The 51965-nt window shown below is 58.9% G+C and carries 72 protein-coding genes and 1 pseudogene (2 of these 73 cut by a window edge); 45 read left to right on the top strand and 28 right to left on the bottom strand.

The genetic code is table 11. From position 1 onward, the window contains the following. Positions 1-115: the start of a MarR family winged helix-turn-helix transcriptional regulator gene (locus tag HDC32_RS08250; protein ID WP_145336495.1), read on the bottom strand. The gene continues 320 nt to the left of window position 1, outside the view; 115 of the gene's 435 nt are visible here — the first part of the coding sequence; it begins with the start codon at positions 113-115; its stop codon lies off the left edge, out of view. Between the two features lie 81 nt (positions 116-196). Between HDC32_RS08250 and HDC32_RS08245 the strand changes: the two genes are divergently transcribed. Beyond that, the gene (locus HDC32_RS08245; RefSeq protein ID WP_184743487.1) at positions 197-1363 is read left to right on the top strand and encodes a PLP-dependent aminotransferase family protein; all 1167 of its coding nucleotides are present in this window, start codon (positions 197-199) and stop codon (positions 1361-1363) included. Positions 1364-1373: 10 nt separating this feature from the next. Then, a complete protein-coding gene (locus HDC32_RS08240; RefSeq protein ID WP_131700368.1) occupies positions 1374-1976 on the top strand; it encodes a glutathione S-transferase family protein in 603 nt (200 codons plus the stop codon). Between the two features lie 60 nt (positions 1977-2036). On the opposite strand, the gene HDC32_RS08235 is transcribed toward HDC32_RS08240, so the two are convergent. Then, positions 2037-2933: a LysR family transcriptional regulator gene (locus HDC32_RS08235; RefSeq protein ID WP_131700369.1), complete on the bottom strand. Its 897-nt coding sequence runs from the start codon at positions 2931-2933 to the stop codon at positions 2037-2039. Positions 2934-3063: 130 nt separating this feature from the next. On the opposite strand from HDC32_RS08235, the gene HDC32_RS08230 reads away from it, so the two are divergent. The 3 genes from HDC32_RS08230 to HDC32_RS08220 are packed head-to-tail and all read left to right on the top strand — an operon-like array spanning position 3064 to position 6006. Beyond that, positions 3064-4356: a CitMHS family transporter gene (locus tag HDC32_RS08230; RefSeq protein WP_065948608.1), complete on the top strand. Its 1293-nt coding sequence runs from the start codon at positions 3064-3066 to the stop codon at positions 4354-4356. A 1-nt stretch (position 4357) separates the two neighbouring features. Further along, on the top strand, positions 4358-5683 hold the full coding sequence (locus HDC32_RS08225) for an acyclic terpene utilization AtuA family protein (protein ID WP_184743484.1): 1326 nt from the start codon (positions 4358-4360) through the stop codon (positions 5681-5683). Then, positions 5680-6006, top strand: coding sequence for a hypothetical protein (locus HDC32_RS08220; protein WP_131700372.1), 327 nt, complete (start codon positions 5680-5682; stop codon positions 6004-6006). The genes HDC32_RS08225 and HDC32_RS08220 overlap by 4 nt, the downstream gene beginning before the upstream one ends. Before the next feature lie 48 nt (positions 6007-6054). On the opposite strand, the gene HDC32_RS08215 is transcribed toward HDC32_RS08220, so the two are convergent. The 11 genes from HDC32_RS08215 to HDC32_RS08170 form a co-directional block, all read right to left on the bottom strand. Beyond that, positions 6055-6426, bottom strand: a complete 372-nt coding sequence (locus HDC32_RS08215; protein WP_065926614.1) for a glutathione S-transferase N-terminal domain-containing protein — start codon at positions 6424-6426, stop codon at positions 6055-6057. Positions 6427-6527: 101 nt separating this feature from the next. Continuing rightward, entirely contained in the window at positions 6528-7073 is a 546-nt protein-coding gene (folE, locus tag HDC32_RS08210) for a GTP cyclohydrolase I FolE (protein ID WP_019826593.1), read from the bottom strand. Between the two features lie 22 nt (positions 7074-7095). Beyond that, complete coding sequence (locus tag HDC32_RS08205; protein WP_311771962.1) at positions 7096-8241, bottom strand: tyrosine-type recombinase/integrase; 1146 nt, start codon at positions 8239-8241, stop codon at positions 7096-7098. Further along, positions 8145-8486, bottom strand: a complete 342-nt coding sequence (locus HDC32_RS32220) for a hypothetical protein (RefSeq protein ID WP_311771957.1) — start codon at positions 8484-8486, stop codon at positions 8145-8147. Before HDC32_RS32220 ends, HDC32_RS08205 begins: the two co-directional genes overlap by 97 nt. Before the next feature lie 44 nt (positions 8487-8530). Beyond that, complete coding sequence (locus tag HDC32_RS08200; protein WP_184743478.1) at positions 8531-9385, bottom strand: DNA adenine methylase; 855 nt, start codon at positions 9383-9385, stop codon at positions 8531-8533. 56 nt (positions 9386-9441) lie between these two features. Beyond that, the gene (locus tag HDC32_RS08195; RefSeq protein WP_184743475.1) at positions 9442-9774 is read right to left on the bottom strand and encodes a hypothetical protein; all 333 of its coding nucleotides are present in this window, start codon (positions 9772-9774) and stop codon (positions 9442-9444) included. 49 nt (positions 9775-9823) lie between these two features. Next, positions 9824-10180 carry a hypothetical protein gene (locus HDC32_RS08190; RefSeq protein ID WP_184743472.1) on the bottom strand — a complete coding sequence of 119 codons (357 nt, stop codon included), beginning with the start codon at positions 10178-10180 and terminating at the stop codon, positions 9824-9826. Continuing rightward, positions 10177-10815: a hypothetical protein gene (locus tag HDC32_RS08185; protein WP_184743469.1), complete on the bottom strand. Its 639-nt coding sequence runs from the start codon at positions 10813-10815 to the stop codon at positions 10177-10179. The genes HDC32_RS08190 and HDC32_RS08185 overlap by 4 nt, the downstream gene beginning before the upstream one ends. Beyond that, positions 10812-11255, bottom strand: coding sequence for a hypothetical protein (locus tag HDC32_RS08180; RefSeq protein ID WP_260403585.1), 444 nt, complete (start codon positions 11253-11255; stop codon positions 10812-10814). Before HDC32_RS08180 ends, HDC32_RS08185 begins: the two co-directional genes overlap by 4 nt. Before the next feature lie 91 nt (positions 11256-11346). Next, the gene (locus tag HDC32_RS08175) at positions 11347-11721 is read right to left on the bottom strand and encodes a DUF1937 family protein (protein ID WP_184743467.1); all 375 of its coding nucleotides are present in this window, start codon (positions 11719-11721) and stop codon (positions 11347-11349) included. Between the two features lie 269 nt (positions 11722-11990). Further along, the gene (locus tag HDC32_RS08170) at positions 11991-14051 is read right to left on the bottom strand and encodes a DNA cytosine methyltransferase (protein WP_184743464.1); all 2061 of its coding nucleotides are present in this window, start codon (positions 14049-14051) and stop codon (positions 11991-11993) included. A 79-nt stretch (positions 14052-14130) separates the two neighbouring features. Between HDC32_RS08170 and HDC32_RS08165 the strand changes: the two genes are divergently transcribed. Both HDC32_RS08165 and HDC32_RS08160 read left to right on the top strand, forming a co-directional pair. After that, on the top strand, positions 14131-14316 hold the full coding sequence (locus HDC32_RS08165; protein WP_184743461.1) for a hypothetical protein: 186 nt from the start codon (positions 14131-14133) through the stop codon (positions 14314-14316). Positions 14317-14364: 48 nt separating this feature from the next. Further along, on the top strand, positions 14365-14892 hold the full coding sequence (locus tag HDC32_RS08160; RefSeq protein ID WP_184743458.1) for a hypothetical protein: 528 nt from the start codon (positions 14365-14367) through the stop codon (positions 14890-14892). A 6-nt stretch (positions 14893-14898) separates the two neighbouring features. Here HDC32_RS08160 and HDC32_RS08155 read toward each other — a convergent pair whose 3' ends face one another. From HDC32_RS08155 to HDC32_RS08130, 6 genes are all read right to left on the bottom strand, one after another. Then, positions 14899-15531, bottom strand: a complete 633-nt coding sequence (locus tag HDC32_RS08155) for a hypothetical protein (protein WP_184743455.1) — start codon at positions 15529-15531, stop codon at positions 14899-14901. A 56-nt stretch (positions 15532-15587) separates the two neighbouring features. Beyond that, positions 15588-15953 carry a hypothetical protein gene (locus HDC32_RS08150; RefSeq protein ID WP_184743452.1) on the bottom strand — a complete coding sequence of 122 codons (366 nt, stop codon included), beginning with the start codon at positions 15951-15953 and terminating at the stop codon, positions 15588-15590. An 81-nt stretch (positions 15954-16034) separates the two neighbouring features. After that, entirely contained in the window at positions 16035-16334 is a 300-nt protein-coding gene (locus HDC32_RS08145; RefSeq protein ID WP_221461927.1) for a hypothetical protein, read from the bottom strand. A gap of 11 nt (positions 16335-16345) precedes the next feature. After that, positions 16346-16627 carry a hypothetical protein gene (locus HDC32_RS08140; RefSeq protein WP_184743446.1) on the bottom strand — a complete coding sequence of 94 codons (282 nt, stop codon included), beginning with the start codon at positions 16625-16627 and terminating at the stop codon, positions 16346-16348. A gap of 329 nt (positions 16628-16956) precedes the next feature. Next, on the bottom strand, positions 16957-17097 hold the full coding sequence (locus HDC32_RS08135; protein WP_184743442.1) for a DUF3927 family protein: 141 nt from the start codon (positions 17095-17097) through the stop codon (positions 16957-16959). Positions 17098-17126: 29 nt separating this feature from the next. Beyond that, the gene (locus HDC32_RS08130; protein WP_153871642.1) at positions 17127-17561 is read right to left on the bottom strand and encodes a tellurite resistance TerB family protein; all 435 of its coding nucleotides are present in this window, start codon (positions 17559-17561) and stop codon (positions 17127-17129) included. A gap of 387 nt (positions 17562-17948) precedes the next feature. Between HDC32_RS08130 and HDC32_RS08125 the strand changes: the two genes are divergently transcribed. Continuing rightward, positions 17949-18266, top strand: coding sequence for a DUF1654 domain-containing protein (locus HDC32_RS08125; protein WP_184743439.1), 318 nt, complete (start codon positions 17949-17951; stop codon positions 18264-18266). Between the two features lie 50 nt (positions 18267-18316). Here HDC32_RS08125 and HDC32_RS08120 read toward each other — a convergent pair whose 3' ends face one another. Continuing rightward, complete coding sequence (locus tag HDC32_RS08120) at positions 18317-19165, bottom strand: XRE family transcriptional regulator (protein WP_184743436.1); 849 nt, start codon at positions 19163-19165, stop codon at positions 18317-18319. 88 nt (positions 19166-19253) lie between these two features. Here HDC32_RS08120 and HDC32_RS08115 point away from each other — a divergent pair, with 88 nt between their 5' ends. From HDC32_RS08115 to HDC32_RS08065, 11 genes are all read left to right on the top strand, one after another. Further along, positions 19254-19433, top strand: a complete 180-nt coding sequence (locus HDC32_RS08115) for a Cro/CI family transcriptional regulator (protein WP_184743433.1) — start codon at positions 19254-19256, stop codon at positions 19431-19433. A gap of 83 nt (positions 19434-19516) precedes the next feature. Beyond that, positions 19517-19939: a phage regulatory CII family protein gene (locus HDC32_RS08110; RefSeq protein ID WP_184316635.1), complete on the top strand. Its 423-nt coding sequence runs from the start codon at positions 19517-19519 to the stop codon at positions 19937-19939. A 104-nt stretch (positions 19940-20043) separates the two neighbouring features. Continuing rightward, positions 20044-20706, top strand: coding sequence for a phage regulatory protein/antirepressor Ant (locus HDC32_RS08105; protein WP_184744138.1), 663 nt, complete (start codon positions 20044-20046; stop codon positions 20704-20706). After that, complete coding sequence (locus HDC32_RS08100; protein WP_184743430.1) at positions 20706-21458, top strand: DnaT-like ssDNA-binding domain-containing protein; 753 nt, start codon at positions 20706-20708, stop codon at positions 21456-21458. The genes HDC32_RS08105 and HDC32_RS08100 overlap by 1 nt, the downstream gene beginning before the upstream one ends. After that, positions 21458-22141 carry a replication protein P gene (locus tag HDC32_RS08095; RefSeq protein ID WP_184743427.1) on the top strand — a complete coding sequence of 228 codons (684 nt, stop codon included), beginning with the start codon at positions 21458-21460 and terminating at the stop codon, positions 22139-22141. The genes HDC32_RS08100 and HDC32_RS08095 overlap by 1 nt, the downstream gene beginning before the upstream one ends. Then, positions 22138-22434 carry a nuclease domain-containing protein gene (locus tag HDC32_RS08090; protein ID WP_184743424.1) on the top strand — a complete coding sequence of 99 codons (297 nt, stop codon included), beginning with the start codon at positions 22138-22140 and terminating at the stop codon, positions 22432-22434. Before HDC32_RS08095 ends, HDC32_RS08090 begins: the two co-directional genes overlap by 4 nt. Further along, positions 22431-22835 (top strand): hypothetical protein, encoded by a 405-nt coding sequence (locus tag HDC32_RS08085; protein WP_184743421.1) that lies wholly within the window; start codon positions 22431-22433, stop codon positions 22833-22835. Before HDC32_RS08090 ends, HDC32_RS08085 begins: the two co-directional genes overlap by 4 nt. Continuing rightward, positions 22832-23263: a VRR-NUC domain-containing protein gene (locus HDC32_RS08080; RefSeq protein WP_184743418.1), complete on the top strand. Its 432-nt coding sequence runs from the start codon at positions 22832-22834 to the stop codon at positions 23261-23263. The genes HDC32_RS08085 and HDC32_RS08080 overlap by 4 nt, the downstream gene beginning before the upstream one ends. Then, the gene (locus tag HDC32_RS08075; RefSeq protein ID WP_184743416.1) at positions 23260-24540 is read left to right on the top strand and encodes a tyrosine-type recombinase/integrase; all 1281 of its coding nucleotides are present in this window, start codon (positions 23260-23262) and stop codon (positions 24538-24540) included. Before HDC32_RS08080 ends, HDC32_RS08075 begins: the two co-directional genes overlap by 4 nt. 225 nt (positions 24541-24765) lie before the next feature. Further along, the gene (locus tag HDC32_RS08070; protein WP_184743413.1) at positions 24766-25086 is read left to right on the top strand and encodes a hypothetical protein; all 321 of its coding nucleotides are present in this window, start codon (positions 24766-24768) and stop codon (positions 25084-25086) included. 3 nt (positions 25087-25089) lie between these two features. Continuing rightward, on the top strand, positions 25090-25443 hold the full coding sequence (locus HDC32_RS08065) for an antiterminator Q family protein (protein ID WP_184743410.1): 354 nt from the start codon (positions 25090-25092) through the stop codon (positions 25441-25443). Positions 25444-25483: 40 nt separating this feature from the next. On the opposite strand, the gene HDC32_RS08060 is transcribed toward HDC32_RS08065, so the two are convergent. Then, entirely contained in the window at positions 25484-25804 is a 321-nt protein-coding gene (locus HDC32_RS08060) for an AlpA family transcriptional regulator (RefSeq protein WP_184743407.1), read from the bottom strand. 346 nt (positions 25805-26150) lie between these two features. Between HDC32_RS08060 and HDC32_RS08055 the strand changes: the two genes are divergently transcribed. The 16 genes from HDC32_RS08055 (at position 26151) to HDC32_RS07980 (ending at position 39576) form a co-directional block, all read left to right on the top strand. Next, complete coding sequence (locus HDC32_RS08055) at positions 26151-26474, top strand: phage holin, lambda family (RefSeq protein WP_033901767.1); 324 nt, start codon at positions 26151-26153, stop codon at positions 26472-26474. Then, the gene (locus HDC32_RS08050) at positions 26471-26857 is read left to right on the top strand and encodes a hypothetical protein (RefSeq protein WP_184743404.1); all 387 of its coding nucleotides are present in this window, start codon (positions 26471-26473) and stop codon (positions 26855-26857) included. Before HDC32_RS08055 ends, HDC32_RS08050 begins: the two co-directional genes overlap by 4 nt. A gap of 167 nt (positions 26858-27024) precedes the next feature. After that, on the top strand, positions 27025-27765 hold the full coding sequence (locus HDC32_RS08045; RefSeq protein ID WP_184743401.1) for a hypothetical protein: 741 nt from the start codon (positions 27025-27027) through the stop codon (positions 27763-27765). A 152-nt stretch (positions 27766-27917) separates the two neighbouring features. Further along, positions 27918-28463, top strand: a complete 546-nt coding sequence (locus tag HDC32_RS08040; protein ID WP_033901762.1) for a terminase small subunit — start codon at positions 27918-27920, stop codon at positions 28461-28463. Next, positions 28435-30381 carry a phage terminase large subunit family protein gene (locus HDC32_RS08035; RefSeq protein WP_184743398.1) on the top strand — a complete coding sequence of 649 codons (1947 nt, stop codon included), beginning with the start codon at positions 28435-28437 and terminating at the stop codon, positions 30379-30381. Before HDC32_RS08040 ends, HDC32_RS08035 begins: the two co-directional genes overlap by 29 nt. After that, the gene (locus tag HDC32_RS08030) at positions 30381-30590 is read left to right on the top strand and encodes a phage head-tail joining protein (protein ID WP_184743395.1); all 210 of its coding nucleotides are present in this window, start codon (positions 30381-30383) and stop codon (positions 30588-30590) included. The genes HDC32_RS08035 and HDC32_RS08030 overlap by 1 nt, the downstream gene beginning before the upstream one ends. After that, a complete protein-coding gene (locus HDC32_RS08025) occupies positions 30587-32107 on the top strand; it encodes a phage portal protein (RefSeq protein WP_184743392.1) in 1521 nt (506 codons plus the stop codon). Before HDC32_RS08030 ends, HDC32_RS08025 begins: the two co-directional genes overlap by 4 nt. Beyond that, the gene (locus tag HDC32_RS08020; protein WP_260403584.1) at positions 32088-34097 is read left to right on the top strand and encodes a prohead protease/major capsid protein fusion protein; all 2010 of its coding nucleotides are present in this window, start codon (positions 32088-32090) and stop codon (positions 34095-34097) included. The genes HDC32_RS08025 and HDC32_RS08020 overlap by 20 nt, the downstream gene beginning before the upstream one ends. An 83-nt stretch (positions 34098-34180) precedes the next feature. Next, positions 34181-34534 (top strand): DUF2190 family protein, encoded by a 354-nt coding sequence (locus HDC32_RS08015; RefSeq protein WP_122711681.1) that lies wholly within the window; start codon positions 34181-34183, stop codon positions 34532-34534. Further along, on the top strand, positions 34535-34882 hold the full coding sequence (locus HDC32_RS08010) for a hypothetical protein (RefSeq protein WP_184743389.1): 348 nt from the start codon (positions 34535-34537) through the stop codon (positions 34880-34882). Positions 34883-34884: 2 nt separating this feature from the next. Then, positions 34885-35439: a hypothetical protein gene (locus HDC32_RS08005; protein WP_184743386.1), complete on the top strand. Its 555-nt coding sequence runs from the start codon at positions 34885-34887 to the stop codon at positions 35437-35439. Further along, on the top strand, positions 35436-35624 hold the full coding sequence (locus tag HDC32_RS08000) for a DUF2635 domain-containing protein (protein WP_025858885.1): 189 nt from the start codon (positions 35436-35438) through the stop codon (positions 35622-35624). Before HDC32_RS08005 ends, HDC32_RS08000 begins: the two co-directional genes overlap by 4 nt. A gap of 8 nt (positions 35625-35632) precedes the next feature. Beyond that, positions 35633-37093 carry a phage tail sheath subtilisin-like domain-containing protein gene (locus HDC32_RS07995; protein ID WP_221461877.1) on the top strand — a complete coding sequence of 487 codons (1461 nt, stop codon included), beginning with the start codon at positions 35633-35635 and terminating at the stop codon, positions 37091-37093. Positions 37094-37116: 23 nt separating this feature from the next. Continuing rightward, on the top strand, positions 37117-37485 hold the full coding sequence (locus HDC32_RS07990; RefSeq protein WP_184743380.1) for a phage tail tube protein: 369 nt from the start codon (positions 37117-37119) through the stop codon (positions 37483-37485). Beyond that, a complete protein-coding gene (locus HDC32_RS07985; RefSeq protein ID WP_025858882.1) occupies positions 37485-37787 on the top strand; it encodes a hypothetical protein in 303 nt (100 codons plus the stop codon). The genes HDC32_RS07990 and HDC32_RS07985 overlap by 1 nt, the downstream gene beginning before the upstream one ends. A 100-nt stretch (positions 37788-37887) precedes the next feature. Next, positions 37888-39576, top strand: coding sequence for a phage tail tape measure protein (locus HDC32_RS07980; RefSeq protein WP_184743377.1), 1689 nt, complete (start codon positions 37888-37890; stop codon positions 39574-39576). Position 39577: 1 nt separating this feature from the next. Here the strand turns inward: HDC32_RS07980 and HDC32_RS07975 are convergent, their stop codons facing one another. Next, positions 39578-40156 carry a hypothetical protein gene (locus HDC32_RS07975; RefSeq protein WP_184743374.1) on the bottom strand — a complete coding sequence of 193 codons (579 nt, stop codon included), beginning with the start codon at positions 40154-40156 and terminating at the stop codon, positions 39578-39580. Between the two features lie 132 nt (positions 40157-40288). On the opposite strand from HDC32_RS07975, the gene HDC32_RS07970 reads away from it, so the two are divergent. From HDC32_RS07970 to HDC32_RS07930, 9 genes are read left to right on the top strand one after another with little or no spacing between them, the layout of a single operon-like run. Beyond that, positions 40289-41539 (top strand): DNA circularization protein, encoded by a 1251-nt coding sequence (locus HDC32_RS07970; protein ID WP_184743371.1) that lies wholly within the window; start codon positions 40289-40291, stop codon positions 41537-41539. Further along, the gene (locus HDC32_RS07965; RefSeq protein WP_184743369.1) at positions 41532-42650 is read left to right on the top strand and encodes a phage baseplate assembly protein; all 1119 of its coding nucleotides are present in this window, start codon (positions 41532-41534) and stop codon (positions 42648-42650) included. The genes HDC32_RS07970 and HDC32_RS07965 overlap by 8 nt, the downstream gene beginning before the upstream one ends. Further along, positions 42643-43176 (top strand): phage baseplate assembly protein V, encoded by a 534-nt coding sequence (locus HDC32_RS07960; protein WP_184743367.1) that lies wholly within the window; start codon positions 42643-42645, stop codon positions 43174-43176. The genes HDC32_RS07965 and HDC32_RS07960 overlap by 8 nt, the downstream gene beginning before the upstream one ends. Beyond that, complete coding sequence (locus HDC32_RS07955; RefSeq protein WP_221461876.1) at positions 43176-43643, top strand: phage GP46 family protein; 468 nt, start codon at positions 43176-43178, stop codon at positions 43641-43643. The genes HDC32_RS07960 and HDC32_RS07955 overlap by 1 nt, the downstream gene beginning before the upstream one ends. 20 nt (positions 43644-43663) lie before the next feature. After that, the gene (locus tag HDC32_RS07950) at positions 43664-44701 is read left to right on the top strand and encodes a baseplate J/gp47 family protein (RefSeq protein ID WP_221461875.1); all 1038 of its coding nucleotides are present in this window, start codon (positions 43664-43666) and stop codon (positions 44699-44701) included. A 9-nt stretch (positions 44702-44710) separates the two neighbouring features. After that, positions 44711-45301 (top strand): YmfQ family protein, encoded by a 591-nt coding sequence (locus tag HDC32_RS07945; protein ID WP_184743361.1) that lies wholly within the window; start codon positions 44711-44713, stop codon positions 45299-45301. A 3-nt stretch (positions 45302-45304) separates the two neighbouring features. Continuing rightward, on the top strand, positions 45305-46213 hold the full coding sequence (locus HDC32_RS07940; protein ID WP_184743358.1) for a hypothetical protein: 909 nt from the start codon (positions 45305-45307) through the stop codon (positions 46211-46213). Positions 46214-46215: 2 nt separating this feature from the next. Next, a complete protein-coding gene (locus HDC32_RS07935) occupies positions 46216-46623 on the top strand; it encodes a tail fiber assembly protein (RefSeq protein ID WP_184743356.1) in 408 nt (135 codons plus the stop codon). A gap of 49 nt (positions 46624-46672) precedes the next feature. Next, a complete protein-coding gene (locus HDC32_RS07930) occupies positions 46673-47206 on the top strand; it encodes a glycoside hydrolase family 19 protein (RefSeq protein ID WP_184743353.1) in 534 nt (177 codons plus the stop codon). Positions 47207-47225: 19 nt separating this feature from the next. Here the strand turns inward: HDC32_RS07930 and HDC32_RS07925 are convergent, their stop codons facing one another. Next, on the bottom strand, positions 47226-48329 hold the full coding sequence (locus tag HDC32_RS07925) for an acyltransferase (RefSeq protein WP_184743350.1): 1104 nt from the start codon (positions 48327-48329) through the stop codon (positions 47226-47228). 908 nt (positions 48330-49237) lie between these two features. Between HDC32_RS07925 and HDC32_RS07920 the strand changes: the two are divergent. Beyond that, positions 49238-49528: pseudogene (locus HDC32_RS07920) on the top strand (lysis protein); the annotation flags it as partial. On the opposite strand, the gene HDC32_RS07915 reads toward HDC32_RS07920, so the two are convergent. From HDC32_RS07915 to HDC32_RS07895, 5 genes are all read right to left on the bottom strand, one after another. After that, positions 49509-49862, bottom strand: coding sequence for a hypothetical protein (locus HDC32_RS07915; protein ID WP_184743347.1), 354 nt, complete (start codon positions 49860-49862; stop codon positions 49509-49511). The pseudogene HDC32_RS07920 and the gene HDC32_RS07915 overlap by 20 nt on opposite strands. Positions 49863-49943: 81 nt before the next feature. Next, positions 49944-50153, bottom strand: coding sequence for a hypothetical protein (locus HDC32_RS07910; RefSeq protein ID WP_184743344.1), 210 nt, complete (start codon positions 50151-50153; stop codon positions 49944-49946). Positions 50154-50463: 310 nt separating this feature from the next. Next, positions 50464-51021, bottom strand: a complete 558-nt coding sequence (locus HDC32_RS07905; protein ID WP_105162625.1) for a Smr/MutS family protein — start codon at positions 51019-51021, stop codon at positions 50464-50466. A 75-nt stretch (positions 51022-51096) separates the two neighbouring features. After that, a complete protein-coding gene (locus HDC32_RS07900) occupies positions 51097-51417 on the bottom strand; it encodes a hypothetical protein (protein WP_131700373.1) in 321 nt (106 codons plus the stop codon). A 141-nt stretch (positions 51418-51558) separates the two neighbouring features. Beyond that, positions 51559-51965, bottom strand: the 3' portion of a protein-coding gene (locus HDC32_RS07895) for a cysteine hydrolase family protein (RefSeq protein WP_065926616.1). It continues 184 nt past the right edge of the window; 407 of the gene's 591 nt are visible here — the last part of the coding sequence; the start codon falls outside the window, past its right edge — the gene reads right to left on this strand; it ends in the stop codon at positions 51559-51561.

The raw sequence follows: 51965 nt of genomic DNA, 5'->3' as shown, positions 1-51965 counted from the left end.
GGCTCAGCCCACGGCGCTCGAGCATTTCATCGGCCTTGGCAGTGAACGCCTGGTAACCGAAGAAGAACGCTTCCATGGCTTGTTGCTGGCTGTTTTGGTTTTTAAGGTCAAGCATGTTGACGTATCCACTCAAGCTGACGTAATTTCGGTCAACCAGTTTGACGTATTTCCCACAGGCTTCGCTAGCGGTGACCTTATGGCCTTCTCTGAACGTGTTACGCGCCTCAAAAGCTCCTTGATCCGTGAAATCCTCGCGGCCGCCCAGCGCCCGGAAGTGATGTCGTTTGCCGGTGGCCTGCCGGCCGAAGCCATGCTGCCGGCGCTGGACTGGGATGATATGCCGCTGAATATCGGCCAATACGGCATGAGCGAAGGTGAGCCGCAGTTGCGCGAACTGCTCGCCGCCGAGGCGCGTGCGTTGGGTGTGCCGTGCCAGGCCAGCCAGGTGCTGGTGGTCAGCGGTTCCCAGCAAACCCTGGACCTGGCGGCCAAGCTGTATATCGACAAGGGCACCAAGATCCTGCTGGAAGGCCCGACTTACCTCGCTGCGTTGCAGATCTTCCAGCTGTTCGGCGCCGACTGTCTCACCGTGCAACTGGAAGCCGATGGCCCCAACCTGACCAGCCTGCGCGCCAACCTCGAGCGCCATCGCCCGGCGTTCGTCTATCTGATCCCGACCTTCCAGAACCCCTCGGCCGTGCGCTACAGCGAAGCCAAGCGCGAGGCCGTCGCCGCCTTGCTCGACGAGTTCGGCGTGACCCTGATCGAAGACGAACCCTATCGCGAGCTGACCTTCGACGGCGGCAGTGCGCAGCCCATCGTCGGCCGCTTGAAAAAAGCCAGCTGGATCTACACCGGCACGGTCTCCAAGACCCTGCTGCCCGGCCTGCGCGTGGGCTACCTGATCGCCAGCCCCGACCTGTTCCCGCACTTGCTCAAGCTCAAGCAGTCGGCGGACCTGCACACCAATCGCGTCGGCCAGTGGCAGGCCATGCAGTGGATTGGCACGCAGAAATACCAGCAGCACTTGGTGGAACTGCGCAGTTTCTACCGCGAGCGCCGCGATGCATTCCAGGTTGCGCTGGCGCGTCACTTCGCCGATCTGGCCGACTGGCAAGTGCCCCAGGGTGGATTATTCTTCTGGCTGACCTTGAAACAGCCGCTCGATACCCGCACCTTGTTGGCTCCTGCGCTCGATCAGGACGTCGCGTTCATGCCCGGTGAACCGTTCTTTTCCGAGCCGGACCAGCATTTAGGCTCACTGCGACTCAACTTCAGCCACATCGACCCGGCCCGCCTGGACGAAGGGCTCAAACGCCTGGCCGCAGTGGTCCGTCAAGCACAGCACGCGCAAGCGGCATAAGGGGAGCCCCATGTACAAGGTTTATGGCGATTACAAGTCGGGCAACTGCTACAAGGTCAAATTGATGCTCAACCTGCTGGGCATCCCGTATCAATGGGTGGATATCGACATCCTCAACGGCGATACCGAGACCCCTGAGTTCCTGGCCAAGAACCCCAACGGTAAGATCCCGGTGCTGGAACTGGAAGACGGCACCTGCCTGTGGGAGTCCAACGCGATCCTCAACTTCCTTGCCGATGGCAGCGAGTTCCTGCCTACCGAGCCGCGCCTGCGCACCCAAGTGCTGCAATGGCAGTTCTTCGAGCAGTACAGCCACGAGCCGTACATTGCAGTGGCGCGGTTTATCCAGTTTTACCTGAACATGCCGGAAGATCGCCTGGAGGAATACAAGACCACCCACAAGGGCGGTTACAAGGCCTTGCGGGTGATGGAGCGTCAGTTGCAGGCCACGCCTTACCTGGTGGGCGACCAGTATTCGATTGCCGATATTGCGCTGTATGCCTACACCCATGTGGCCCATGAAGGGGGTTTTGACCTGGCGCCTTACCCCGCGGTGCAGGCGTGGTTGAAGCGCGTGGCCAGCCATCCCAAGCATGTGGCGATGCTCGACTGATCACCGCGGTCAGAAAATGTGGGAGGGCGGTGCGACGATTCGACTTGCCCCCTCCCACATTCAGCTCGATGTCGTGTCAGATAATTCATCATTCAGCAGGTCAAAACAGCGCTGCGCAGCCGGGCTCAGGCCCATGCCGCTGCGACTGATCAACCCGATCTCCCGGTTCACCCCAGGATGGTCAATGTCGATGCGCTTCAACCCCGCCAGGCTGTCCGCCGCCGACTCCGGCAGCACACTGATCCCCAGGCCCTGGCGCACCAACGCCAGCACCGTCGACATGTAGTTGGCCTCCATCCCGGCATTCATCGTCAGCCGCGTTTCGTCAAACAACGCGTCCACCTGCTCGCGCACGCTGCTGTCGCGGCCGGTGAGGATGATCGGTTGGTCCGCCAGTTGCTCCAGGGTCAATTGGCGATGATGGGCGAGGGGGTGATCCAGCGGCACAAATGCACACAGCCGATCATTCAGCACCGGCACGAACTCCAGGCCATGGCTTAGCCGCGCCCGTACGCCAATACCAAAATCCACTTCGCCTGCGCGCACCTGGGCATGAATACGGTGGGCCACCAGGTCCTGCAAACGCACCTCGATCCCGGCAAAACGCTCGCGAAACCGTCGCAGGGCCGGGGGCAGGGCGCCGGCGCAGACCGAAGGCAGGGCCGCGAGGGTGACCACGCCACGGCGCAAGGCCGCGAGGTCGCGGGAGCCGGTGACGATGTTGTCCAGGTCCAGCAGCAGCTTTTCCATCGGCCCGCGCGCGTCCTGGCCGGCAGCGGTGATGCTCACATGCCGGGGGCTGCGGTCGAGCAGGGCGACGCCGAGCCAGTCTTCGAGTTGTTGCACCTGCACGGTGAGTGCCGAAGGCGAAAGATGCAGCTCATGGGCGGCCTTGGTAAAGCTGCCGGTACGGGCCACCGCAAGGAACGCTTGAATATGCTGGATCGAATTTTTCATTGTTGTTTTTCTCGAGCGTTTTGTTTTTACGAATATGACTGGCTGAACATTCCAATTTACAAAGACTAACGCGCTTCCAATACTCCAGGGAAAACAATAACCGGCCACCAAGGCCGCTCTGGAGTAACCCATGCTCGCTACCCTGGGTGTCATTACCATCCTGTGCCTGCTCGCTGCCGTCATGAGCAAACGCCTCTCGCCACTGGTGGCCCTGATCGCCTTGCCGATCATCGCCGCGCTGCTCGGTGGGTTCGGCCTGCAAACCAGTGCCTTCATCATTACCGGCATCAAGAACGTGGCCCCTGTGGTGGGCATGTTTGTGTTCGCGATCCTGTTTTTCGGGATCATGACCGATGCCGGGATGCTCGACCCCATCATTGATCGCATCCTGCGCACGGTAGGGACGCGTCCTACACGGATTGTCGTCGGTACCGCGACCCTCGCCCTGCTGGTGCACCTGGACGGTTCTGGCGCGGTGACCTTTCTGGTGACGGTGCCGGCGATGCTGCCGTTGTATACGCGGCTGGGCATCGACAAACGCATCCTCGCCTGTGTCTGCGCGATGGCGGCCGGGGTCAACTTCCTACCGTGGACCGGCCCGGTGCTGCGCTCTTCGGCGGCCTTGCACGTACCGGTGGCGGACCTGTTCCAGCCGCTGATCCCGGTGCAGATCGTCGGCCTGATCTTCGTCTTTGCCTGCGCGTGGTGGCTCGGCCGGCGTGAAGAAAAACGCCTGGGCCTGGGCGCCGGCTCCAGCGTGGATGCCGTGCCGCAACGGGTGCTCAGCGACGACGACATCAAGCTGCGCCGCCCACGCCTGTTCTGGGTCAACCTGATCCTGACCGTGCTGGTCATGGTGGTGATGATCGCCGGCTGGGTCGACCCGGTGGTGATGTTCATGCTTGGCACCGTGGTAGCGCTGTGCATCAACTACCCGAACGTGGACGCCCAGCGCGCACGCATCGATGCCCATGCGAAAACCGCCCTGACCATGGCCAGTATCCTGCTCGCCGCTGGGGTGTTCACTGGCATCATGCAAGGCACGGGCATGCTCAAGGCCATCGCTGAAGTGGCGGTAGCGCAGATTCCGGCCGGCCACGGCAAGCTGATCCCAGCGGTGGTGGGCTTCCTGTCCATGCCGCTGAGTATGCTGTTCGACCCCGACTCTTACTATTTCGGCGTAATGCCGGTGATCGCCGAAGTCGGCAAGGCGCTGGGCGTCGACCCACTGCAAGTGGCCCAGGCCTCGTTGCTGGGTGTACACACCACCGGTTTCCCGGTCAGCCCGCTGACCCCGGCGACCTTCCTGTTGGTGGGCCTGTGCAAGATCGAATTGGCCGATCACCAGCGCTTCACCATCCCTTTTCTGTTTGCCGCGTCGGTGTTGATGACCCTGACCGCGTTGCTCCTGGGAGTGATTTGAGATGAAAACCTTGCGCATCGGTTCCGGCGCCGGCTATTCCGGTGACCGTATCGAACCTGCCGTGGAATTGGCCGAGCGGGGCGACCTGGATTACCTGGTGTTCGAGTGCCTGGCCGAACGCACTATCGCCCTGGCGCAGCAGGCGCGAATCAGCGACCCACAGGGTGGTTATGACCCGCTGCTCAGTGAGCGCATGCAGCGTGTGTTGCCTTACGTCGGCCGCCATGAAGGGCGCCGCCGCCTGCGGGTGATCACCAATATGGGCGCGGCCAACCCGGTGTCGGCCGCCGTTGAGGTGCGCCGTATCGCCACGGAGCTGGGCCTGCCCCTCAAGGTCGTGGCCGTGGTGGGCGATGATGTGTTGGCGGTCTTGCGGCCCGAGCAATTGCTGGATAACGGCCAGACCGTGGGGTCACTCGGCAAGCGCCTGATTTCCGCGAATGCCTACCTGGGCGTCGACGGCATTCTTGACGCCTTGCGCGCCGACGCTGATGTGGTGATCACCGGGCGTGTGGCCGACCCGTCGCTGTTCCTCGCCCCGCAGATGTTTGAGTTCGGCTGGGCGCCGGACGACTGGCAGCGCCTGGGGCGCGGCACGTTGGTCGGGCATTTGCTGGAGTGTGCCGGGCAGGTCAGCGGTGGTTATTTTGCCGATCCCGGTTTCAAGGACGTGGACGATCTTGCGCGCCTGGGTTTCCCGTTGGCCGAGATCGATGCTGCCGGTGAGGCCGTGATTACCAAGGTTGCAGGCTCCGGTGGGCGGGTCAGCCGTGCCACTTGCACAGAACAACTGATCTACGAAGTGCATGACCCTGCGGCGTATTTGACGCCTGACGTGACGGCCGATTTTTCCCAGGTGGGGTTTGACGAGGAGCGCATTGATCGGGTGCGTGCTCAAGGTGCCGATGGTCGTGCACGGCCGGAGCAGTTGAAGGTCAGCGTCGGTTACCTGGATGGCTGGATTGGCGAAGGGCAGATGTCCTACGGCGGCCCCGGCGCGGTCGCACGGGCGCAGCTGGCGCGGGATGTCGTACTCAAGCGTTTGGAACTGATGGGCGTGAAGATGCAGGACGTACGCGCCGAACTGATCGGCATGGACTCGCTGCACGGTCCACGCAGCAGCGTAGAGCCCTGGGAAGTACGCCTGCGCGTGGCTGCCCGCTGTGAAGACCGCAGCGAAGCGGTGCGGGTCGGCAACGAAGTGGAAACCCTTTACACCAACGGCCCGTCCGGTGGCGGCGGTGCGAGTAAAAGCGTACGGCAGGTGGTGGCGGTGGCGTCGTTGCTGCTGCCCCGTGACGCGGTCAACCCGAGGATCGAAGCATGAAACTGCACACGCTGGCCCATTCCCGTACCGGCGATAAGGGCGACACCTCGAACATCTCGATCATTGCCTATCGCGTCGAGGATTATCCGTTGCTGCGTGAGCAGCTCACGGCCGAGCGCGTGGCCGAGTTTTTTGCAGGCTTGCTGGAGCCTGGCGCTGCGCCGGTACGGCGTTATGAACTGCCCAACGTGCAAGCGCTGAACTTCGTACTGCCGGGGATATTGCGCGGCGGCGTAACCCGTTCGCTGGCGCTGGATGCCCATGGCAAGTGCCTCGGCTCGGCGCTGCTTGAGTTGGACCTGGATTTGCCAACACCGAACTGAATGTGGGAGGGAGCAAGCTCCCTCCCACATTGGATCTCAGCAGGTCTGTCAGACCGCAGCGAAACGCTTGTCCAGGTAATCGATGATCACTTTGGAGTCATACATCCAGGTGGTCTGGCCATTCTCTTCGATGCGCAGGCACGGCACCTTGATCTTGCCGCCTTGCTCCAGCAGGGTCTGGCGGTCCTGCTCGTTGTTCTTCGCATCCTTCAGCGCCACCGGCACATTCAGGCGGTGCAGGGTGCGGCGGGTCTTCACGCAGAACGGGCAGGCGTGGAATTGATACAGGGTCAGGTCCTTGGCCGCTGCGTTCACCTGCGCCTGTTGTTCGGCAGGGCGCTGCTTTTTGCGCGGACGGGTAAGTAAGTCGCCGGCGATGATGACGTGGCCGAGGCCCACTCGAAGTGCTTTGACGAACATGGCTGAAACCTCTTGCCCATGAAGAAGGGGCCGCAGCTTACCTTAATTCTGCAGGCGAAAAAAAACCGGCGATGAACGCCGGTGTTTTTCTACGCAGCCTATTACTTGATCAGGCTGAGGAATTCGCTGCGGGTGGCCGCATTTTCGCGGAACTCACCCAGCATCACCGACGTGATCATCGACGAATTCTGTTTCTCCACACCGCGCATCATCATGCACATGTGCTTGGCTTCGATCACCACGGCCACGCCCAGGGCGCCGGTCACTTGCATCACCGCGTCGGCGATCTGGCGGCTGAGGTTTTCCTGGATCTGCAGGCGGCGCGCATACATGTCGACAATCCGCGCGACCTTCGACAGGCCCAGCACTTTGCCGCTCGGGATATACGCCACATGCGCCTTGCCGATAAACGGCAGCAGGTGGTGTTCGCACAACGAGTACAACTCGATGTCCTTGACCAGCACCATTTCGCTGTTGTCGGAGCTGAACAAGGCACCGTTGGTGACTTCTTCGAGTGTCTGTTCATAGCCGCGGCAAAGGTACTGCATCGCCTTGGCGGCACGCTTAGGCGTGTCGAGCAGGCCCTCGCGGGAAACGTCCTCGCCGAGTTGGCCGAGGATCGCGGTGTAATTCTGTTCCAATGTCACAGAGCGTTATTCCGTATGGGTTCTAGAGGGGTACGGTTTCTGTCTGTACCAATTTTGTACCAATCAGGCTTTGCTCAAGCTTCCCGACTTCACTCCAGTCTTCACTGGAGTTGATCCATCGGGCGTAAGTCGTCAGCAGCATTTGCACGCTGTGACCGAGCTGATTAGCGATGAACCCAAGGTTCATGCCTGCCATTAAGCACATGGTAGCGTAAGTGTGGCGGCAGTTGTATTGCCGTCTGGCCCTGATCTTCAGCGCGACCAGGGCCGCCTTGAAGTGCTTGTCGGTCACGCTGGCCTGCTGAATGAATTCGAAGTTCTTGGTCGGCGGAAAAACGTACGGCGATTGTTTATGCTGGCGCCGGCTCTGTTTTGCCCTCAACTCGGCCACATCCTTGGCCAACTCAATGGCATTCAATGCCCTGCTATTCAGCATGACTCGCCGCGTTTCGCGGGTTTTCGTGCGCTCCTCGATCTTGTAGTCAGCCACGATTCTGCACACGTTGGCGACACGCCCCTCTGTATCCACCTCATCCCAGCGCAACGCCGCTATCTCTCCTGGCCGCATGCCGGTGTAAAACGCGAACTCAAAGTAGGCCGCGTAAACCCGCATTGAACCGGTCAGCACCTCGTACAGGTGCCCTATGATCAAATCCGCCTCTGCTACTGTGAAAGGGTCCACCGGTTTCTTTGCTTTCACCGGCAGCTCAATTGAACCGACCGGGTTCCTGGTGATCAGCTCATCGTTCACGGCGCACTCGAACATCGTGTGCAGCCGCTGGATCGCCGAGCGCTTTACAGTCGATGACTTCCACGGTGTCTCTCCGGCTATTTTCCGGAGCATTGCCGATGTGATCTGATCGATAGGAAGCAGCGCAAGATGCGGCATCCAGTAAAGGTTGAGGGATATCCGGTAGTTTTTGCGGGTGCCCCCGACCACTTCCCGACTGTCGAGCCAGGTCTGGGCGTACTCGCCAAACAGCGGGGTCGCGGAGTAGGTGGAATATGTCGAGTTCGGGAAAAGCTCGGCGTAACGCTTGTCGTCCATCACGCCGTGCTTGATCAGGCTTATTACTGTAGCGCGTAGATCTGCGGCCGCTTTAATGCCTTTTGGCGTTTGGGAATAGGCGAGGGTCTCGCAGCGCCGGAATTTCCAGGTGAAGCGAATCCGGACTGATTGGCCTGCGAATTCAACTCCGGCGGGCAATCCCATAGGCTTTCTAGCCATGCCTCATATCTCCTGATGCTGTAGTAAATCTGACCATCGATTTCGTTCCACACCCCTTTGGGGATGATGTTGCGCTGGCGCTTGCCCTGAAGCGCGCGGCGCGTTGTGCCGACCATCTCCGCGAAGTTCTTCTCCGCGACCTTGTCGGACAGGTAATCAACAGGTATTTGCTCTGCTGCTGCCATGGTGATGCTCCGCGCCGCGCTGGGCGGCAGAAGGTGGGTTAGGGTTAAGCTCTCTCAACGAGATCCAGTCCGATCTGACTTACTCGATCGACGCAGGCAGGGTTTAGCCAGATGCATTCGGTACGGTTGGCGGTGCCGCGACCGGCGCTGATGCGGGCAGATGTGCTGTAGCTGGCCCATCCTGGAAGCAACTCCGCGTACAAGTCGCTGGGATAACCTGAAAGCACAACCATTCCTTCTAGCTCGAGCAAAACCCCGAGCAGTTCGCGGTGTGCGGCGTCATCCATCTCGTGTTTGTAGTACCGACCGCTCGACGCGCCCTTGTACCTGGTGTCATGTACATAGGGCGGGTCGACGTAGTGCAATGTCCGCGGCCCGTCATGCGCCTTGATTACCTCGATCGCGGGCCGGTTTTCGATCAGCACGCCGCTCAGCCGCTGGCCAACCTCGGAAAGCTGCTCGGGGTAGGAGGCCCAGAGCGACTGGGCGGTGCCGTACTGGCGCTTCGTGTCGATGCGAAAACCGGTGACACCCTTTGTTGCGCCGGCGGAACCGAACCCCATCTGGGCCCTGATGATTGTGCGGCGTGCCCGTTCGATCGGGTCGGCGCTCGGCTCCCAGGACAGTTCGAACTCTTCTCGGGAGTAGGGCGTGAATACCAGGCGCTCGACAAGTCCCGATCGCGAGTCCTGATCCTGCAAGACCCGGAACAGATTCACGATGTCGCCGTCGAGGTCGTTGTAAACCTCGGCATAAGTCCGAGGCTTTTGCATGAGTACGCCAGCGGCGCCGCCGAATGACTCGACGTAACAGGTGTGCGGCGGGAAGTGTTGCAACACCCAGGGCGCAAGTCTGAACTTGGCGCCGTGGTACCGGATGACCGGGGCGGTGATGGTCATATTGAATTCCAGGTGCGCGCCCGCCGCTCACCGGCAGGCATGTAGGGGGATTGTGGTTAGGGAAGTGTGGAACCGATTTGCGCTGCTACGACGGTGATTGCCCGGCGGAGCGCGCCACCTCGTCCGGCCTCATCTGTCCATCCGATGTTCTCGCCGAAGCCGCGTCGCTCGACCATCACGTATTGCAGGTTGGTGAACCAGAGGATGCTGAGCTGGAGGCTTGTCGCAAGGCGCATTGCATCGCCGTCATTGGTCAGCGGGGACCAAACGACATCCAGACCTGACTTTTTATCGACGATCCATATCCCGCCGGAAGGGCAGTGGCGATTCTCTTCAAGCTCAATGCCGACCGCTTTGGCTGCCAGGTCCAAGAGCTCGCGGTCATTCATGGCCTGGGCCCTCGGTAGATGAAGACGTATGCGAACCAGAGGGTGGCGATCATGGCGTCACCCTTTCAGCCGCCTGCAATTCAGCGTGGAGTTCGGCGGCCAGGCCTACCGGCCACCAGTAGCGCGCACGCTGATAATCCGGATAGCTCTCTTCGCGAATCACCAGGCCTTTTCGGCGAAGGGCCTTGAAGATGCTCAGTACGGATGGGGCGGATACGCCGAGGCGGTGCCCAACCTGGTAGGTAAGGCCGCCCATGCCGAACACGCACGCCTGGTCACCAAGTGCCAGCTTCTGGCAATCTTTCTGATGCAGGTACGGCTGGCTGTCTCGATAGAGATGGGCGTTTTTGCGGCCGATCTTGCGCAACTCATGGAGAACGAGCTGCTGTTTCTCTGTGAGCTTCATGGCGTCACCCGCTTGAACTCGACCACCCAGACCCACGGGTTGGCGTCCCAGTTTTCCTGCCCGTTGATGCCAGCCCAGAGATCGTGGAAGGCCCAGACCGGTGTTTTGAACCCGAACTGATGCCAGTCATCAACGTTGGCGGGGTCGTGCGGGTGCCAGTGCCAGCCACCGCGAACGTGGGGAATGATGCCCTCGGCCAGCGCCTGCTCTTCGCTGATGTCCTGCAACCGCTCGACGCGCACGTCGGTGATCTCCAGCAGGATACGGCTGTCACGGCGGAACATGTGGATGCCCGGTTTCCACGGGCCTCCGTAGTCCGTGCGGTTGTCGCACTCGCGGTATACAACCCACTCCTGGTCAGGCGCCTGGGCTACCCGGATGCGCGCCCAGGTCTCGCGCACCCACAGCCGGTCGCCTGGCTTGCCGTAGGGGCAGCAGCCGTTGACGAAGTGCTTGGTCACAGGCTTGCCGTAACCGTCCTGGCCGTAGTTGGAGCTGCCTACGCAGAAATTGCCACTGGCATCGATATGCGGCTGAACCTTGACTGCCCGTCGCGTGACCGTCTTCCGGCCTTCCAGGATGGCGCTCACCTGCGGCGCCGAGAACAGGATGGGGCGTTCTTTGATCTGGCTCACGGTGTCACCTCCCGGCGCGCCCAATGCACGTGCGGTCCTTCTTCAGTATCGAAAATCCCCAGCAGGAACCACTCAGGGCCTGGCGACTGCGGATCCCAGCCTATACAGCCCTCACAGCCCACTGTTCCATCGAAGTAGGGGTGATCATCGAGATCACGCTCCATGCTCCACTCCCGCAATTGCAGGCCTTCTTCCGCGAGCCACGCATGGTATGGCGCGGGATCTTCGGTGCCGCCGAAGTCAGGTATGCCTTGATGCCACCACCATCCATTCCCATCGCGCTTTACCTCGACCGGCCCGAACGGCTTGCTGCCGCTGTGCGCCTCGCAGGGAGTAACGTAAACCACGTCGGAGTAGTGCCCGCCGCCAGAGCTGAATGCCATCTTGCAGCCGCACTTGGCTGGCTCGCTGTTGACGAACGTAATCTTTTCTTCAGGCATGACTTCGTCCTTGCCGCTATAGCGGCTGACTTTGAAGGGGGAGGGGTTACAGGTTTTGCTGGAGGAGTACGGATGTACTCCTATCGGGATTTTAGAGCTGTATGTCGGCAAACTCTTCAGCAGTCGGCAGATCTTCCAGGCAGGCGAAGATCGGCATGCCTAACTCGCGTGCCCGGTGCACCTCACCCAGGGTGCCAGCGCTGTATCGCCAACCATTGATCAGCACTACCGCGTCACAACGCTCCATAAGAGCCAGGGTGCCGTCGAGTAAGAACCGGTCTTGCCCCGGCAGGTCTTCATCGAAGTGCGCGGTGTTGGTGTGCGGGCAGAGCGGGAACCAGCCGAGGCGGGCGGTGGCGACTGCGACCGACCTGGCCACAGCGATGTTTTCGGCGATGAGTTCGCGGGTTGCGGCGCGGTAAGGACCGGCCACGTATACGACAGGAATTTTCTGTTTTTTAGGCATGGGAAGTCCTCAATGGCCGCGTCACGACCAGAAGTGATGTCAAGGGGGTAGTTGCGAGAGAGAGTTGCTACATGTAGGAAGGGCTTCTACAAGGTTTCCAACCTGCAAAAAAAACAGTCGTGACGGCATGCTGGCTTCATTAACCAAGCCGGAGCGCCACCGCATGAAACAACTCTTCGCTGAACTTATGTATCAAGTCTTGATTGAGGTGCTGAGCCGGATTTTGCTGCGCCTTGCCGAGTGGATGGCGGCTGTGCCATGGCTCTGATTTACGCCGCCGCTGCCTGTCGCTCCTCAATGCGCCATGGATCGTTGGCCCGTGCCAGCGCTGCCATCGGCGGTGGGCTTACGCTGTTGCCGCACATGTGCACCTGTTGGGTCTTGGTGAACGGTTTGCCGTCGGCGCCGTGGCTGATGATGTAGTCGGCCGGGAAGCCCTGGGCCTTGTACAGCTCGGCCGGTTTAAGCATCCTCAGGCAGATGTCGACGATCACATACGGGGTGCCCTTGACCATAACGGTGACCATGGCCAGGCGGTCCTTGGTGGTGATCGTCGGCGCGGGCACATCGCAAGCGCTGATGTTCTCGGTGCCGTAGTAGCTGATCAGGAACGCTGCAACGCGCAGGGCGCCCGCTTCATGCTCTGGCGACAGGGTCAGCGATACCAGCGAACTCTTGCCACCGCCGCCGGCTGTGATGGTGGGCGCTGGATCTTCCAGGCCCTGGCCAACACTGCCGCCGAAGGCCCGCTCCATGAACGCGCTGACCAACCCGTGGTGCTGGCCGCCGGCGCTGACGGTGTGCAGCGGTTCGTTCACGTCACGTGCATCGCAGTTGCCACGCAGGTGCACCAGATTCGCGACTGCCAGTTGCTGTTGGCTGCCGGTGTTGGTCACCGTGGTCATGGGTTCGTGCATGCCCTTGGCGTGCGTGGTGTTGAATCCTCCATTGGCCTGGATCATCACCGCGGCGCTGACTGATTGGCCGCCGCCGCTGGCAGTGACGGTGCCCACCGGGCCGCAGATGTCATTCACCCCGTGGGAGCGGCGCTTGTTTGCGCCGGATCCCTCGCCGTGGCCGGCCTGGACGATACAGGCCGAAGCCAGTGCGTGCTTCACGCCGCCTGCCACAACCGTGCCGAGTGGCTGATCAAGGCCCGGCACCCTTGGCTCTTGCCCTGCGCGCTCGCCGTAACCCGACTGAATCAGCGTTGGGCTGATCAGCGTCAGCTCGCCGCGGTGCGCGCATGTCACTGTCGGCAGCGGTTCGAGTGGGTCGTTGATGCGGTCGCTGCCCTGGTGCGTTGCCGGTGCGATGATTGGGCTGACCACCGAGAAGGCACCGCCCTTTGGGTAGGAGGTGATTGTGCGCAGCGGTTCATCTGCTGACTGAACTGCCTCGCCGGACCAATTGGCAATCGGCACAATGAACGGCGCCGCGCTATCGATGACGAACTTCTTCATGCCCTTGGCTACGCGGCGCAGGGTGGCCGGGGCCAGGTCCTTCTTGCGGCCGAAGATGCTTTTGCCTAAGTCGGTGAAGTCGATGCAGTCAGCGGCGGTTTTCCACTTCTGCTGGCCTTTGCCGGGATGTTTGGCATGGGTCGGCTCTGGCCACACGATTGGCTGGCCGTCGCATCGGGCGATCATGAACAGCCGTTCCCGGCTGGTTGGCGCGCCGAAGTCGCACGCCCGGATCACCTTCCACTCAACGACATAGCCCATGCCTTCCAGCAGGGCCACGAAGCGGCGCCAGGTCCGGCCGCGCTGCTTCGGGTCAGGAATCAGGAACTGCTGGCCAACCGGCACAACCTCGCCAGGTGCAGCAACTTCGCCGCCGAGCTTCACCACGCGGCCGGTGGCCTTATCGCGCTTGGCGATCAGTCGGCCCCACTGCAGGATCTGTTTCACGTTCTCCAGGCTGATCACCCGGGGCCGCTTCATGCCAGCCCACTTGAGCCCGATCCACGACAGGTTGCGGATCTCGCGCTTGCGCGGTTGGCCGCCGGCCGCCTGGCTGTGGTGAGTGCAGTCCGGTGACATGTGGAACCAGCCCACGGCCTTGCCTCCACATTCGGTGTCCGGATCACCTTCGAACACGTCGGTGGTGAAGTGCTGCGCACCGGGGTGATTCACGGTGTGCATGCTGATCGCTTGCGCGCTGTGGTTCTTCGCCACGCTCACCGCGCGGCCCAGGCCCATCTCAAGCCCGGTACCGGCGCCGCCGCCACCACAGAAGAAGTCGACAACGATCTCATCGTCCTGAGGGTTGAAGCCGAGTCCGTATTGGGTTTTGAAATCGAAGGGGTGTTTCTTCTGTTGTGCGGACATAGGGGGTCCTCGCCGGCTGGCGTGAAGTGGATTTCTGGGCTATTGGTAACTGCGTAGCTCAACCAGGCAGGAGGCCTATATGAGACTGCAAAGCGATATCGATGCCCTCGCGGCAATCGAGGAAGACGCGCTAACGATGCTGAAGTGGCTGGGTCTTCCAGACGACGAGCAGAAGCTGGAAATCGTAATTTGCTTGCGCCAGATAGTTGATCTGGCGACTTACAGAAAGGACATCGCCGCATTATCTGAGCCAATGGCGCGATAGTGCCTGGCTGGCGTGATTCGTTGATATGGGGTATTACGGGTGACCGGCATGGAGCCGGATCAAGGGGTTATCATTATGCTTAATGAGCAAGAACATGCGGCGAGGTTAAGAAAGTCAGATATTCAAACATCAATAGAAAAATGTCATAAAATTTTTAATTGCGGGATTTTTTCACCTGAAAATACTTCAAGTCCATTGTTTGAAGCTGCTATTGTTGCGTTGCTTGTTAATTTGAATGATGTTTTGCAGAAGGCTGATAAGGACGGGCAGCGAATCAATATAATTGATTATGTTGTGATGGATGGAAAGATTAAAGATCTTACAAGCCTGATAAGAGAGTGTAGGAATGCAGCTTGTCACATAGGAAGTGGTGAGCATCTAATTGAAGATAATAAGTTTACTTTCAATGTGGTGGCTGGCCGCTTCCCTTCAGCATTTGAAATTATGGGTGTTAGGCTGGGTAGCGATTTTGACGATGATATCGCAGTTTTCTACGGAGACAAACGGATCTATATTCGCCGGAATCTTCTAATAGCGCTTGAAGCAGTTACAAAAATATACATGAAAGAAAAATAGAACATTTCAAGGTCGGTTACTAGTTCCGCAGTTCCGGCAGTCTTCCCGGTAGCGCTGCGCGTCGCTGATGAACCGGCCGCAGCCATCGCAATTGAACATCATCATTTTTTGCCTCTTCGGCTTGGCCAACTTGATCCCGGTACCGCGCAGGGCGTCTTTGATGTTCACGTCGTCGCGCTCAACAAGGCGCCGAGAGTGGGCGTCGATGTAGGGCTTGGGCCAGACTACCGCGCCTGATTGGCCGAGCTTACCGATCCAGGTCACGGTGTGAGCTCTCGGCGCCACCACGGCCTTGGAAAGGTCGCTTGTGAACACCCCATCTTCGCAAAGCCAAATCAAGTTGTTCCCGTTCCAGATATGCGGCTTCTGGATGTAGAACTCCGCTGCGTCTGGGTGTTGGTCCAGCGCCTCGCTCAACGTGACATTCTGGCAATCGACACCGACTCGCGCCCGGGCGTCGACATAGGCCTTGGGCCAAGGGATGTCAGTGTCGCGGTGATCGCAAGCACCTTCACGGGTGAACACCTGGGCCTTTGCCAAGTCGGTGACATATCCGGAGCCGCCAAAGCCCCAGAACGACAACCCGTCGCCGACGTAGGCGTGGCTGCGGCTGTCTTGCAGGTAGAACTGGTCGTCCATGGATTATCTCCAGTCAGGCGCCCCCTCCGGTTACCGGATGCAGCGGGTAGGGTGGGTTATGCTGGTCTTTCGATTTCGTCGTCAGGCTCTGGCGGGTCGTCGTCGAGCGACTTCATGCCCGCGGCTCTGATGATCTGCGACACCTTTTCAGTAACTACAAAAGGTGTCGTGACACACTTGAGCATCTGCGCCGCCGCTTCGAAGTCGGCGGCGATCACGTTGCGCAGCAGGTTCTGAAACACCTCCTGCTGGTTATTGAAGCCGTGCTGCTTCATCAGGCGCTTGAGGTCGCCCTTGAACACGCCGGCGACCTCAACCGTAAACTTCTCGACGCCCAATGCAGCGTTCTTCTCGTTCGCCTTCTCGCGCTTGCGGCGCTGCTTCAGGGCTTCCGCCGTCGGCTCTTGCTGTTCCTCGGCCATGGCCTACCTCTTCGATTTCGTGTGCTGGCAAATCAAGCCATGCCTGCCGCCGGCGCTGTCGCACCTGGTTGCTGATGCGCTTCATGGGGTGTCGGCGAACTTGAAGCCGTTCTCCTGGGCGATCAATTTGGCGCGCTTTACATGCATGCCAGTCGCCTTCGCCGCCTCGGCCGCGGTTGCACCGGCTTCTGACTGAGCCCTAACCATCGGCGTCAGGCGATCCCGCTGGGCGCGCAGCTTTTCTTGGTGAGCATTGGCGGAGATGATCGGCGTGTTGGCCCCGATGCCGCTCGGGATGATCTGGGCCTTCTTGCCGGAACCGAAGAACGCGTCCATCTGCTGGTTCAGGGTCTCGATGATCGAGTCCCGCGGGTTGGGCATAGGCACGCCGATCACTGGACACCGCCGGACAGCGTCACCTTCACGCCGTCAGCACGAGATTCCAGGGCCTGGGCGAAGTTGCTGGCTTCCTTCCAGGTCCAGCGAAAGCCCTTCACCTTGCCGGTGGCAATCTCAACGATGTGGTAAGCCTTGCCGGCGGTGCGGATCTGAAAGCGAATCCTCTGCACGGGTGGCTCCTTGCCGATCAGTGCGTAGAACTCGGCGGTGGCGGTTCGGGAGCGCACGCGCAGGGCCGCAACCCCGTCTACGCGCTGTTGAATTGATGCGTGCATGGTGGATACCTCAGTGGGTTGCGTTTATTCGTCAGCAGCCTGACCGCCTGGTGTGTGCCGGTGGGCCCAGGGGAGGGTGCTGACGAATAAAGGCGAGGCGTAAAAAAGCCCAGTAGGGACTGGGCTTTTCGTTGCGTTACATAGACCTCCCTATGTCACGCAGGGGTGTCAACTCATCAAGGCTATTCCATTGCTGTATCCCTCTTTGTTCGCTCACTGGGTTGGCAGTGGCCACCGTTCTCAAGGCGTGTTGCATGCAGGTGGGCGGTTATAGGCCGCATTTTCGTCCGCATCCCAAAGCCCACTCATCGAATGGGCAGAGGTGATGCTCAGCGTTGTTTGATCAGCGGCCAGATCAGAAGCAGGATCAGCACCGCAAGGAACCCGTCGGCGCACATGCTGATGATTCGAGACACTGAATCGATCAGCACCACGCCGATGAGCAGAGCGACGATGAGAAGCGCACGCATGCTCTTTACCAGCTCTGTGAACCCTGGCATTACAGGTGGTCTTTCAGGTTCAGGCCGAGCAGCTTGGCGCTGCGCTCCAGGGCGGTCAGTTCGGCGGGTTCGATCTCGCCGTCGGCCTCGGCCACCGTCAGCATCACGTTGAGGACGGTAAGCGCTTCCGCCGGGGAGTGGGCCAGGTCGCCCAGTTCTTTCTCAGCGTTCTGGCGCAGGATGCGAGCCCCCGACTTAAAGTCGGTCTTGGCGCGGTCGATGGTGTTGGAGAGCTCAGCGCCGAAGCCCTGGAGCGCCGGGTTGTTGCTGAGGATGGTTTCGATCTTCGACAGCTCGCTCTCTTCCAGCTCGCCATCGGCGGCCGCGACGTAGATCGAGCCGTACACCACCGCTTCCATCAGGTCGCGGTTTGCCAGCTTGGCGACCGCCGCACGGGCCTGGCCGGATTTCTTGCCGAACAATTTACCTAACATGGTGATTCCTCTGGGTTGGGTTACATCCCGCTGCACCCTGTCGCCAAGGTGCAGAAGTGATGCTTTCCGTCCAATTGCCGCCGGAAGGGGCGGTGCGCATTGCATTCCGGGTCATTCACTCGGTTCTGGCGTTTCACCATCGAGCAGCCGTACAAGGTTTTCCCTGTCGTTGGCAGGCTTTCGGGCCTGTCTGCTCGCCGGTCGCCGGTAGAGGCAATGCGGTCTGTTGTTTGTTGCGCTGGCTGTTAAAGAGCGGTTGGCTTCGTGTACTTGCTGTGAAGCACAAGTCGGCTTGCATTTATAAAAGCATGCTTGTGTATTGAATGCAAGCACGCTTGTGTTTATTTTGCTTACTGTATGCATATACAGCACTCTAAGGAGGTGGTTATGGCTAAGCAGAAGGGAACCCCAGCAGGCTCGGCCCGGGCAGAAATGACGGGCATGGAACGGCTGGGTTTGAGGGTTTCATCAATGATCAACCACCCCGTGGCGCAGGCGCAGCGCTGGGTGACGATCCATCGCCTGGACACGGATGGCGATCGGGAGTGGGAAGAGGTTCTGGGCGTTATCGCCGAAACCGACGAGCTTGAGTTAACAATCAATGACGACGGCAGCGTTACGGTGAGGTGGGAGCAGCAGGAGCTTGAGGTGGCTGGGAAAGGCGAGGCTGAGTTTGAGCAGGAAGAAGAGGCGGCACCTTTCTAACTGGCAATAAAAAGCCCGGCGCTGGCCGGGCTTTGATGATGAACATGGTCTTACACCGGCAGGCCGTTCCACACGTACAGCACGCGCGCCAGGATGTGGGTGTCATCTACCCGGATATCCTCGGGATCGTGGTGCTTGTTGTCCGATATCATCTTAAAGCGGTCCTTGCCTTTCTTCTGCAAGCGCTTCACGTACAGCATCTCGTCGTGGGAAAAGAGGTAGATGCCATCGCCGGTGAATTCACGGATCGTGATGTCCACGAGCAGGGGGTCGCGATCCTTGATCGTCGGAGCCATCGACTGTCCCCAGCCGGTGATCATCTTGAGGTGGAAGTGCTCTTTGAACGTGACTCCCATCTCGCGCAGATGCTTGGGGCTGACCCGAATGTCCTGAAGCATCTCTGGGAATTCGTGCGGTATCTGCCCGCCGCCCATCGCTGCGCGCACGTCGTAGTGGGCAATCCACACTTCGTCACCGACTTGGCCCGCCCTGGTAAAGTCGACTTTCACTACATTGGTCGACTTCGACTCAAGTGCCACTTCTTCAACTACTTCGGCGATTCGCGCTCTCGCCTCTTCCGATAAGCCCCGGCCGTGCTTCGCGAGCATCTGCTTGACCAGGTCCGCCGAAGAATAATTTCCAGCTTTTGGAGCATCTGCGGCCTTCCGGCTCGGCGGCTCACCCTTGCCTGATAGCAGCCAGTCGACGGTCGTGTCATAGCCTTCAGCGATCGCGACCAGGTTTTCGTTCTTTATGTTGCCGGTATCACCGGCAAACCACTGACGAACAGCCTCGTAGCTGACCCCGCAGGTGGTCGCTATATCCCTTTTGAATCCTCGCGGCCCGATCTCAGGCTTTCGCGCCAGGACAAGTTTCGCAATTCGATCAGTAATTTTCATGCAAGCAATCTACAAGTTAGCTTGGCAAGCATGCTTGCTTAGTAAACACAAGCATGCTTGAATTGCCGTATACCCAAAGGAGTCAGCCATGAACCGTGCCGACGCAATTAACCATTTCAAAGGGATCGCCCCCCTCGCCAAAGCGCTCGGCATCACATACGAGGCAGTCCGGCAGTGGGGCGAAGAGATCCCTGAGCTACGTCAGTACCAGCTTGAACTTGTAACCAACGGCCAATTGAAGGCCGACAAAAAGAAAACCGCTGCATAAGGCGTCCTTGTCATTGATCTGTTGAGCGAATGATCGCCGGACCTGGCGGCCGCTACCACGGAAACAAATTTGAGGTTTTACGAATGGAAGATTTCTTGAGGGCTTGCCACACCACCATCAAGGAAAGTGGGGCAGAGGAGCTGGCCGGGAAGATGTGCCTTGCGCATGTGAGCCTGCTTCAGCGCTCGAACCCGGATAACTCCGCTCACCACCTGACGATTGAGCACCTGTTCGGCGTCCTGCTGCACACCGGCGACATGCGCCCACTGATGGCCCTCGCCGACAAGTTTGGCTACGACCTCGTTGCCCGTGAGAAGCCGGCAGCCAAGCCATTGATGGTTGCCCTGGGCCATCTGTCCGCCGAGTGCGGTGACGTTGGTCGCTTGATCTTCGACGCGGCTGCTGACAACCACATCAGCCAGCACGAAAAAGCCCAGGGCGAGAAAGCTATTCAGGAGGCCATCGAAGCGTTGCACATCCTGCGCGAATCGCTGAAGGCCGCCTGAATCTCAGGCATAAAAAAACCGCCTGGCAGGGCGGTCCTTTCAACAGCAATAAAACTTGTGGGGCCATTATGAACACACTCGTCGCTCCAAGCAATACCGTAACGATGTCGAGCCGGGAGGCCGCTGATCTAACCGGAAAGCAGCATCACCACGTCGTGCGCGACATCAAGCACAACTTGGCGGAGCTGAATTTAGATGCATCCAAATTTGGATGCATCTATCTCGACGCCTCGAATCGCAAGCAAACCGAGTACCTGCTTCCTCCGGACCTCGTCATGACCCTGCTGACCGGCTACAGCGTTCCGCTTCGTCATCGTGTCGTGACACGTTTGCACGAACTTGAAAGCGTGTCACGACACGTCGCCATTCCTCAGTCCCTGCCAGAAGCACTGCGCCTTGCCGCTGATCTCGCCGACAGAAACGGAGAGCTTCAGCGATTGGTTTCAGATCAGGCGCCCAAGGTGGCCGCCATCAAGCGGCTTGCCGCCGCCGGCGGGGCTATCTGCATCACTGATGCCGCCAAGCAACTTGGTGTAGCTCCGTCTCGACTCTTCGCCTGGCTTGAACAGCACCGCTGGATATTCCGCCGCCACGGCTGCAAGCGCTGGGTCGCATACCAGCCCCGCATAACCTCCGGGTTCATGACCCATAAGGTCACTGCGTTGAAGCCCGATCCCGAGACCGGTATCGATCGCGCGGCCTTCGACCCAATGATCACTCCAAAGGGGCTCACACGCCTCGCTGAACTACTGCAGGAGGCCGCGTAATGGCCGGCGATTGGATCAAATTCGAACTCACCACCCTGGATAAACCCGAGGTTTGCCAGATCGCGGACCTGGCTGACATCGACCCAGATGCCGTGGTCGGAAAGCTGATGCGTGTATGGGGCTGGTTCGACCAGCAAACCGAAAACGGTAACGCTCCGAGCGTTAGTAAAAAGTTACTCGACCGCCTGGTGGGCGTTACCGGTTTCTGCGAATACATGAAATCTGTCGATTGGATGATCGAAGCGGAAGGCGTGATAAGCCTTCCGCATTTTGACCGCCACAACGGCAAGACCGCTAAAAACAGGCTTCTCACGGCTAAACGAGTGGCAAACCACAAAGCCGGTAACGCAAAAGGTAACGCTGCGAACGTTAGCAGTGCGTTACCTAAAGAAGAGAAGAGAAGAGAAGATCAAAACCCTCTCTCTGCGCATGCGCCTGTCGACCCTCGCATGCCCAGCGAGATGACCCTTGACTGGGTGCCCGACGAAAAGCTGCTCACCACCTACGCGTTCCACCGTGGGCTGGGCCGCGATCTGTTCACCGAGGAGGTGCGCGTAGCCTTCACCGCTCATTACGAGCCGCAAGGGCAGGTCAACACCCAGGCTGAATGGGTCAGCATGCTGGTCAAGTGGGTCAACCACGACAAGGTCCGTGCGGCAGCCAACAACGTCACCCCTATCCGCCAGAAGCCCCCGGCCGCTTCCGATTTCGATGACGACAGCATCGACTGGCAGAACGGGGTGCAATCGTGATGAAACAGGTCGCCGCAGTAACCCAGAGCCTTTGGGCGAACCCCGCCGCCGGCGAGTTCATCCCGAAGGACGAGATTCAGGCCCCCCAGGACGAAGGTCGCCGCCAGATGGCTGTGGCAATCAACGACCTGTTCACCGAGCTGCGCCTGATTCGTTCGGCCTGGCGGCAGGCGTGGCCGGACAAGGAGACCTACCGCGCAGCCAAGGTCCAGTGGATGCAGGCCTTCCTCGATGAAGGCATCCGCACTCAGGGGCAGATTGAATTCGGCATGATCAAGGCTCGCAAGCAGGTATCTGATTTCATCCCCAGCCCTGGGCAGTTCATCGAGTGGTGCAAACCAACCCCGGAAATGCTCGGGCTTCCTCCGCTTGCGGCTGCACACCGTGAAGCCGTTCGAAACGCCCATCCGAGCATGGCGGGGCAGGGCCGGTGGTCGCACGACGCCGTCTGGCACACCGCCAAAGAATGCGGTTTCGAGAGCCTGAACAAGCTTGACGCCGCGCTCAGCCTCAAGCTGTTCGACCGGAACTACACGATTACCATTCGGCGCTTGCTCGATGGGTTGCCGCTTCAGCCAATGCCCAAGGCGCTTCCCGCAAAGGTCGACGGGCGAATCACCCCAGAGGTCGGCAAGGGCGCTATCGCCGAACTTCGCGCGGCGCTTGCAGGTGGTTCACGATGAGCAGACTCACCGCCGCCGCCCGGGATCGAGAGTGCCAGGTCCGATTCCCTGGGTGCTCTTGCGAGTCGTCCACCACGGTGCTGGCGCACTACCGCCTGGCCGGCACCTGCGGCATGGGCATGAAGCCCAACGACTTCCAGGCCGCCTGGGCCTGCGGTTACTGCCACGACATCGCCGACGGGCGTCTGCGCGCACCTGGCGAGCTGACCAAGTACGAGATCCGGCTGTTTCTGGCTGAGGGCGTCATGCGCACCCAGGACATCCTGATCCGTGAAGGCAAGGTGAAACTTTGAAACTCAAAGACAACATGGAAATTCAGGCTGAGGCACTCACACGCATCGGCTTCCCTCCCAGGATGGATGCCGCGTCGCTGACAACGCCAAACTTTTACCGGCTGCTTGAGCAGATGACTGCCCTCAAAGAGCGCGCCGGCCCCTGCGAGAACGTGGTGATCTGCAAGGATTGTTCAGCCGTGCACGACTGCCCATTTGGTGCGAGCCACGAAAACGCGTTCGATCACCGCCGTGTGTGTGGTTCATGCGGAAGCCGAACAGGCTTTCGTGATGTGGTCGGCCGCTGGGTTCCTTTCGCGGAAACATGGAAGCCTTGGACCTGGGGAAAGGGCTGCTGGGCATTCGATTTCTGCACCTCTCCCGGGCATCACCCGGATGGAAAAAAGGTGACTGCGAAATGAAGCCTTTCACTGTGAAACCATTCAGCCCGAAGCCGGCGCGGGCCAAGGCCGTGGACCGGGAAGGCCTGGAGCAGGCAGCCCTGATCAAGGAAATCAGCCTTCGCTATCCCGCCGCCTCGAAGCTGATCTACCACGTCCCGAACGGTGGGCACCGGCACAAGCTGGTGGCGATCAAGCTGAAAGAGCAGGGCGTGAAGGCCGGTGTTCCTGACCTGGTACTGCCGATGGCCCGCGGCGGTTACTTCGGCCTGTACATCGAATTCAAAGCCCGGGCGCCGTATGACGCCGCCGTCTCCCCCGCCCAGGACGCATACCTGCAGGCGCTGACCGATCAGGGTTACCTGGCCATCGTTTGCCGTGGGCACGTCGACGCCATTGAGGCCATCAGGGCCTACCTACTTCAACCTCAAACCAAGGCCGCCGCATGACCCAGACAATACTCACTTCGTTTACCGATGCGGAGATCCGGCGGCAGTCCAGCAACGCCCAGATCCGCGATCTGCGTGACGCGCGGTACCCTGGCGTGTATTTCCGCTTCCACCAAAACCGTGATCGCGGAACCTGGTATCTGGTGTCGGGCAGCAAGTGGGAGAAGATCGCCGGGTTTCCCCAGCTGCCGGTGAAAGGGCTGATCAATGCACTGCCGAAGATCCGCGAGCGCCTGGCGGCCGACCCCAAGGCATCAGCCGCCGCCGGCACCTTGCAGACCGTTGGCCAGTTGCTGGACTGGTTCACGGCCCGCCAGTCCGTTGACCGCAGCTTGTCGGCAAAGCGCAGGTCTACCAACACCTCAATCATCTCTTGCCACCTGAAGCCACGGCTCGCCGATCTGTCGGTGGAAGAGGTTGACCGGTCCGTGCTCGACAAGTTGGTCATGTGGCCGATGCAGGCCGAAATGTCGCTGTCCTACGTCCGATTGATGTGGGGCGTGTTGGTGGTCGCGTTCCGCCAAGCCGAGAAGCTGCGCCTGATCACCACCAACCCCATCGCCGGATTTAAGTTCACCGACTTCACTAAGGCCCGGATCCAGCCAAAGCCATCTCGCCTGCGTGCCGTGCAGCTCGAAGAGGTCATCGGGCAACTGGCCGACGGGTTCGACCAGCACCCGCAGGATTGCATGCTGGCTCTGATGATGCTGTGCCACGGCACTCGCTCCGGGGAAACCAGGCAGGCCCAGTGGTCCCACCTGACCCTGGGCGAGCAGGGTGAGTGGTTTATCCCCACCGAGAACACCAAGACCCGCTGCGAGCACCACCTGCCGCTGACCCACCAGGTGTGCGCCCTGCTGGAACGCTACCGGGCGTTGCAGTCGGCCAAGGGCTACAAGGGCACCTACGTGTTCCCGGCGCGCGGCCGTGGCCCGATCAGTGATAGCCAGGCCTGCGCCGTGTTCACGCGGCTTGGTAAGGGCGAGTGGACAAGCCACGACCTGCGCAAGGTTGCCCGCACCGGGTGGACAGACCTGGGCGTCGACTTCCTCATCGGCGAGATGCTGGTCAACCACACGATGACCCGCAACGTGCAGACCTATATCCACACCTCGGCCGAACTGCTCAAGCGCGAGGCGTTGGTGAAGTGGCACGACTGGTTAGACGGGAAGGGTTTCAACCTGATTCACCGCTCGACCATGACTAGAAACGGAAATTCGCACAATGACGCCGAGGCCTTGAACGGCGCGGCCTTTAGCCAAATCCAGAAACCATAAAAGGCGAGGTTTAAAAATGATGGTTTTGGTCGATCCTCGCACCCATCTCGCCGTTCAGCCGGGAGACATCAGTGCGATGCGGATATGTCGCGCCGCAGAGGGTGGGGAGTACTTGCTGCTCTGCATGACTTCGGGGTGTGAGTTCAAGGTTTACGGGGAGCTCAGTCGAAGCGATCCGAAATTGAATATCCGTGATCTGCATCAGAGATTGATGGAGGAAAGTAAGTGAAGAAGTCCCACGGCCCCGCTTTCCGCGCCGCCATGCTCGACCTGGCCAAGTGCCCGGCATGTCGTGGTCGGGCGGTTATCAGCGGCGTATTCCATGAACTGGCCTGCGTGCAGTGCAACGCCTCGGGCTGGGTGACCCCCGAAACTGGCGAGGCGCTACCGCTGGACGTGCTGGTGACTCAATTGAGCATCCGGCTCCAGGCCGCAGACCGTCAGATTGGACAATTGAAGCGGCCCGCGCTTATGACAGGCGCGGCCGCCCAGTACGACGAGAACAACCGCCGTGGCCCAGGTGCCACCAACTTCACAGGGGATTGAGCCATGGCCTTCACACCGACATTTAAAGAACGCAACGCTGAGGATCTGCTGGAGCATTGGGGCCGGTGGGTGGTCCTGGGCTCCGGCGTGTCCTGCTGCGCCTCCCGCGAGAACACGATCCTTTCGCCGATGATCACGGATGACGACGCCTTGTTGATTGACGGGTTGATGGGTCGCCTGCTGAAGCGTTACCCGGAGTGCGGGCAGGTGCTGATGCGCTATTACACCAGCCGGGACACGTCGCTGATGGAGGTAGGCAAGAAGATGAAATTCGGCGAGGAGAAGACGAGACAGCTCTGGAAGGCGGGGATTGCTTGGATCGATGGGGCTTTGGAGTCGAGGCGCGAGGCCGCTTGAGTGGTGGCGGGGAGGCTGGTGCATCCCCGCCTGGTTGCGGTCATTCGTCGCTTTCTTCGAATTGGCCGAAGGCGTTGACCCGTTGGCGGGGAGCGTTGTTTGCGTTCACCCAGGCGTTCAAGGTCTGGATGGTCCAGCGTGGGGCGCCGTTCAGGTACGTGTCAGGCTTCGGAAAGCTTGGCGCACCGTTCATGGCATCCAGCAGATTCTTGCCGGAGGTCATGGCCGACATGCCGCCGGACGAAACGCCAAGCGCTTTCGAAACTCCACGCCAGCGGTCGAGGGTGCTGCGGGAAACGCCAAGCTTTTCACAGACTTGGTTGATGGAGTACAGCGTTGTTGCTGCGAGGTCGATTTTCATAATCGGTTCCTTTGTAGGTGGCTTAATGCCTTTTAGTATCCACTGAGGCACTTTGGTGTGCCATGGTGTTGTTTGAAGTATGTTGATGTTTATTTGTGTGGTCAAATTATTTCGGGCAGAATCTTGCTGTTGACATACCCCGGGCCATGCCTATAGATTCAAGTTACTTTGCGGTTTTTCCGCGTGCAAAGCCCATCTTCGAGATGGGCTTTTTGCTTTCTACAGTTCACAGAGCCTCGGCATTCGCCGGGGCTTTTTCGTTTTCGGCTCCACCACACCCGTTGCTATGGCCGGGAGTGCTGATGGGGCCGGATTTATCAATCTCCCCGAGAGGGAGGAAATCCGGATGCCACCCATGCCAGACAAGCCAGACACGTGGGCCCAAATCTGGCTAGCCCTCTCGAACCCGCTATGGCAGGGCGCAATCATGGCCGTCACGATTACTCTTCTTCGCGTTCTGTACGAAGCCAAAGAGCCAAACAAGTGGCGGATCATCTTGGAGGCCCTCATTTGTGGCGCGCTCAGCCTGTCGGCAAGCAGCATCATCGAGTGGATGACTTGGCCCCCAAGTTTGTCCGTTGCTGCCGGTGGTGCCATTGGCTTCATCGGCGTGACTGCGATCAGGGACATGATCATCCGCTTCCTGGGCAAAAAGGTTGATTCGGCATGAAGGCGATCGCGGCAGCAATCATCATCGCCCTGGTGGGTCTTCTGCTGGTTGGTATTCAGCAACTTCGGCTTGAGGATCTCCGCGAAGAAAAGCGCGTCGAGGTACAGGCCAAGGATGACGCCATAAAGGCCAATACCGAAAGCCAGGCCACCATCACCACGCTGCGCGCTGAAGCAAAGCGCAATGCGGAGTACCAGGCCGATCTGGCAAAGCGCCTCAGGGCCAGCCAGGACAAAGCAAAGAAGGCGGAGAAGAACTTTGAAGACCTCAAGCGCAACAGCAAGCCTGTTCGTGATTGGGCTGCTCAGCCTCTGCCTGACGGCCTGCGCGGCAAAGCCGGCGGTAGTGACAAAGACCCAGGCGGTAAGAATCGAAGCCCCTGAGCTGATCCCGTGCGAGCGAGTTGATGAGGATGCCGCTGACCTTCGCCTGAATGGCGATGTGTGGGAGTTGAAGGACAGGGCAATCAACCTCCTCGACACTTGTGCCGACCAGGTGGATGCCCAGATCAAGCGCAGCCAGAGCAAGTAGCCAACCGTGGTGATCTCAGATGTTCCAGATCAATGCTCGAACCAACATCGAAGATCTATCGAAGGCGCTTCGAACGGTTGGTGAAAAACAACTGCCATTCGCCTTTGCGCTGATGGCGACCCGCCTTGCTGTGCTGGTGAAGAAAGGTGAGTTGTCGGTATTGAAGGCGCGCATTGATCGGCCCACGACAACGACGTTGAATAGCCTTTATGTGAAGCCCGCCACGAAGGGTAAGCCGGAAGCACGTACGTTCTTCAAGGACGCGTGGACATCTGGTGTTCCCGCTGACACATACCTGCAGCAGGCAGTGAAGGGTGGTCGCCGGCCTCATAAGCGTTTCGAGAAAGCACTGATCGCTAAAGGGATCATGAAGACAGGGCAGTACGCACTGCCAGCGGCATCTGCACTCAATCAGTTCGGCAACGTTCCTCGCGGCACGATCATGAAGATCCTGTCGGGCCTTGGTGCTGCCGAGACTGTCAGCGGTGTGCAGGCCAACGCCACTGGCAGTAAGCGCAGTAAGCGCAAGGGCAATGCCCAGAAGTATTTTGCCGGTGAAGTCGACGGCACCCAGGGTGTGTGGGAGCGAAAGAAGACAGCGTGGGGTGATGCAGTTCGTCCGGTGTTCATCTTCATTGATGCTGAGCCTGGTTACCGAGTCATCATTCCTTTCTACAAGATCGCGGAAAACATCGTGAAGGCTAACCGGGTGCGCGAGTTCCAGAGCGCCATGGACAAGGCTCTGGCTACGAAACGATAGGGATTCTCAATTGCGGGAAGATGTGATGCACCAAGGTGGTGCGCCACCCCCCCCTTTGGGTCCTTCCCCGTCCCCCAGCCCCATGCGGGTAATTCGGGCCCCGCGCGCCAAATATGTATGACCTTTTTCCCACGGTTGGTTGTTGTTTAATCATGGCCAAAAACGAAACAACCAAACAGCGCGGGTGGTTGAACAAATCCGAGATGGCTTCGAGCCTCGGGATTTCCCCGCAAGCCTTTGACAAATGGGGAGTTGCGCCCGTCGCACGCATCGGTCGGGAGGCGTTCTACACGGTGCAGAACGTGGTGGAAAACCGCGTTGAACACGCGCAGCGGAAACAACAACCGGCGGGGGATGGAACCGAAGGTCTCGATCCGCTGATCGAGTACAAGCTGCTCGAAGAGCGTCGTGGCCTCACCGCTGCTCAGCGCATTGCCCAGGAGAAGAAGAACCTGGTGCTGGACAAGCAGCTCGTGCCCGTTCCATTCGCCACATTTGCCCTGGCAAAAATCGCCGCTCAGATCGGCTCGAAACTGGACACCGTCGGCAAGACCGTCACTCGACGCCACCCGGAGGTTGACCCGCGCATCATCGAGTCGGTCGAGCGGGAGATTGCGCTTGCTCGAAATATTGCCGCCAGCTTTGGCGAGCAACTTCCGGAATTATTAGATGAGTACGCTGAGTCCGTGGCTGAATGATCTGCGCAAGTCGATCAAGCTAGGACTCCAGGCGCTCTACAAAGAACCACCGCAAACCGCTGTAGAGTGGGCGGACAAGAATTTCTACATGTCCGCTGAGTCCTCCTACAACGAGGGCAAGTGGACGACCGAGCCGTTCCAGGTCGCAATCCTGAACAGCATGGGCAACGACCTGATCAACGTCGTCAACTTCATTAAATCGGCGCGGATCGGTTACACCAAGCTGTTGATGGCGAACATCGGCTACAAGATTCAGCACAAGCGCCGCAACGTGATGATGTGGAGCCCGACTGACCCGGACGCCGAGGACATCAGCAAAAGCCACGTCAACGGCATGATCCGTGACGTGCCGGCGGTGGGTGACCTGGCTCCGTGGTTCGGGCGCAAGCACAGCGACAACACGCTCGACCAGAAGATATTCGCCAACCGCCGGACACTATGGATCAGGGGCGGTAAGGCTTCGCGCAACTACCGCGAGAAGTCAGCCGACGAGGTGATCTACGACGAGTTGTCCAACTTCGACGAGAGCGTCGAAGGTGAGGGCTCGCCGATCACCCTGGGTGACAAGCGCCTCAATGGTGCGATCTACCCTAAGTCGATTCGTGGCTCAACGCCAAAGCGTGTCGGCTCCTGCCAGATCACCAAGGCGGTCGAGGAGTCGCCATACCTGCTGAAGTTTCACATCGACTGCCCGCACTGCCATCAGGAGCAGACACTCAAGTGGGGCGGCAAGGATTGCGACTTCGGCCTGAAGTGGGAAAAGAATGCACTCGGCGAGGCGGAAAAAGCTTGGTACTTGTGCGAGCACGCCGCCTGCGTGATCTGGCACAACGAGATGGTTGAGGCGTCGAAGACCGGTCGCTGGATCTGCGAGCACACTGGCATCTGGACCCGTGACGGGATGGACTGGTTTGGGGTTGACGGCGAAATCATGCGCACCCCGCGCTCCGTCAGCTTCAGCATCTGGGCGATTTACAGCACATGGAGCACCTGGCTCAGCCTGGCCGAAGAATGGCTGAAGGTGAAAGGCGATGTCTCAAAGCTGATCACCTTCATGAACACCACGCGCGGCGAAACGTGGGACGACGACCAGGGCGAGAAGCTCGACTCCGAAGTTCTGTACGGGCGCCGCGAAGTCTATCCGCAGGTACCGGCCCTTGGCCTTGTTCTTGTTGGTGGCATCGATACCCAGGACGACCGTTTCGAGGGGCGTGTCTGGGCGTTCGGCCCAGGCGAGGAGGCATGGCTGGTCCATCGTTTCATTCTGATGGGCGACCCGGCCAGCGAAGAGCTTCGCCGCAAGGTGGGGCTCGAGTTGCACCGGCAATTCACTCGGGTTGACGGCACCGTCATGAAGGTTGAGCGCTGGACGTGGGACGCCGGCGGCCACTATGCCGACGAGGTCTACGCCGAAAGCCGTAAGCATGGCGTGCACTGGGTCGTGCCAATCCGTGGTGCGACCATCTACGGCAAGCCGATCGCGAACTTTCCGCGCACGAAGAACAAGGTGCACAAGGTCTTCCTCACCGAGGTGGGCACCGACAACGCCAAAGAGTTGCTGTACAGCCGAATGGTGCTTCCTGTCGATACGGCTGCCTCACAGGCAGGCGTGTCTCAGCCAGGCGTTGTTCACCTTCCGGCAAATGACACGATCTGCGATGAGTCGGAGGTCAAGCAACTCACCTCAGAAAAGAAAAAGGCAGCCATATCCAAAGGCAAGCGCGTGATGCGCTGGGACAGCGGTGGCCGACGAAACGAAGCCCTCGACTGCTTCGTGTACGCGCTTGCCGCCCTGCGCATCTGCCAGCAACGGTTCGGGCTTGACCTGGATCTGCTGGTTGCTGCTGTCACCGGCGGCAACGAGCCAGATGCTGAAGAGCGGCCGCGCAAGAAATCCTCTCACTGGAATAAAAACTGATGGCCTACACGATCGAGCAATACAACGCCCTGCAGGCGGCAATCGCTGAAGGGGCGTTGTCGGTCAGGTATGCCGATAAGAGCGTCACTTACCGGTCACTCGACGAGATGATGCGCATCCTTAAGCTGATGGCCACCGACCTGGGGCTGAACGCCTGCAACGGCGGTGGTCGCCGTTACACCTCATTCTCCAAAGGATACTGCCCATGAGCATGCTCGACAGCCTGTTCCCTGGGTATGCAGCCAAGCGCTCCGAGATGCGGCTGAAGAAAGCTCGCACGGACATAGCGCTGAAGATGATCGAGCGCAGGTTTGAGGGTGCGGCCGGCGGCCGGCGCAATGATGGATGGCGCGCCACGGGTGCCGACGCGAACGTAGAGAACGCGCCGGCCCTGGCCAAGCTTCGCAACCGCGCGCGTGATCAGCGGCGCAACAACCCGTTCGGTGAGCGCGGGATAACGGGCATTGCTGACAATGCTGTGGGCGCCGGTATTGTGCCTTTGCCTTTGGCGAAGCGGGATCGCGATGGCCTGCGGCTTATGGATCTTTGGAAGGCCTGGGCCGAGACCACCGTTTGTGATGCTGACGGGCTGGATAACTTTTACGGCCTGCAGCACATGATCATGGAGGCTGTTGCTGAAAGCGGCGAATGCTTGGTTCGCCGGCGCCGGCGCTTCAGTTCTGACGGCTTGCCGGTCCCGGTCCAGTTGCAAGTGCTTGAGGCTGACTTTCTCGATGAGTCTAAGGCGGACATTGTCGGGCTCAACCGGATTATTCAGGGCGTAGAGTTCGACGCCCTCGGCCGCCGCGTCGCGTACTGGTTGTTCGATGAGCATCCTGGCGCGAACGCTGTGTGGGGCTCCCTACAATCGCGCCGGGTACCCGCCGAAGATGTGATTCACATCTTCCTCCGCAAACGCCCAGGCCAAGCTCGCGGCTATAGCTGGCTGGCTCCTGTCATCCAGCGAATGCGCAACTTCGACGAAATGGAAGATGCGGTGATGGAGCAGGCGAAGATCGCCTCCTGCTTCGCCGCGTTCGTCACCAAGGACGAAAACACCAGTACACCTGGCGGCAAGAAGCCACCGCTAATTGACCGGGTAGAGCCGGGCATTGTTCAGGAGCTTGGGTTCGGGGAAAGCGTCAGCTTCGGCACACCGCCAACGTTCAATGGGTACACCACGTATTCCTGGCAACAGCTGCACGCAATGGCGGTCGGCTTGGGTGTTCCCTATGAGTTGCTCACCGGTGACCTAAAGGGCGTCAACTTCTCCAGCGGTCGAATGGGGTGGTTGAACTTCGCGCGGCGGGTCGACGTTTGGCAGTGGCGCATGTTGATCCCTCAGCTGTGCGATCAGGTTTGGCGCTGGTTTATGGAAGCGCAGGTGCTTCTCCCTGGTGGAGTCACCGACGACGTGAAGGCCTATTGGGTTCCGCCTCGCCGCGACATGGTCGACCCGAAGGCGGAAACAGAGAACGTCATCACTCGCGTGCGCAACGGCCTCACTACCTGGCCGGACGCGCTGCGCGAACTTGGCATCACCGACCCCAAGCGGCACGCCGAGCAAATCAAGAAAGCAAACGAAATGATCGACGAGTACGGGTTGGTGCTGGACTGCGACCCGCGCCGAGTTGCGGCCGCAGGTTCGCCGAGTCAGCCACCATCCACCGAAGAGAAACCAGACGATGCCAACTCCGAACCAGGCGATGACACGCAAGACACATGAGACGCCGATGCTCAGCCTGCGCGCTGCCGTGCGGCCGGGCTCAGTCGACATTGATGCTCGAACCGTCGAGCTGACCTGGACGACCGGCGCTAAAGGCCGGCGCTGGTCATGGGATGTCGGAAGTTACATGGAAGAGCTTGATGTAAGCGAGGGCGCGGTTCGCCTCGATCGGCTCAACAATGGCGCGCCACTGCTCGACACCCACAACCAGTACCAGCTGAGTGCGGTACTCGCCGTGGTAGAGCGGGCCTGGCTCGATGGTGGCGAAGGTCACGCTTTGGTCCGGTTCAGTAAGCGTGAAGACGCGGACGTGGTCTTCAAGGACGTTGTTGACGGCATCCTTCGAAACATCAGCGTCGGTTACGCGGTGCACCGGTACGAAGTCGTGGAGGAGGAAGACGACAAGCTCCCCACTTACCGCGCCGTCGATTGGGAGCCTTTGGAGTTGTCTCTCGTCCCGATCGGCTTCGATGACGGCGCAAAGGTGCGCAGCGCCAAAACCCCGGCCGAGTACGAAGGCCAAAGATTCCACACCATTTTTGAAGTTCGGGAGGCAAATCAGCCAACCGGAAAAACGGCCGCCGTGCCTACGACCCCAGAGGATGATGCAATGACCGAAGAAGAGAAGCGCGCGGCGGAAGAAGCGAAACGCGCAGCCGAGGAAACCATTCGCCGCCAGGCGGAGGAGTCGGAGCGTAAACGCAGCCTGACTATTCGTAGCATGGCCCAGAAGGTGAAGCTGAACGACGAGCCCTTCGTCGAAGACCTGGTTGCTCGCGGCGTTTCTGTTGCTGAAGCCAGCGCAGCGCTGATCGATAAGATCGCCGAAACACAGAACAACACCCAGCCACAAACCCGCAACAGCCAGCCGACCAACGTGAACGGCGGTCAAGATGTCGCCATCCTGAACGCCAAACGCTCTGCCATGCAGAATGCTTTGCTGCACCGCTGCGACGCCACCGTCAAGCTGGAAGACGCGGGCCGCGAGTTCCGTGGCATGCGCCTGGTGGACATGGCTCGTGAGTTCGTCGAGATGGCTGGCGGTAACGCGCGGGGCATGACGCCGCAGGAACTGGCCCGCGCAGCATTGGGCTGTGATCGCCAAGCAGTGCGCGCGGCCGGCATGCACAGCACCAGCGACTTCCCGCTGCTGCTCGGTAGCACTGTGAACCGCACCCTGCGTGATGCTTACGCCAACGCCCCTCAAACCTGGCGCCCGCTGGGCCGTCAGACCACGGTACCGGACTTCCGCGCCGTAACCCGCGCAGCTCTGGGTGATATCTCCGCACTGGAAGCCGTCAAAGAACACGGCGAGTACAAGTACGGCACGCTGTCCGAGGACGGGGCGCCTATCAAAGTCGCCAAGTTCGGCAAGATCATCGCACTCACCTGGGAAACCATCGTGAACGATGACCTTGGCGCGCTCACCCGCATCCCGGCTGCGCTGGGTAATGCGGCGGCCGCGACTGAGTCGAATGTGGTTTGGGCCCTGTTGTTGGGTAACCCGAACTTCGCTGATGGCGTACCGTTTTACGACGCAAGCCACGGCAACGTTGCGGGCAGTGGCGGTGCGATCAACACCACTACCTTGGCTGCCGCTCGCGCCGCCATGCGCAAGCAGAAATCCAAAGCTGGCGAGTTCCTCAACCTGTCGCCGGAGTTCCTGGTGGTTGGTCCGGATAAGGAGCTGGAAGCCTTCCAGTTCACCAGCTCGGTTTACGTGCCGGCGAAGAACGCTGACATCAACGATGTGCGCAACGCCTCGCTGACTGTGATCGTCGACGCCCGCATCACTGGTAACCAGTGGTACCTGTTCGCTGCGCCAGGTTCCATCGACACCTTTGAATATGCATACCTCGAAGGCGAGCAGGGCGTGTTCACCGAAACCCGCGAGGGCTTCGAAGTAGACGGCATGGAAATCAAAGCCCGCCTGGTGTTCGGCGCCGGCTGGATCGACTACCGCGGCGCATACAAGAACCTGGGCGCTTAAGCCCGGCGTTCGCTCCAAACCCAAAAGGGCGCCGTGTGGCGCCCTTTTTGTTTTCCAGTTTTTGTCTCTAAAGGGGACCTTGCATGAAGACTTTCATCCAGCACGGCGACTGCCTGACTGTTCCAGCACCAGCCGGCGGCACTGTTTCGGGCGAGCTCTACAAAGTCGGTTCGATTGTCGGCGTGGCTGCTACTACCGAAGCAGCCGCTGCACCGGTGGTGCTCAAGCTCGACGGCGTGTTCGGCCTGAACAAAATCAGCGCCCAGGCCTGGGCAATCGGTGACCCGATCTACATGAACACCACCAGCCGTGCCCTGACGAACGTGTCGGCCACCGGCCTGGTGTTGGTGGGTATGGCGACTGAGGTTGCCGCTAACCCATCCGCCACCGGCGCCTGCCGCCTGAACGGCGTATCCGCGCCGGCGGCGGTGGCGTAAATGGGCTGGGCCTCAATGGCCCAGCGCATGCTCGGCGTTTCGATCCGCGCCTTCAGTGAGCCGACAGCAGAGCTTGATCCATTGGGCGCTGTGTACTGGCTGACCGATGGTGTTGCGCCTGGTGTGCCGCTGGCGCAGGCGGTGTTCGATAGTGCCCACGTTACCGTCGATCCTGAGACGGGCGCGCCGGTGTCTTCTAACAACCCCACCCTCGGGGTTCGAGTGATTGACTTGCCGAACGAGCCTACGAACCGGGATCGCGTCCAGGCGCGTGGCGTTTTGTACAAGATCCACGACGTGCAAGCCGACGGTGTGGCGGGCGTAACTTTGTTCCTTCGCAAGGTTTGAATATGGCTCACCCACGAGAACTGATCCGCAAGCAGGCCGTTGCGGTGCTGCTGGGCGCCACAAATGCGGGGGCCAGCGTCTATGCAAGCCGCGTGGCTCCGCTCATTTCCAACGGATGGCAAAGCGAGCTACCAGCGATCATCGTTTACACGATGGATGAATCGGCAGAGATCTTTAACCAGGCCCCCAGGGAGTACAGGCGCCGCGTAGAGCTGGTGGTGGAAATACACGCCGAAGGCAACGAAGCGTTGGACGACACGCTCGATACGCTGGCCCGTCAGGTTGAGCGCCTCCTGCTTATGGACGACACGCTCGGCGATACGGTGAATGACCTGCAGTACGTGCGTTCGCGCATGGTTCTACTGGACCAGTCGGAGCACCTGACGGGCGCGTGCCGCCTCATCTTCGACGCTGAATATTTTGATCGTCACCCTGACGACCTGTTCAACCAAAGCCTGCCAGACCTGAAGTCGGTTAAGACCGAATACAGCCTGGGCAACGCGCAGCCGAATCCGGCTGATCGCGCACAAACCATCATCGAGGACCTGAATCCATGACCACGCGCGTGCTCGTGAAACCGGCCGAGGGCCGCCTGGTGCGTCACCCCGACACCTATGAGCAGATCAAGCCAGAAGGCTTGCCTGTGGAACTCAACAGTTACTGGATCCGTAAGGAAAAGGCCGGTGACGTCGTCATCAAAGAGGCTGTAGTACCGGCCGAAACCAAGGGTGAAAAACAATGACCATCGGAATGGATACGATTCCTGGTGCCGGCGCGCTTCGCAAGCCTGGTGTCTACAGCGAGATCGACAACAGCAAGGCGGTGCGAGGCCCTCAGCCGGTCAGCTACCGTCGCCTGCTGATTGGTCAGAAGCTGGCCGCCGGCGCTGCCGCTGCCAACACCCTGATCCGCATCACCAGCCCGGCCCAGGCAGATGTTCAGTTCGGGAAGGGCTCGATGCTGGCTGGTATGGTTCGCGCGGCGATGGCGATCGATACCTATACCGAGCTGCAAGTGATGCCGGTGGTTGATAATCCAGCAGGCGTAGCAGCAGCCGCCACGCTGGCGTTCACCGGCCCCGCCACAGCATCCGGCACCATCGAGTTGATGATTGCCGGACGTCGCGTCTCTGTCGGTGTGATCAGTGCCGACACAGCAACCGTGATCGCGGCATCTGTGGTCGCCGCGATTACGGCCGCAGATGACATGCCCGTTACCGCCACGGCAGCAACGGGCACCGTCACGCTGACTAGTCGCCACAAGGGCGAGGCCGGTAACAGCTTGAACGCCCGTGTGAACTATTACACCGGACAGGTACTGCCTTCCGGTGTCGCGGTCACCATCAGCGCTTTCACCGGCGGCTCTGGAAACCCAGAACTGGGTTCGGCGCTGGCGGCTCTGGGTGATGAGTGGTTCCAAGTATGGGGGCTGGCATATACCGACGCAGCCACCCTGGCGACGGTGAAGACTGAACTGAACAGCCGCTTTGCCTGGGATCGTGAAATCGAGGCCCACGCCTTCACAGCGGCGCGCGGCACTCAAGGCTCCCTTGGAACCCTTGGCGACAGCCACAACAGTCAGCACCTGGTCATCATTATGGCCAACGACGAGCCGATGCCAACGTACGAGAAGGCCGCGGAGACCATGGCCATTGCGGCCCTGTACGCTGCCATCGATCCGGCCCGGCCAATCCAGAATCTTCAGTACTCCTGGTGCCTGGCGCCTGCCACGGCGGACAAGTTCACCAACCAGGAACGGAACCTGTTGTTGTTCGACGGTATCGCGACCAGCAAGGTCAACAACGACGGCACCATGGTTGTTGAGCGCCTGATCACCACCTACAAAACCAACACCGCCGGCGGCACTGACATCAGCTACTTGGACAGCGAAACGCTGTTCACCCTGATGTACATCCGCCACGACTGGCGCGACTACATCCTGCGCAAGTACCCGCGGCACAAGCTTGCCAACGATGGCACGCGCTACGGCGTCGGGCAGCCAGTGGTAACACCGGTGGTGATGAAGGCCGAGGCGGTCTCGAAGTTCCGTGAGTGGGAGCGTCTGGGGCTGGTGGAGAACATGGAAGACTTCAAGGCCAACCTGATCGCCGAGCGTAACGAGAGCGACCCAAATCGCCTGGATCTGCTGATCCCGCCTGACCTGGTCAACCAGCTGCGAATCGTCGCCAACAAAATTCAGTTCCGCCTGTAACGGCGATTGCCAGGAGAAAGAACATGGCAGGAAAAAACCGTATTGGCGGACTCATCGCCTTGAAGGTCAACGGCGACATTTACTTCGCCAAGGGCGCTTTCACTTACAACCTCGGCAAGCCCAAACGCGAAGGCGTGGTGGGCTCCGACGTTGTCCACGGATACAAGGAAACCCCTCAGATTCCATTTATTGAGGGTGAGATCACCGATCGCAACGAGCTGAGTCTTGAAGACCTGGTCACGCTCGATGACGCAACCATCACGCTGGAACTCGCCAACGGCAAGGTCATCACCCTGAGTGAGGCCTGGTACGCAGGCGAGGGCACCGGCAACACCGAAGAAGGCAACATCGCTTGCCGCTTCGAAGGCATCTCTGCCGAGGAAATCAAGTAATGGCAAAGGAAAAAACGATTCAACTCGCCGAGCAAATCACGTTCGGCAAGGACACGTTCACTGAGCTGACCGTAACCCGCAAGCTGAAATACCTGCGCGGCCATGCGTTGCGTATCACTTCGGATGGCAAGGGCAACGGCGGCGCGGACATGGACTTCGCCACGCTGATTGACCTCGGCGCCAAGATGGTTGGCCATCCTCCTGCATTGCTCGACGAGCTGAGCGAGGACGATCAAGCCGCCGTCATCGGCGAGGCCCGGGATTTTTTGCTGAAGCACCTCGGGGGTGGGAAGGAGGCGTAACCGTCGTCGTCAAAGTTATGAGCGTTCAGCCGTCGGAAGTTATGGAAATGGATTTCGACGAGCTGAATTGGTGGCTTGAGCGCACCGAGGAGTGGGTTGGATGGCAGACAAAGGATACTCCCTAAACGTCATCATCGCGGCCGTGGACAAGATCACCGCGCCGTTGCGTGGGATATTCGGCAAGGTCAAAGCGGCGAGCGCTGGCATTGCCGGTGCGCTTGATCGTACCGGCCTGCCGATTTTCGCGAACAGCCTGAAGAACTTAGGCGGTGCGATCGGCGGCGTGGGTAGTGCGGTTGCTTCAAGCACCCGGAAGCTGCTGGGGCTCGGGGCCACGCTGGGAATCACAGGCGCTGCGCTGAACATGTTTTTCCAGGGTTTCGCTGATGCAACCGGCGCAATTGGTGATACTGCCGAGCGTACCGGCATCAGCCGCGAGCGATTCCAGGAGCTCAGCTTCGCAGCGAAGCTCAGCGGATCGTCAGCGGAAACACTGGGCGGTGCGCTGCAGAAGATGCAAATCAACATCGGCGCAGCAACGGCGGGCTCGAAAGAGCTTTCGCAAATGTTCAAAGGCCTGGGCATCAATATCAAGGATTCGTCCGGCAAGCTGAAAAGCTCCGATGCTTTGTTCGACACCTTCGTTGATCGAATCTCGAAGATCAAAGACCCTTCCCTACAAGCGCAGGCGGCGGTGAAGATCTTCGGCAAGAGTGCCACTGAGCTACTGCCGCTTATCCGCGGCGGCAGTGCGGGGCTCAAGGAAATGTCAGACGAGGCTCGTCGCCTCGGCGTCGTCATTTCTGACAGCGCCGTTCGTGAAGGTGAGGATTTCGGAGATACGCTTGACACGATCCATGCGGCACTCGGCGGTGTCAGCAATAGCATCGGAAGCTCCCTGGTGCCGCAGTTGAATATGCTGGGCAAGCGGTTGATTGAGACGATCGTCAAGTACCGTCCCCAGATTGAAGCATTCGCCACGGCGTTCGCTGAAAACCTGCCTGGGAACATCGAACGAGTCACCGGCTTTCTTGGTGACCTGTACGACGGTGTTCAGCCGGTGATCGAGATATTCGGTTCGCTTTCCGAAACCTTCGGCACCGCCAACCTGATATTTACGGCGCTGGGCTTGTACATCGGCGGCGGCTTCCTGATGGCGGTGCTGAACCTGGCGCTGGCCCTGAAGGGGCTCGGGTTGGCTATCACTCTAACGCCGGTCGGCTGGTTCCTGGCGGCCATCGTGGCCATCGGCGCCGCGGCCTATGTCATCTACAAGAACTGGGACAACATCGTCGGGTTCTTCGAGGACAAATGGGCGGGCGTCAAGGCGGCCTTCAGTGACGGAATAATCAACGGTATCTGGAAGCTGTGGAAGGAATACAACCCCATCACTTTGATGATGGAAGGCTTCAACGGCCTCATCAAGTACCTGACAGGCTGGGACCTGGGCGCAATCCTCGGCAGCAAGATCACCGAGGCTGTTGCCGCCATCAAGAACGGCTTACCCGATTGGGCTAAGAAGTTGCTTGGCATTGATGGTGCTGGGGTGAGCGGCGGTGCTGAGGGTGGTTCGCCCTCTGCCTCCACTGGTGGTGCAGATACCGACCTTGGCCGACGGGCTGCGCAGATCGGCCGGGAAGCTGTTCAGCAGTTGGCCCCGCCGGAGCAAGCAGTAAGGGTGCAGGTCGACCTGAACAACGTCCCAGCAGGGTCCAAAGTGAAAACCGAGGGCAGCCAGGGAGCGACCTTCGATACCGACATCGGTTACTCGATGATGGCGCCCAAATAAATCACTTCTTCATTGAATCAATGAAGGAGGTGGAATTTGACTCGGACTTAGCCTTTTCGGCCTGTTTGGCGTTAAGGGTCGATACCTGCTCTTCGACCTCTTTGAGGCTTAGGGGGGAGAGTGAAACCGCTGATTTGTACATCGAAAAGCTGGCGGCCACTCCACTCTTGTAGAACTGCGCACTATTCCCACTGCTTGTCTCAAGCCAGCCATCGGAGGCTAGCGCTTCTTTGAAGGCGTACCGATCTTCGAACTCAAGTCGGACACCGCCATAGGTGAGCTTTTCGGGAGGGAAGTCAGTCACTTTGCGACTCGACTCCCTATTTTTTTCAGCAAAATGATCTGAACCGTCAAAAAATACAGCAGCGCTTTTAGCACTGATACCGGCGACAACGGTTGGCTTAGTGCGGGTGCATATGTAACTGCTGTAGTTGTCCTTGCAATCGGTGAAGCCTTGCTCTTTTGCAATTTCCGGCGTGCCTGGCACTTTGAGGTCATACACGGTCACCGTCGAAAGCCTTTCGGCGCCCAGTGCAGTGCCGGCCGCCGTGAGAAGAATGATAGCTCCTAGCTTTTTCATGGTGCATTCCCTACAGGTAAAATTGAGTTAGATCGAGATCATAAATCCCTTTTAGGGAATTGTGTCTTGTATCAATTCGCCAATAAACAAATCCCACGGCATTCCCCCTGGGCTTACCGCTGGAGTTACAGCATGGCTTGGCGAGACAACTACCGCGCCGCGACCTTTCGTGGCGTGGGCTTTTTTGTGGCTACGGCAGACAGCAGTCACGGCCGTCGCCAGGCGGTACACGAGGCGGCGCAGCGCGATATTCCGTATACGGAAGACCTTGGTCGCAAGTCTCGGGAGTTCGGCATCACCGGCTATCTGCTGGGCAAAGAATACGATGTAGCCCGGGAAGAGCTGATCAAGGTCTGCGAGCAAGCCGGCCCTGGAGTGTTGGTTCACCCGTACCGGGGTGAGTTGACTGTGGTCTGTCGAGGGCTCAACGTCAGCGAGTCCTCAGACGAGGGCGGCAAATGCACGATCTCGATGACTTTCCTCGAGGCGGGCGAGGCGTCTTACCCGTCTGCCAAGGTCGACAGCGTCAATGCGATCAGCGCAAAGGCGGGCGATGTCACCGAGGCCAGCAAGGAAAACTTCATTGCCGACTTCCTCACCAAGGGTTACCCGTCGTTCGTAGCCGATGCGGCCACTACGCAGATAAAAGGGTTGAGCGATTTTTTGAGCTCGCCTGAGTTCATCGTTTCAAGCGACATACAGGCAGTATCCGACTACTACGACAAGGTCAAAGGCATCGGCTCTGATGCGTTCAATCTGATCCAGGCCCCGCTCGAGTTGGCTGGCCAGGTCGTTGACGCTATCAGCAGCATCCGGTCAGCCTTCGGCGGCAGCGCCTTCGGAATGCTGATGAGTCTTTACAGCCAGTATTTCCCAAGCTCCGACGATGCATCCTCTTCTGCTACGCCGAGCCGTCAGCAGGTCGTGAGGAACACCAGCGCCGTATCCGCGCTCGTTCGTCAGGTCGCCATTTCTGAGGCAGCTGTCGCCGCAGTGGTCACGCAGGCAACTGAGGATGTTTCCAACGGCGGGACGAAAACAACCTCCGAACCGACTAAATACGATAGCTACGAGGCGGCCGTTGCGGTGCGCACTGAGCTTTCCGACAGGTTGGACGAAGAGAGCGAGTCGACCAGTAACGACCTGGTGTATGTCGCGGTTACCGATTTAAGGACCGCCGTGGTTCAGGCCGTTCCTGACCCTGAACAGGACTTGCCCCGACTCGCGACATTCTCGCCCAAGCAGACGCTGCCGTCTCTCCTTGTTGCATATCAGCTCTACGGTGACGCCAGCAGGGCCGAGGATATCGTGTTGCGCAACGACCCGCGCCGCCCAGGCTTCCTGATCGGCGGCCAACAGCTTGAGGTTCTTGCAAATGGATGACCTTGAACTGCTGGTCAACGGCATGAATTACGCGGGGTGGACCCAGGTTGGAGTAACGCGTGCCGTTGATGCTTCCTCTGGCGCGTTCACTGTGACCCTTACGGAGCGCTGGGAAGGGCAGGAGGGCAGAAGCGCTCAAGTTGAGCCCTGGCCCATCCTCCCTGGCGATAAGTGCGAGGTCCGTCTCGGCGGAATAACGATGGTGGTTGGCTATGTCGACATCTTCAAGCCTTCGTTCAGCGCGAATGACCACACCATCAATATCCAAGGGCGCGACCGGACATCGGACCTGATCGACTGTAGTGCCGTGCACACGCCGGACGAGTGGAAGAGCATTGACCTACTGCGCTTCGCCCAGGTCTTGGCCCAGCCATTCGGTGTCGGCGTTTCGGCTGATGTACCGGTGGGCGCTCCATTCACGGTCTGCAAACTGCAGCAGGGCGAAACAGCGTTCGAAGCGATTGAACGTTACGCCAAGCAGAGACGCCTATTGCTGACGACGGATGGCGCCGGCGGCCTACTGATCACCCGTGCGGGTAACAAGCGGGCCACCGTGGGACTGGTTCAGGGTGAAAACATCCTCAGTGCCACCGGAAGCATCGATCACAGCCAGCGTTTCCGCAATTACTTGGTTAAAGGGCAAGCTGGATACAACCCAAACAGTGATGGAGGCACTGAGGCGCATGTCGAGGGCGGGGCAAGCGACAGCGGAGTCAGGCGTTATCGACCGATGCTGATCGTCGCTGAGTCCGGTGGATCGAACGGCAGCGCCCAAGAGCGAGCTACCTGGGAGGCCAACAGCCGGCTGGGAAAATCAGCTTCCGCTTCCATAACCGTCCAGGGCTGGCGGCAAAGCCCGGGGGGGGCAATCTGGGAGCCAGGAATGCTGGTGCAGGTCAGGTCGCCATGGTTGCGTATGGATGGGCAAATGATTATTCGGCAGGCCACCTACGAGCGGGGGGAGGGCGGTACCACTACCAAGCTCGACATCGTCAGCCCGCAAGCCTTTTCGCCGGAGCCTCCTGATTCGAAGAAAGGCAAGGCAGGGAAAAAGGGCGGTCGGAATATTTGGGCGGAAGCCATCGGGGAAGAGGACAAAAAAGATGGTTAACACAATTCGAGATATCAGCAACCGCGTGATGATGATGTTCGCCCGTGGTGTTGTGCGCCGGGTAACCGACACGAACGGACGGCAGCAGTTGCAGGTGGAGTTGCTCAAGGACGAGCTGCGAGACGATATCGAACACATGCAGAACTACGGCTTCACCAGCCACGCAAAAGGCGGCGACGTGGCGGTTGCCTTCATCGGTGGTAATCGCGAGCAGGGAATAGTCCTCGCCGTCGATGATCGCCGCTACCGTCTCGTTCTGCAGGCTGGAGAGGTCGCGATGTACGACGACCTTGGCAACAAGGTTGAGCTGCTGCGCGACATGGTTAAGGTCACTGCCGTTCAGCATGCGGAGGTTCAAGCCCCGACCATCAAGATGATCGGAGAGATTGAGATGGTCGGTAACGTAAAAATCCAGGGGAATATTGATTCCACCGGCACCGTTACAAACAACGGTAAGAACATCGGCAGCACTCACCAGCATGGCGGCGTGTTGTCTGGACCTGCGAACACGGGAGCGCCCATTTAATGGCTGACGCCGCGATGGTAATGACCGAGTTTGGCGGTGACCTAGTGCTGTTTGGTTTCGACCTCGAGCGCGATGACGGCCTTGAAACTGCCGTGATCATCAGCCTATTCACCGATCGCCGCGCCAGTGCTGAGCAGATCCCGCCCGAATATGAGCAGGACGATTTGCGCGGTTACTGGGGTGATCTCACAAATGTCTCGGCGACCGACCAGACGGGCTCGCTGCTCTGGCTACTGGCCAGGGAGAAAGAACTGCCCCAAACGCTGAGCCGCGCTGAGCAGTATTGCCGTGACGCCTTGGCCTGGATGATTGATGACATGGTGGCCACGACGATCGAGGTCGCCGCTTCATATCACTCGCGCGGCGTGATGCTGCTCGTTATCGACATCTATCGTCCGACCGGCCAGGCCGTTCGCTACCGATACAACTATGAATGGTCGGCCCAGGCCGGCAAGAGGGCTGCCTGATGCCATTTGCTAGACCAACCTTGCCTGAGCTCATTGACCGGGTTACCACCGACATCAGCGGCCGCGTGACTGGCGTCCAAAGCGCGGTGCTACGCCGTTCGCTGTTGGGTATCCTCGCCCGATCTGAGGCTGGCGCAGTGCACATGCTCTACGGCTTCCTTGAGTGGGCGGCCAAGCAGGCGATCATCGACGCCGCCGAGAAGGAATACCTTGAGCGTTGGGCAGCGATCTGGAAAGTCTTTCGCAAGGCCGCTGATTATTCGACCGGCGCCGCGCTGCTTGCCGGCGCAATCGGCTCGCCGCTTCCGGCCGGGACAATCCTACAGCGGCAAGATGGTGTGCAGTACCGCGTCCTGGCTGATGCGGTGTTCACTGATATCACGCTCCAGCCGACTGTTGTCGCCGTAGAGGCTGGTGCCGCTGGCGATGCGCAGGCCGGAACGCCACTGTTTCTGTTTTCACCCGTGGCCGGTGTTCAATCGACCGGATCTGCGGCCACGGACATTGATGGCGGTCTTGATGTTGAGACGGACGAGCAATTGCTCAGTCGGCTGCTAAAGCGTATCAGGCAGCCGCCACACGGCGGTGCAGCCTCAGACTATGAGCTTTGGGCTCTTGAGGTCCCCGGCGTTACCCGTGTGTGGGTGTATCCGCTTCAGATGGGCGCCGGGACTGTGACTGTATTGTTCGTGTGTGATGGAGAAGACAACATCATCCCGAACGCGGCCAAGGTCGCAGAGGTTCAGGCTTATATTGATGCCCGTCGCCCGTTGACCGCCGAGGTTTTCGTAGCGGCTCCTGTAGCGGACCCGCTCAATTTGGCGGTGAAGCTGTCGCCGAACACGGCCGCTGTCCAGGTCGCGGTGCGAGCAGAAGTAGCTGACCTGATTGTCCGTGACTCGAAACCTGGCAGCCCGACATTGATCAGCCATCTACGAGAGGCCGTATCAATCGCGGCTGGCGAAGCGGACAACCAGATTACGGCTCCGACCGCGAACGTTGCGCACGCCACCGGACACATGGCAGTGCCCGGCACCATAACCTTCTCCAGCTTTTAAGGAGGCGTAATGCCAACAGCTGCCGACTACCTGGAGCAGCTGAAAACGCTGCTGCCTCCTGGACAAGCTTTCCCGCGAGAATCTGGAACCACGCTTCACAGCCTGCTTGATGGCATGTCAATTGAACTGGCCCGGGTAGACGGCCGGGGCGAAGCGCTTCCAATGGAGGCCAACCCATCCACCACCAGCGAGATGCTGAGCGACTGGGAGAGGGTCGCAGGCCTTCCTGATAAATGCTCGGGTGTTTTGGAAGAAACGCTGCAAGGCCGAAAGAACGCCCTGCTGGCGAAACTATCCAGCACTGGCGGGCAGTCGGCGGGCTACTTCATCGAACTGGCAGGCGCACTCGGTTACACGGTAACCATTGAAGAGTATCGGCCTTTCCGGGCCGGCCTCTCGCGCGCAGGCGACGCGCTCACCAACGGCGACTGGGTTTTCACCTGGTTGATCCGTGCTCCTGAAACATCGGTCATTTCGTTCCGTGCCGGAGTTTCGGCGGCCGGCGAGAGGCTGCGCACATGGGGGAACGACACCCTCGAATGCAAAATTAATCAATTGAAACCGGCGCATACGATTGCGCTATTCGCCTACGGAGAATGACGCATGCACAGAATTGACGGCCCTGGGGCTACGGTCGATAACAAGTTCACCGAGGGGGATCCGGTTGGAGGCATTCAGGCGACAGTTGTAACGGACGACTGGCTGAATGATGTCCAGGAGGAGGTGATGAGTGTCCTGTCTGCCGGAGGCGTCACGCCTGTAAAAGGCACCCAGGACCAACTCCTGCAGGCACTCTACAAACTACTCCAGGCTCAGAAGGCCACGGCGTTCTCCGCGGCTGGCACCGCCACGGTGCTGATGCTGACACCATCTCCAGCGATATCCGCATACGCCACGAATCAGCGCTTCACGGTGAAGTTCCCTGTGAATTCTGGTCTTAACCCCACGTTGAACGTATCCGGCAAGGGTGCCAAGAATCTCAAGCAGTACGATGCCACCGGCGCAAAAATTGCGGCGACATTCTTTGCCGATCAAGTTTCCGACGTGATGTACGACGGCACGGATCTTGTGCTGCTCGCACCAATTTCTTCAGTTGGTCAGGCTACTGAGTCGAATCTTGGGGTATTAAAAGTCGCAACTCAACCAATTGTTAACTCTGGCACAGATGATGCGACAGTGGTAACACCCAAGAAACTAAAGTGGGGCGTATCTTATATTCTTTCAACAAATGGATATTTGATTCTTCCTTCTTGGTTGGGCGGTCTTATTTTTCAGTGGGGAAGAATATCTGTAGCCTCTGAGGGCAGCACTACAGTTAATTATTCGACCGTTTTTCCCTCGTCAGTATTGGTTTCGCTCGCAACTGTAAATTCTAGCGCTTCCACTACTAACGGTAATTATTCGGCATATGCAAACGCAATCTCAAACTCTCAAGTTGTAATAACAAACGATGTAAATGTAACTACTGGCGCATCAGCTCAGCAGATTTCTTGGCTATCGATAGGGTTCTAAATATGACTATCTACTATTCGTTTGTGACGTTGGGTTTTTATGATGACGCGATTAATTTCATTCCAGAAGACGCGGTAGAAATCACTAATGATCTTCGGACCCTACTTATCCGAGGACAGTCTGACGACGGGAAGATTATCGTTATGGGCCCTGATGGCTTGCCTATGCTTTCTGATCCGCCGCCGCCCACCGCTGAGCAAATCACTGCCAGAAATTCGATTCAGCAGGAAAGTCTGCTTTACGATGCGTCTAAGAGAATGGCGCCAGTGTTGGTCTCCTTGCAACTTGGCGATGCAACAGATGATGAGACGGTTCTTGCCAAGGCTTGGCAGTCATATTATCGAGCTCTTAAGCTTGTTGACCTGACCGTTTCGTCACCGATGTGGCCGGACCCTCCAGCCTCCGTGTAAATCGAAAAATATAGCCCGCTTCGGCGGGTTTTGTTGCCTGGAGAAAGCCATGCCGATCACTGAGCAGCAGTTGCTGCAGATCCTTCCAAACGCCGGCCGCCAAGCCGGCGTTTTTGTTCCTGCGCTGAATACAGCCATGATCCGCTACGGCATCGTGGGAACCGCGCGCGCCGCAGCATTCATCGCCCAGGTTGGGCACGAGTCCGGCCAACTGCGCTACGTGCGCGAGATATGGGGCCCCACGGCGCAGCAGCTCACGTACGAAGGCCGTGCGGATCTGGGCAACACCGTCAAGGGTGACGGCTCGAAGTATCGTGGGCGTGGGCTGATCCAGATCACCGGACGGGCGAACCACGCCGCATGCGGTGAAGCGCTGGGCCTGGACCTGATCAATCAACCCACGCTGCTGGAGGAGCCGCAGTACGCCGCGATGTCGGCGGCTTGGTTCTGGTCTATGAAAGGCCTGAACACGCTGGCGGATCAGGGTGAGTTCACGAAGATCACCCGCCGCATTAACGGTGGACTCAATGGCCTGGAAGATCGCCTGCAATTGTGGGCGCGGGCAAAGAATGTGCTGGCATGAACCCGATTTTGCTCAAAGTCTACGAGAATAGGCGGCTGTTACGGATAATTCGTCCGCCGTGACGAGAAATAGGGGATTCAAAGAATCGGTACATGAGCAGGGCTATGGCAATCGAAACGGCTATCCATCCGAATCGCCAGAGCTCCACACTCCATGCTGGCAGGCCTAGATATGCCTGTGTTGCCTTAGAACCCACGATTGTAAAAATCCCCCAGTGGAACAAATACAGGCTGAATGAGCAGTTACCGATCGCGTTCATGATGGAAACCGGGTTTGCAATAGCCTTGTTTTGGCTTCGTAGCCAGCCCCGTTTTTCGCTGTTTAATAGGGAAACTATCAGTAAGCTAGATGCTAGCGAAACACCAAATACTACGAAATAAAGCTCTCCATTACCTAAAGCTGCCGAAGGCGCATAGATGACACTTGCCAAAGTTGCCATGGAAAGGATTAGCGCCATTGCCGGGTGAATCCAGGAAAGTTTGTCTTGATAGAGGTATAGGGCTATTCCAGTGGCAAACAGAAGCTGAAACTGTGAAAAGAGGTGGTGCCCAAGCGGGTTTACGAGCCACGTATGATTCGGAGAAATTGAATACAGGATTGCTCCGATACCAAATAGCGAAAGAATAGTTAGCATGAGAATTTTGTGGTTGTATCGAATCAGCACAAGAGCTGAAACCAGATAGAACAGAACCTCGTAAATTAAAGTCCATCCCACCGAGTTTATTGGTTTTACGACGCTTGGAAGCAATAAGAACGACTTTATGTACGACTCCATATCAAATGGAGTGCCATATGCAAAAGAAACGTTGAAGATGTACAGACCCATCAGGGCAAATATAAATGACAGCCACCATATTGGGTATATCCTGATAATCCGCTTCGCCAGGAACGGACGGATTTTGAATTTTTCGCCAGATGTGACGTGAGTGATAATGAATCCGCTGACGACAAAAAACAGGTAAACAGCCCAATGACCGCGACTATACGCAAATGGTATGTTGACCTTATGATCGCCAGGCATCATATCTACAGCGATATGCGAGTGAAATAAGACGATTAGTAAGGCAGCTATGCCTCTCACAATCTGAATAGATACATATTGAATTTTATTTTCTGAAGTCATTTTTTTGGATCGTCCATTCCATGCTCGTTCACTGCTGATTAGGAGGCCTAATCGGCAGCCGGCCAGAATACAGATTCGTGACTGCGCCGACCACTGTTACGTTTTTTTGGGGGATGCTGGCCTTCGACTTGAATGCGGGCTAGCGCTCTGGGCCCCTGCGCGCGGCCAACCACATCAGTAGCCGCTGATTCTCAATTAGCAGGTGATCACGCTGGCCGATAATAAGATCAATGGGGCGAAAGCTAAAATTATAGGGCGCCTGATCGTTAATGGCTGATATGCGCTCAAGTGCTTATGCGAGCGCAGCCTCTGCGGAAGCCTTGCCACTTCTGATCTGCGGTTGTCAGTCCTCCCCTAGGATTCAGCCAGTGGCTGCAACGTGCCTGCCGACCCCGGCGCCCAAGGATTAACGCGCTACGAGCTTGCCAGGCATACGTCATGGCACTCGTTCCTCAGCGTTAAGAGTCAATCAACAACCCAGATCGTTGCCATGGAAATCAAAGAGAGCAATGAGCCAAGGATAAAGGTGAGTTGGCCCACTGTCGAAGAGGATGAGGCCAAATTTTCCTTATAAAATCTCTTTATATGGGAGTCAGTCAATCCGCATTCTCTAAAAGATTTGGCTTCCTTGCACAATTTCGCCGCTACAAGAAAAATTGAGATTAGAAGCGCTATTTTGAAAGAAAGGATAAGCCCGATTATGTACATACGACGTTCCCTTCGTTTTATTTATCTCGGTGCACAATCTGTAGTGCGTGTCATCATTCCGTCATGATATCAGACGGAGTTAGCCTTACGCACTATGTGGTCTTATTGGGATTCAATCAGGGCGTAGACCGCGATCTGGTCCGAAGATGTCCTGAGTTTGTGTTCATGGGCAGGATGCCGGGGAGGGTGGTTTGCTGTCTAAGAACCAACAACACATCAAGGAATCATCCGATGCCCAGCGCAACCAGGCTCTCCTGCGTGACCGTCTTGCTACCGATGGTGTCCGGCTGTCAGTCCTTCTCGCCGAGGATCCAACCAGAGGCTGCAACGTGCCTGCCACCCCCGGCGCCGTCGGCGTGGTTCATGCAGCCCGTCGAGCCCAACTTGACCCAGCGCATGCTCAACGAATTATCGCCATCACCGACGACGGGGATAACGCCGTGATCGCGCTGCGGGCGTGCCAGGCTTACGTCAGGGCTGTGGCTCGGTAATCTTCTTCAGCTCTGCCAGCAATCGTTGATTCTCCCTAAGAAGGTAGTCGCGCTGTTCGGCCACGAGCTTGATGCTGAGTATGCTGGGTGGTGATCCGGCCTGCTTCAATTCTTCGAGCTCCTGCCGCGCAACCTTAAGTGCCTCCTCTGCGCATGCCTTGCCGGTGACCAGCACGTCGTTCATCTGAACCAAGCCGGCGATGTTCAGCCTCGACTTGCGCAGTAGTGCCTGGGTCTCCGTGAGTTCGTCCTCGAGCAGCGCGCACTGGTGCTTGTACATTTCCAGCGGCGTCGGGCATCCGAGCCACTTGCAGGTGTCTTCATCGATGGTCATGGTGGTGCGCTCAAATACTGTATGTGTATACAGTAATCGAGGTTTGTCGGTTGGGCGATTTGAGGCGACGAGCTGTAGGATTTACTCCGGCGCCATGAGCACTGCCAGGGTCAGTTTTATGAACTCTTCGTTCTCGTCGATGGTGTGCAGAGCGCCCCGGATATTCTCGGCTACATCTGCGGAGCCGCGCTGCTCAACCCAGTTCGATAGCTCCATGATTGAGGCTTCAAGAGCAAGTTGGTTTTCGTAGAACTTGGAGAGCAGGGAGGGGAGCAGGTCTGAGTTGGTCATCGGCGTTCCTCTGGTGGAATGAACAGATTAGCAGCCGGTGTTCTTGAGGTAATTTGTGTTCGTCGGCAGGACGCCGGGGAGGGGATGGATCTCGTACCAATTTTTGTACCAATGGCCGTGTAAAGCAGGTCAAAACCGGGTAATGCTGAGTAAGCAAGTACCCGATTTCATTGACTATTATTACTTTGCCTTACCCCTTTAGAATCGCGGTGTAATTCTGTTCCAGGGACATGAAACTACCTGTGGGATTTTCGCAAAGCGCAAGGTTACGGTGGCCGACACATCGCTGCAAGCCTGACGATGGCACTTGTTACTCGTCGCGCCCTTCCATCATCGTGCGCTTGAGCATCACATACACCGCCCCCGCCCCACCGTGGCGTGCCTGGCACGAGGTAAAGCCGAGCACCTGGGCATGCTGGCGCAGCCAGGTGTTGACGTGGCTCTTGATCATCGGCCGCTTGCCGTCCAACCGCACGGCCTTGCCATGGGTGACGCGCACGCAGCGGATTTCGAACTTGGTGGCTTCGGCGAGGAAGGCCCACAGGGTTTCCCGGGCTTTTTCCACGTTCATGCCGTGCAAGTCGAGGCTGCCTTCGAACGGGATCTGACCAACCTTGAGCTTGCGCATCTGGCTTTCCTGCACGCCGTCGCGGGCCCACATCAGTTCGTCTTCAGGGCCGACGTCAATCACGAACTGGTCCGACAGGCCATCGACGGTAGTGGCGTCGGTGCGCACGGTCGCGGCCTGGCGCAACTTGGCGATCTGCGCGCGGTCGGCCTTGGGTTTGCCGGTGTCGGCGCGGTCGTGCTTGATCGGCTTGACGCCGCGCAGCTCGTTTTTGAACAGGGAAAAATCGTCGTCTTGCATGTCAGCCTCCGCGAAGGGCGGGCAGTTTACCTAAATCGCGGCGGCCGGGGCGCAGGAAACGCTATCCAAGCGCCATCAGTCGTGCTTTTTCATCAGGTGCGAGGCGATATTCAGTGACAACGGCTGGCGCATCTTCCGACGGCTGCGTCGCCATAACCAGACGCCCAGCCACAGCACCAGCAACCCGATCACCGCCAGGAGCGCCGAACCGCCGGGGCTGGCATTCAGTTCACCAAGGGCCGGCGAGTGGCCAAACAAACCGGCGCCACCAGCGCCGGTCAACAGCAAACCTACTACCGCCAGCAGCGCGGCAATGCCGGCCACCAAGCGCAGACGCCAGTTGCTCGGGCCCTTGGGGCGCAAGCGACGAGCGTCAAAACCATCGGATATCTTCATTCCGACCTTTCCTCCAGGGTATCGGCCCTTCGACCGGAAGTTACACAGGTTGTTCCTGTGCCAGAGGTAATTGCAGCAAATGACAGGCATTTGCAGATGAGCGGGGCCATCAACAGGCCGCACCGCTCATCAGAAGCACGATCAGATCAGATCTTTAGTCAGGGCGAGGGTGGCGAAGTTGTCAGCCATGATGGCCATCTCGGTCTGCTGCACATGCTCGGCGCTCAGGATGCCGCCTTTGTAAGGCAGGTCGCGGGTGGCACAGGCGTCTTCCACCAGGGTGCAGCGAAACCCCAGGTTCTTCGCGGCACGCACGGTGGTGCTGACGCTGGAATGGCTCATGAAGCCGCAGACGATCAGGTCCAGGGAGCCGAGGTCCTGCAGGTGTTTTTCCAGGCCGGTGCCGTGGAAGGCGCTGGGCAGCAGCTTGCCGATGATGGTTTCGTCACCTTGAGGTTCGAGGCCGGGGATGAACTCACCACGCTCGCCCTGCGGGTCAAACAGGCCGCCCACGGTACCGAGGTGACGCACATGCACGATCGGGCGTC

This window comes from Pseudomonas sp. JAI120 (genome assembly GCF_014207255.1).
Classification (GTDB): domain Bacteria; phylum Pseudomonadota; class Gammaproteobacteria; order Pseudomonadales; family Pseudomonadaceae; genus Aquipseudomonas.
This window is presented reverse-complemented; position numbering and strand designations above follow the sequence as displayed.

What these genes read in the sequence shown, in the direction of transcription:
- HDC32_RS08245 (WP_184743487.1), top strand. Translation starts at nt 197, where the DNA reads ATGGCCTTCTCTGAACGTGTTACGCGCCTCAAAAGCTCCTTGATCCGT.
- HDC32_RS08240 (WP_131700368.1), top strand. Translation starts at nt 1,374, where the DNA reads ATGTACAAGGTTTATGGCGATTACAAGTCGGGCAACTGCTACAAGGTC.
- HDC32_RS08235 (WP_131700369.1), bottom strand. Translation starts at nt 2,933, where the DNA reads ATGAAAAATTCGATCCAGCATATTCAAGCGTTCCTTGCGGTGGCCCGT.
- HDC32_RS08230 (WP_065948608.1), top strand. Translation starts at nt 3,064, where the DNA reads ATGCTCGCTACCCTGGGTGTCATTACCATCCTGTGCCTGCTCGCTGCC.
- HDC32_RS08225 (WP_184743484.1), top strand. Translation starts at nt 4,358, where the DNA reads ATGAAAACCTTGCGCATCGGTTCCGGCGCCGGCTATTCCGGTGACCGT.
- HDC32_RS08220 (WP_131700372.1), top strand. Translation starts at nt 5,680, where the DNA reads ATGAAACTGCACACGCTGGCCCATTCCCGTACCGGCGATAAGGGCGAC.
- HDC32_RS08215 (WP_065926614.1), bottom strand. Translation starts at nt 6,426, where the DNA reads ATGTTCGTCAAAGCACTTCGAGTGGGCCTCGGCCACGTCATCATCGCC.
- HDC32_RS32220 (WP_311771957.1), bottom strand. Translation starts at nt 8,486, where the DNA reads ATGGCAGCAGCAGAGCAAATACCTGTTGATTACCTGTCCGACAAGGTC.
- HDC32_RS08200 (WP_184743478.1), bottom strand. Translation starts at nt 9,385, where the DNA reads ATGACCATCACCGCCCCGGTCATCCGGTACCACGGCGCCAAGTTCAGA.
- HDC32_RS08195 (WP_184743475.1), bottom strand. Translation starts at nt 9,774, where the DNA reads ATGAATGACCGCGAGCTCTTGGACCTGGCAGCCAAAGCGGTCGGCATT.
- HDC32_RS08190 (WP_184743472.1), bottom strand. Translation starts at nt 10,180, where the DNA reads ATGAAGCTCACAGAGAAACAGCAGCTCGTTCTCCATGAGTTGCGCAAG.
- HDC32_RS08180 (WP_260403585.1), bottom strand. Translation starts at nt 11,255, where the DNA reads ATGCCTGAAGAAAAGATTACGTTCGTCAACAGCGAGCCAGCCAAGTGC.
- HDC32_RS08175 (WP_184743467.1), bottom strand. Translation starts at nt 11,721, where the DNA reads ATGCCTAAAAAACAGAAAATTCCTGTCGTATACGTGGCCGGTCCTTAC.
- HDC32_RS08170 (WP_184743464.1), bottom strand. Translation starts at nt 14,051, where the DNA reads ATGTCCGCACAACAGAAGAAACACCCCTTCGATTTCAAAACCCAATAC.
- HDC32_RS08165 (WP_184743461.1), top strand. Translation starts at nt 14,131, where the DNA reads ATGAGACTGCAAAGCGATATCGATGCCCTCGCGGCAATCGAGGAAGAC.
- HDC32_RS08160 (WP_184743458.1), top strand. Translation starts at nt 14,365, where the DNA reads ATGGAGCCGGATCAAGGGGTTATCATTATGCTTAATGAGCAAGAACAT.
- HDC32_RS08155 (WP_184743455.1), bottom strand. Translation starts at nt 15,531, where the DNA reads ATGGACGACCAGTTCTACCTGCAAGACAGCCGCAGCCACGCCTACGTC.
- HDC32_RS08150 (WP_184743452.1), bottom strand. Translation starts at nt 15,953, where the DNA reads ATGGCCGAGGAACAGCAAGAGCCGACGGCGGAAGCCCTGAAGCAGCGC.
- HDC32_RS08145 (WP_221461927.1), bottom strand. Translation starts at nt 16,334, where the DNA reads ATGCCCAACCCGCGGGACTCGATCATCGAGACCCTGAACCAGCAGATG.
- HDC32_RS08140 (WP_184743446.1), bottom strand. Translation starts at nt 16,627, where the DNA reads ATGCACGCATCAATTCAACAGCGCGTAGACGGGGTTGCGGCCCTGCGC.
- HDC32_RS08135 (WP_184743442.1), bottom strand. Translation starts at nt 17,097, where the DNA reads ATGCGTGCGCTTCTCATCGTCGCTCTGCTCATCGGCGTGGTGCTGATC.
- HDC32_RS08130 (WP_153871642.1), bottom strand. Translation starts at nt 17,561, where the DNA reads ATGTTAGGTAAATTGTTCGGCAAGAAATCCGGCCAGGCCCGTGCGGCG.
- HDC32_RS08125 (WP_184743439.1), top strand. Translation starts at nt 17,949, where the DNA reads ATGGCTAAGCAGAAGGGAACCCCAGCAGGCTCGGCCCGGGCAGAAATG.
- HDC32_RS08120 (WP_184743436.1), bottom strand. Translation starts at nt 19,165, where the DNA reads ATGAAAATTACTGATCGAATTGCGAAACTTGTCCTGGCGCGAAAGCCT.
- HDC32_RS08115 (WP_184743433.1), top strand. Translation starts at nt 19,254, where the DNA reads ATGAACCGTGCCGACGCAATTAACCATTTCAAAGGGATCGCCCCCCTC.
- HDC32_RS08110 (WP_184316635.1), top strand. Translation starts at nt 19,517, where the DNA reads ATGGAAGATTTCTTGAGGGCTTGCCACACCACCATCAAGGAAAGTGGG.
- HDC32_RS08105 (WP_184744138.1), top strand. Translation starts at nt 20,044, where the DNA reads ATGTCGAGCCGGGAGGCCGCTGATCTAACCGGAAAGCAGCATCACCAC.
- HDC32_RS08100 (WP_184743430.1), top strand. Translation starts at nt 20,706, where the DNA reads ATGGCCGGCGATTGGATCAAATTCGAACTCACCACCCTGGATAAACCC.
- HDC32_RS08095 (WP_184743427.1), top strand. Translation starts at nt 21,458, where the DNA reads ATGAAACAGGTCGCCGCAGTAACCCAGAGCCTTTGGGCGAACCCCGCC.
- HDC32_RS08090 (WP_184743424.1), top strand. Translation starts at nt 22,138, where the DNA reads ATGAGCAGACTCACCGCCGCCGCCCGGGATCGAGAGTGCCAGGTCCGA.
- HDC32_RS08080 (WP_184743418.1), top strand. Translation starts at nt 22,832, where the DNA reads ATGAAGCCTTTCACTGTGAAACCATTCAGCCCGAAGCCGGCGCGGGCC.
- HDC32_RS08075 (WP_184743416.1), top strand. Translation starts at nt 23,260, where the DNA reads ATGACCCAGACAATACTCACTTCGTTTACCGATGCGGAGATCCGGCGG.
- HDC32_RS08065 (WP_184743410.1), top strand. Translation starts at nt 25,090, where the DNA reads ATGGCCTTCACACCGACATTTAAAGAACGCAACGCTGAGGATCTGCTG.
- HDC32_RS08060 (WP_184743407.1), bottom strand. Translation starts at nt 25,804, where the DNA reads ATGAAAATCGACCTCGCAGCAACAACGCTGTACTCCATCAACCAAGTC.
- HDC32_RS08055 (WP_033901767.1), top strand. Translation starts at nt 26,151, where the DNA reads ATGCCACCCATGCCAGACAAGCCAGACACGTGGGCCCAAATCTGGCTA.
- HDC32_RS08050 (WP_184743404.1), top strand. Translation starts at nt 26,471, where the DNA reads ATGAAGGCGATCGCGGCAGCAATCATCATCGCCCTGGTGGGTCTTCTG.
- HDC32_RS08045 (WP_184743401.1), top strand. Translation starts at nt 27,025, where the DNA reads ATGTTCCAGATCAATGCTCGAACCAACATCGAAGATCTATCGAAGGCG.
- HDC32_RS08040 (WP_033901762.1), top strand. Translation starts at nt 27,918, where the DNA reads ATGGCCAAAAACGAAACAACCAAACAGCGCGGGTGGTTGAACAAATCC.
- HDC32_RS08035 (WP_184743398.1), top strand. Translation starts at nt 28,435, where the DNA reads ATGAGTACGCTGAGTCCGTGGCTGAATGATCTGCGCAAGTCGATCAAG.
- HDC32_RS08030 (WP_184743395.1), top strand. Translation starts at nt 30,381, where the DNA reads ATGGCCTACACGATCGAGCAATACAACGCCCTGCAGGCGGCAATCGCT.
- HDC32_RS08025 (WP_184743392.1), top strand. Translation starts at nt 30,587, where the DNA reads ATGAGCATGCTCGACAGCCTGTTCCCTGGGTATGCAGCCAAGCGCTCC.
- HDC32_RS08020 (WP_260403584.1), top strand. Translation starts at nt 32,088, where the DNA reads ATGACACGCAAGACACATGAGACGCCGATGCTCAGCCTGCGCGCTGCC.
- HDC32_RS08015 (WP_122711681.1), top strand. Translation starts at nt 34,181, where the DNA reads ATGAAGACTTTCATCCAGCACGGCGACTGCCTGACTGTTCCAGCACCA.
- HDC32_RS08010 (WP_184743389.1), top strand. Translation starts at nt 34,535, where the DNA reads ATGGGCTGGGCCTCAATGGCCCAGCGCATGCTCGGCGTTTCGATCCGC.
- HDC32_RS08005 (WP_184743386.1), top strand. Translation starts at nt 34,885, where the DNA reads ATGGCTCACCCACGAGAACTGATCCGCAAGCAGGCCGTTGCGGTGCTG.
- HDC32_RS08000 (WP_025858885.1), top strand. Translation starts at nt 35,436, where the DNA reads ATGACCACGCGCGTGCTCGTGAAACCGGCCGAGGGCCGCCTGGTGCGT.
- HDC32_RS07995 (WP_221461877.1), top strand. Translation starts at nt 35,633, where the DNA reads ATGGATACGATTCCTGGTGCCGGCGCGCTTCGCAAGCCTGGTGTCTAC.
- HDC32_RS07990 (WP_184743380.1), top strand. Translation starts at nt 37,117, where the DNA reads ATGGCAGGAAAAAACCGTATTGGCGGACTCATCGCCTTGAAGGTCAAC.
- HDC32_RS07985 (WP_025858882.1), top strand. Translation starts at nt 37,485, where the DNA reads ATGGCAAAGGAAAAAACGATTCAACTCGCCGAGCAAATCACGTTCGGC.
- HDC32_RS07980 (WP_184743377.1), top strand. Translation starts at nt 37,888, where the DNA reads ATGGCAGACAAAGGATACTCCCTAAACGTCATCATCGCGGCCGTGGAC.
- HDC32_RS07975 (WP_184743374.1), bottom strand. Translation starts at nt 40,156, where the DNA reads ATGAAAAAGCTAGGAGCTATCATTCTTCTCACGGCGGCCGGCACTGCA.
- HDC32_RS07970 (WP_184743371.1), top strand. Translation starts at nt 40,289, where the DNA reads ATGGCTTGGCGAGACAACTACCGCGCCGCGACCTTTCGTGGCGTGGGC.
- HDC32_RS07965 (WP_184743369.1), top strand. Translation starts at nt 41,532, where the DNA reads ATGGATGACCTTGAACTGCTGGTCAACGGCATGAATTACGCGGGGTGG.
- HDC32_RS07960 (WP_184743367.1), top strand. Translation starts at nt 42,643, where the DNA reads ATGGTTAACACAATTCGAGATATCAGCAACCGCGTGATGATGATGTTC.
- HDC32_RS07955 (WP_221461876.1), top strand. Translation starts at nt 43,176, where the DNA reads ATGGCTGACGCCGCGATGGTAATGACCGAGTTTGGCGGTGACCTAGTG.
- HDC32_RS07945 (WP_184743361.1), top strand. Translation starts at nt 44,711, where the DNA reads ATGCCAACAGCTGCCGACTACCTGGAGCAGCTGAAAACGCTGCTGCCT.
- HDC32_RS07940 (WP_184743358.1), top strand. Translation starts at nt 45,305, where the DNA reads ATGCACAGAATTGACGGCCCTGGGGCTACGGTCGATAACAAGTTCACC.
- HDC32_RS07935 (WP_184743356.1), top strand. Translation starts at nt 46,216, where the DNA reads ATGACTATCTACTATTCGTTTGTGACGTTGGGTTTTTATGATGACGCG.
- HDC32_RS07930 (WP_184743353.1), top strand. Translation starts at nt 46,673, where the DNA reads ATGCCGATCACTGAGCAGCAGTTGCTGCAGATCCTTCCAAACGCCGGC.
- HDC32_RS07925 (WP_184743350.1), bottom strand. Translation starts at nt 48,329, where the DNA reads ATGACTTCAGAAAATAAAATTCAATATGTATCTATTCAGATTGTGAGA.
- HDC32_RS07915 (WP_184743347.1), bottom strand. Translation starts at nt 49,862, where the DNA reads ATGACCATCGATGAAGACACCTGCAAGTGGCTCGGATGCCCGACGCCG.
- HDC32_RS07910 (WP_184743344.1), bottom strand. Translation starts at nt 50,153, where the DNA reads ATGACCAACTCAGACCTGCTCCCCTCCCTGCTCTCCAAGTTCTACGAA.
- HDC32_RS07905 (WP_105162625.1), bottom strand. Translation starts at nt 51,021, where the DNA reads ATGCAAGACGACGATTTTTCCCTGTTCAAAAACGAGCTGCGCGGCGTC.
- HDC32_RS07900 (WP_131700373.1), bottom strand. Translation starts at nt 51,417, where the DNA reads ATGAAGATATCCGATGGTTTTGACGCTCGTCGCTTGCGCCCCAAGGGC.